58 protein-coding genes, 1 pseudogene and 1 riboswitch (2 of these 60 cut by a window edge) are annotated in these 54,606 nt (G+C 71.1%); of the genes and pseudogenes, 34 read left to right on the top strand and 25 right to left on the bottom strand.

Annotation, left to right across the window (positions count from 1 at the left end):
- Window positions 1-147, top strand: partial view of a metalloregulator ArsR/SmtB family transcription factor gene (locus AB0K12_RS30400; protein WP_364568611.1) — the 3' end only. It extends 174 nt beyond the left edge of the window; only the last 147 of its 321 coding nucleotides appear in the window; the start codon falls outside the window, past its left edge; its stop codon occupies window positions 145-147.
- Here the strand turns inward: AB0K12_RS30400 and AB0K12_RS30405 are convergent.
- On the bottom strand, window positions 144-2,072 hold the full coding sequence (locus AB0K12_RS30405) for a serine/threonine-protein kinase (RefSeq protein WP_364568613.1): 1,929 nt from the start codon (window positions 2,070-2,072) through the stop codon (window positions 144-146). The two genes, AB0K12_RS30400 and AB0K12_RS30405, sit on opposite strands and share 4 nt — an antisense overlap.
- A 310-nt stretch (window positions 2,073-2,382) precedes the next feature.
- On the opposite strand from AB0K12_RS30405, the gene AB0K12_RS30410 reads away from it, so the two are divergent.
- Window positions 2,383-4,002, top strand: coding sequence for an FAD-binding oxidoreductase (locus AB0K12_RS30410; RefSeq protein ID WP_364568616.1), 1,620 nt, complete (start codon window positions 2,383-2,385; stop codon window positions 4,000-4,002).
- Window positions 4,003-4,150: 148 nt separating this feature from the next.
- Here the strand turns inward: AB0K12_RS30410 and AB0K12_RS30415 are convergent, their stop codons facing one another.
- The 3 genes from AB0K12_RS30415 to AB0K12_RS30425 all read right to left on the bottom strand — a co-directional run bounded on the left by AB0K12_RS30415 (window position 4,151) and on the right by AB0K12_RS30425 (window position 5,989).
- Window positions 4,151-4,615, bottom strand: coding sequence for a hypothetical protein (locus AB0K12_RS30415; protein ID WP_364568619.1), 465 nt, complete (start codon window positions 4,613-4,615; stop codon window positions 4,151-4,153).
- Between the two features lie 83 nt (window positions 4,616-4,698).
- Entirely contained in the window at window positions 4,699-5,328 is a 630-nt protein-coding gene (locus AB0K12_RS30420) for a helix-turn-helix domain-containing protein (protein ID WP_364568621.1), read from the bottom strand.
- A 10-nt stretch (window positions 5,329-5,338) separates the two neighbouring features.
- The gene (locus tag AB0K12_RS30425) at window positions 5,339-5,989 is read right to left on the bottom strand and encodes a hypothetical protein (protein WP_364568624.1); all 651 of its coding nucleotides are present in this window, start codon (window positions 5,987-5,989) and stop codon (window positions 5,339-5,341) included.
- A gap of 143 nt (window positions 5,990-6,132) precedes the next feature.
- On the opposite strand from AB0K12_RS30425, the gene AB0K12_RS30430 reads away from it, so the two are divergent.
- Entirely contained in the window at window positions 6,133-6,504 is a 372-nt protein-coding gene (locus AB0K12_RS30430) for a hypothetical protein (protein ID WP_364568627.1), read from the top strand.
- A 45-nt stretch (window positions 6,505-6,549) separates the two neighbouring features.
- Here the strand turns inward: AB0K12_RS30430 and AB0K12_RS30435 are convergent, their stop codons facing one another.
- Together AB0K12_RS30435 and AB0K12_RS30440 are read right to left on the bottom strand one after the other, a co-directional pair.
- Window positions 6,550-7,572, bottom strand: coding sequence for a methyltransferase (locus AB0K12_RS30435; protein WP_364568629.1), 1,023 nt, complete (start codon window positions 7,570-7,572; stop codon window positions 6,550-6,552).
- A 140-nt stretch (window positions 7,573-7,712) separates the two neighbouring features.
- The gene (locus AB0K12_RS30440) at window positions 7,713-8,714 is read right to left on the bottom strand and encodes a nitroreductase family protein (RefSeq protein ID WP_364568632.1); all 1,002 of its coding nucleotides are present in this window, start codon (window positions 8,712-8,714) and stop codon (window positions 7,713-7,715) included.
- Between the two features lie 160 nt (window positions 8,715-8,874).
- Here AB0K12_RS30440 and lexA point away from each other — a divergent pair, with 160 nt between their 5' ends.
- Window positions 8,875-9,528, top strand: coding sequence for a transcriptional repressor LexA (gene lexA, locus AB0K12_RS30445; RefSeq protein ID WP_345385562.1), 654 nt, complete (start codon window positions 8,875-8,877; stop codon window positions 9,526-9,528).
- Window positions 9,529-9,532: 4 nt separating this feature from the next.
- On the opposite strand, the gene AB0K12_RS30450 is transcribed toward lexA, so the two are convergent.
- Window positions 9,533-10,339: an SAM-dependent methyltransferase gene (locus AB0K12_RS30450; RefSeq protein WP_364568636.1), complete on the bottom strand. Its 807-nt coding sequence runs from the start codon at window positions 10,337-10,339 to the stop codon at window positions 9,533-9,535.
- Window positions 10,340-10,518: 179 nt separating this feature from the next.
- Here AB0K12_RS30450 and AB0K12_RS30455 point away from each other — a divergent pair, with 179 nt between their 5' ends.
- A complete protein-coding gene (locus AB0K12_RS30455; protein WP_364568640.1) occupies window positions 10,519-11,040 on the top strand; it encodes a peptidase inhibitor family I36 protein in 522 nt (173 codons plus the stop codon).
- Between the two features lie 101 nt (window positions 11,041-11,141).
- A complete protein-coding gene (locus tag AB0K12_RS30460; RefSeq protein ID WP_364568642.1) occupies window positions 11,142-11,720 on the top strand; it encodes a dihydrofolate reductase family protein in 579 nt (192 codons plus the stop codon).
- 24 nt (window positions 11,721-11,744) lie between these two features.
- On the opposite strand, the gene AB0K12_RS30465 is transcribed toward AB0K12_RS30460, so the two are convergent.
- Entirely contained in the window at window positions 11,745-12,716 is a 972-nt protein-coding gene (locus AB0K12_RS30465) for an IclR family transcriptional regulator (protein WP_364568644.1), read from the bottom strand.
- 124 nt (window positions 12,717-12,840) lie between these two features.
- On the opposite strand from AB0K12_RS30465, the gene AB0K12_RS30470 reads away from it, so the two are divergent.
- The 5 genes from AB0K12_RS30470 to AB0K12_RS30490 all read left to right on the top strand — a co-directional run bounded on the left by AB0K12_RS30470 (window position 12,841) and on the right by AB0K12_RS30490 (window position 17,294).
- Entirely contained in the window at window positions 12,841-13,494 is a 654-nt protein-coding gene (locus AB0K12_RS30470) for an ABC transporter permease (RefSeq protein WP_355432505.1), read from the top strand.
- On the top strand, window positions 13,481-14,473 hold the full coding sequence (locus tag AB0K12_RS30475) for an ATP-binding cassette domain-containing protein (protein ID WP_364568647.1): 993 nt from the start codon (window positions 13,481-13,483) through the stop codon (window positions 14,471-14,473). The genes AB0K12_RS30470 and AB0K12_RS30475 overlap by 14 nt, the downstream gene beginning before the upstream one ends.
- A complete protein-coding gene (locus AB0K12_RS30480; RefSeq protein ID WP_364568650.1) occupies window positions 14,470-15,243 on the top strand; it encodes an ABC transporter permease in 774 nt (257 codons plus the stop codon). The genes AB0K12_RS30475 and AB0K12_RS30480 overlap by 4 nt, the downstream gene beginning before the upstream one ends.
- 73 nt (window positions 15,244-15,316) lie before the next feature.
- Window positions 15,317-16,285, top strand: coding sequence for a glycine betaine ABC transporter substrate-binding protein (locus tag AB0K12_RS30485; RefSeq protein WP_364568653.1), 969 nt, complete (start codon window positions 15,317-15,319; stop codon window positions 16,283-16,285).
- A 154-nt stretch (window positions 16,286-16,439) separates the two neighbouring features.
- Window positions 16,440-17,294: a lytic polysaccharide monooxygenase gene (locus AB0K12_RS30490; RefSeq protein WP_364568656.1), complete on the top strand. Its 855-nt coding sequence runs from the start codon at window positions 16,440-16,442 to the stop codon at window positions 17,292-17,294.
- A gap of 29 nt (window positions 17,295-17,323) precedes the next feature.
- On the opposite strand, the gene AB0K12_RS30495 is transcribed toward AB0K12_RS30490, so the two are convergent.
- Window positions 17,324-19,402, bottom strand: a complete 2,079-nt coding sequence (locus tag AB0K12_RS30495; RefSeq protein ID WP_364568659.1) for an alpha/beta hydrolase-fold protein — start codon at window positions 19,400-19,402, stop codon at window positions 17,324-17,326.
- Between the two features lie 165 nt (window positions 19,403-19,567).
- On the opposite strand from AB0K12_RS30495, the gene AB0K12_RS30500 reads away from it, so the two are divergent.
- Both AB0K12_RS30500 and AB0K12_RS30505 read left to right on the top strand, forming a co-directional pair.
- Entirely contained in the window at window positions 19,568-20,728 is a 1,161-nt protein-coding gene (locus tag AB0K12_RS30500; protein WP_364568662.1) for a GDSL-type esterase/lipase family protein, read from the top strand.
- A gap of 78 nt (window positions 20,729-20,806) precedes the next feature.
- A complete protein-coding gene (locus tag AB0K12_RS30505; RefSeq protein WP_364378610.1) occupies window positions 20,807-21,202 on the top strand; it encodes a cupin domain-containing protein in 396 nt (131 codons plus the stop codon).
- A 194-nt stretch (window positions 21,203-21,396) separates the two neighbouring features.
- Here AB0K12_RS30505 and AB0K12_RS30510 read toward each other — a convergent pair whose 3' ends face one another.
- Window positions 21,397-22,020, bottom strand: a complete 624-nt coding sequence (locus AB0K12_RS30510) for a TetR family transcriptional regulator (protein ID WP_364568666.1) — start codon at window positions 22,018-22,020, stop codon at window positions 21,397-21,399.
- 70 nt (window positions 22,021-22,090) lie between these two features.
- On the opposite strand from AB0K12_RS30510, the gene AB0K12_RS30515 reads away from it, so the two are divergent.
- Entirely contained in the window at window positions 22,091-22,663 is a 573-nt protein-coding gene (locus AB0K12_RS30515; RefSeq protein ID WP_364568669.1) for a dihydrofolate reductase family protein, read from the top strand.
- Between the two features lie 86 nt (window positions 22,664-22,749).
- Here the strand turns inward: AB0K12_RS30515 and AB0K12_RS30520 are convergent, their stop codons facing one another.
- The 4 genes from AB0K12_RS30520 to AB0K12_RS30535 form a co-directional block, all read right to left on the bottom strand.
- The gene (locus AB0K12_RS30520) at window positions 22,750-24,150 is read right to left on the bottom strand and encodes an erythromycin esterase family protein (RefSeq protein WP_364568672.1); all 1,401 of its coding nucleotides are present in this window, start codon (window positions 24,148-24,150) and stop codon (window positions 22,750-22,752) included.
- Between the two features lie 232 nt (window positions 24,151-24,382).
- Entirely contained in the window at window positions 24,383-24,709 is a 327-nt protein-coding gene (locus tag AB0K12_RS30525; RefSeq protein WP_364568675.1) for a hypothetical protein, read from the bottom strand.
- Between the two features lie 7 nt (window positions 24,710-24,716).
- Complete coding sequence (locus tag AB0K12_RS30530) at window positions 24,717-25,085, bottom strand: YciI family protein (RefSeq protein ID WP_364568678.1); 369 nt, start codon at window positions 25,083-25,085, stop codon at window positions 24,717-24,719.
- 480 nt (window positions 25,086-25,565) lie between these two features.
- Window positions 25,566-26,108: a hypothetical protein gene (locus AB0K12_RS30535; RefSeq protein ID WP_364568681.1), complete on the bottom strand. Its 543-nt coding sequence runs from the start codon at window positions 26,106-26,108 to the stop codon at window positions 25,566-25,568.
- A 355-nt stretch (window positions 26,109-26,463) separates the two neighbouring features.
- Here AB0K12_RS30535 and AB0K12_RS30540 point away from each other — a divergent pair, with 355 nt between their 5' ends.
- The 4 genes from AB0K12_RS30540 to AB0K12_RS30555 all read left to right on the top strand — a co-directional run bounded on the left by AB0K12_RS30540 (window position 26,464) and on the right by AB0K12_RS30555 (window position 30,753).
- Window positions 26,464-28,134 carry an RICIN domain-containing protein gene (locus AB0K12_RS30540; RefSeq protein WP_364568684.1) on the top strand — a complete coding sequence of 557 codons (1,671 nt, stop codon included), beginning with the start codon at window positions 26,464-26,466 and terminating at the stop codon, window positions 28,132-28,134.
- A 155-nt stretch (window positions 28,135-28,289) separates the two neighbouring features.
- On the top strand, window positions 28,290-28,973 hold the full coding sequence (locus AB0K12_RS30545; RefSeq protein ID WP_364568686.1) for a DUF998 domain-containing protein: 684 nt from the start codon (window positions 28,290-28,292) through the stop codon (window positions 28,971-28,973).
- Between the two features lie 31 nt (window positions 28,974-29,004).
- Window positions 29,005-29,382: a YciI family protein gene (locus tag AB0K12_RS30550; protein ID WP_364568689.1), complete on the top strand. Its 378-nt coding sequence runs from the start codon at window positions 29,005-29,007 to the stop codon at window positions 29,380-29,382.
- A 132-nt stretch (window positions 29,383-29,514) separates the two neighbouring features.
- Window positions 29,515-30,753, top strand: a complete 1,239-nt coding sequence (locus AB0K12_RS30555; protein WP_364569058.1) for an RNA polymerase sigma factor — start codon at window positions 29,515-29,517, stop codon at window positions 30,751-30,753.
- Here the strand turns inward: AB0K12_RS30555 and AB0K12_RS30560 are convergent, their stop codons facing one another.
- Together AB0K12_RS30560 and AB0K12_RS30565 are read right to left on the bottom strand one after the other, a co-directional pair.
- Window positions 30,754-30,912, bottom strand: a complete 159-nt coding sequence (locus AB0K12_RS30560; RefSeq protein ID WP_364568692.1) for a hypothetical protein — start codon at window positions 30,910-30,912, stop codon at window positions 30,754-30,756. It lies immediately after the preceding gene.
- 80 nt (window positions 30,913-30,992) lie between these two features.
- Window positions 30,993-32,192, bottom strand: coding sequence for a transposase (locus AB0K12_RS30565; protein WP_364568695.1), 1,200 nt, complete (start codon window positions 32,190-32,192; stop codon window positions 30,993-30,995).
- Window positions 32,193-32,214: 22 nt separating this feature from the next.
- Here AB0K12_RS30565 and tnpA point away from each other — a divergent pair.
- A pseudogene (gene tnpA / locus AB0K12_RS30570) lies at window positions 32,215-32,629 on the top strand (IS200/IS605 family transposase).
- Window positions 32,630-32,825: 196 nt separating this feature from the next.
- On the opposite strand, the gene AB0K12_RS30575 reads toward tnpA, so the two are convergent.
- Window positions 32,826-32,963 (bottom strand): hypothetical protein, encoded by a 138-nt coding sequence (locus AB0K12_RS30575; protein WP_364568697.1) that lies wholly within the window; start codon window positions 32,961-32,963, stop codon window positions 32,826-32,828.
- A 63-nt stretch (window positions 32,964-33,026) separates the two neighbouring features.
- Between AB0K12_RS30575 and AB0K12_RS30580 the strand changes: the two genes are divergently transcribed.
- From AB0K12_RS30580 to AB0K12_RS30590, 3 genes are all read left to right on the top strand, one after another.
- Window positions 33,027-33,530, top strand: coding sequence for a GNAT family protein (locus tag AB0K12_RS30580; protein WP_364568700.1), 504 nt, complete (start codon window positions 33,027-33,029; stop codon window positions 33,528-33,530).
- A gap of 120 nt (window positions 33,531-33,650) precedes the next feature.
- Entirely contained in the window at window positions 33,651-34,106 is a 456-nt protein-coding gene (locus tag AB0K12_RS30585) for a hypothetical protein (RefSeq protein ID WP_364568703.1), read from the top strand.
- 158 nt (window positions 34,107-34,264) lie between these two features.
- Entirely contained in the window at window positions 34,265-34,696 is a 432-nt protein-coding gene (locus AB0K12_RS30590) for a cupin domain-containing protein (protein ID WP_364568705.1), read from the top strand.
- Between the two features lie 18 nt (window positions 34,697-34,714).
- Here the strand turns inward: AB0K12_RS30590 and AB0K12_RS30595 are convergent, their stop codons facing one another.
- Window positions 34,715-36,334, bottom strand: a complete 1,620-nt coding sequence (locus tag AB0K12_RS30595; RefSeq protein ID WP_364568708.1) for an ABC-F family ATP-binding cassette domain-containing protein — start codon at window positions 36,332-36,334, stop codon at window positions 34,715-34,717.
- Window positions 36,335-36,584: 250 nt separating this feature from the next.
- Entirely contained in the window at window positions 36,585-37,931 is a 1,347-nt protein-coding gene (locus AB0K12_RS30600; RefSeq protein ID WP_364568711.1) for an MFS transporter, read from the bottom strand.
- Window positions 37,932-38,056: 125 nt separating this feature from the next.
- On the opposite strand from AB0K12_RS30600, the gene sigJ reads away from it, so the two are divergent.
- Together sigJ and AB0K12_RS30610 are read left to right on the top strand one after the other, a co-directional pair.
- Window positions 38,057-38,941 carry an RNA polymerase sigma factor SigJ gene (gene sigJ, locus AB0K12_RS30605; protein WP_364568714.1) on the top strand — a complete coding sequence of 295 codons (885 nt, stop codon included), beginning with the start codon at window positions 38,057-38,059 and terminating at the stop codon, window positions 38,939-38,941.
- A 70-nt stretch (window positions 38,942-39,011) separates the two neighbouring features.
- Complete coding sequence (locus tag AB0K12_RS30610) at window positions 39,012-40,202, top strand: FAD-dependent oxidoreductase (protein ID WP_364568717.1); 1,191 nt, start codon at window positions 39,012-39,014, stop codon at window positions 40,200-40,202.
- A gap of 20 nt (window positions 40,203-40,222) precedes the next feature.
- Here AB0K12_RS30610 and AB0K12_RS30615 read toward each other — a convergent pair whose 3' ends face one another.
- The 3 genes from AB0K12_RS30615 to AB0K12_RS30625 all read right to left on the bottom strand — a co-directional run bounded on the left by AB0K12_RS30615 (window position 40,223) and on the right by AB0K12_RS30625 (window position 42,166).
- Window positions 40,223-41,107, bottom strand: coding sequence for an NAD-dependent epimerase/dehydratase family protein (locus tag AB0K12_RS30615; RefSeq protein ID WP_364568720.1), 885 nt, complete (start codon window positions 41,105-41,107; stop codon window positions 40,223-40,225).
- Window positions 41,108-41,218: 111 nt separating this feature from the next.
- On the bottom strand, window positions 41,219-41,779 hold the full coding sequence (locus AB0K12_RS30620) for a GNAT family protein (RefSeq protein ID WP_364568723.1): 561 nt from the start codon (window positions 41,777-41,779) through the stop codon (window positions 41,219-41,221).
- A gap of 84 nt (window positions 41,780-41,863) precedes the next feature.
- Window positions 41,864-42,166 carry a hypothetical protein gene (locus tag AB0K12_RS30625; RefSeq protein ID WP_364568726.1) on the bottom strand — a complete coding sequence of 101 codons (303 nt, stop codon included), beginning with the start codon at window positions 42,164-42,166 and terminating at the stop codon, window positions 41,864-41,866.
- 151 nt (window positions 42,167-42,317) lie between these two features.
- Here AB0K12_RS30625 and mqo point away from each other — a divergent pair, with 151 nt between their 5' ends.
- Window positions 42,318-43,787: a malate dehydrogenase (quinone) gene (mqo, locus tag AB0K12_RS30630; protein ID WP_364568729.1), complete on the top strand. Its 1,470-nt coding sequence runs from the start codon at window positions 42,318-42,320 to the stop codon at window positions 43,785-43,787.
- A 189-nt stretch (window positions 43,788-43,976) separates the two neighbouring features.
- A riboswitch (cyclic di-AMP (ydaO/yuaA leader) is annotated at window positions 43,977-44,120 on the top strand.
- A 12-nt stretch (window positions 44,121-44,132) separates the two neighbouring features.
- Window positions 44,133-44,861 (top strand): GH25 family lysozyme, encoded by a 729-nt coding sequence (locus AB0K12_RS30635; protein WP_364568733.1) that lies wholly within the window; start codon window positions 44,133-44,135, stop codon window positions 44,859-44,861.
- Window positions 44,862-44,874: 13 nt separating this feature from the next.
- Here the strand turns inward: AB0K12_RS30635 and AB0K12_RS30640 are convergent, their stop codons facing one another.
- Entirely contained in the window at window positions 44,875-45,618 is a 744-nt protein-coding gene (locus AB0K12_RS30640) for an SDR family oxidoreductase (protein ID WP_364568737.1), read from the bottom strand.
- 156 nt (window positions 45,619-45,774) lie between these two features.
- Here AB0K12_RS30640 and AB0K12_RS30645 point away from each other — a divergent pair, with 156 nt between their 5' ends.
- Both AB0K12_RS30645 and AB0K12_RS30650 read left to right on the top strand, forming a co-directional pair.
- Entirely contained in the window at window positions 45,775-46,560 is a 786-nt protein-coding gene (locus AB0K12_RS30645; protein WP_364568740.1) for a HAMP domain-containing sensor histidine kinase, read from the top strand.
- Between the two features lie 31 nt (window positions 46,561-46,591).
- On the top strand, window positions 46,592-47,347 hold the full coding sequence (locus AB0K12_RS30650; protein ID WP_364568743.1) for an SDR family oxidoreductase: 756 nt from the start codon (window positions 46,592-46,594) through the stop codon (window positions 47,345-47,347).
- Between the two features lie 87 nt (window positions 47,348-47,434).
- Here the strand turns inward: AB0K12_RS30650 and AB0K12_RS30655 are convergent, their stop codons facing one another.
- Window positions 47,435-47,617, bottom strand: coding sequence for a DUF397 domain-containing protein (locus tag AB0K12_RS30655; protein ID WP_345385633.1), 183 nt, complete (start codon window positions 47,615-47,617; stop codon window positions 47,435-47,437).
- Window positions 47,618-47,660: 43 nt separating this feature from the next.
- Window positions 47,661-48,509, bottom strand: a complete 849-nt coding sequence (locus AB0K12_RS30660; protein WP_364568746.1) for a helix-turn-helix transcriptional regulator — start codon at window positions 48,507-48,509, stop codon at window positions 47,661-47,663.
- Window positions 48,510-48,763: 254 nt separating this feature from the next.
- On the opposite strand from AB0K12_RS30660, the gene AB0K12_RS30665 reads away from it, so the two are divergent.
- From AB0K12_RS30665 to AB0K12_RS30690, 6 genes are all read left to right on the top strand, one after another.
- Window positions 48,764-49,378: a DUF6292 family protein gene (locus AB0K12_RS30665; protein WP_364568749.1), complete on the top strand. Its 615-nt coding sequence runs from the start codon at window positions 48,764-48,766 to the stop codon at window positions 49,376-49,378.
- A gap of 309 nt (window positions 49,379-49,687) precedes the next feature.
- Window positions 49,688-50,677: a substrate-binding domain-containing protein gene (locus tag AB0K12_RS30670; RefSeq protein ID WP_364568753.1), complete on the top strand. Its 990-nt coding sequence runs from the start codon at window positions 49,688-49,690 to the stop codon at window positions 50,675-50,677.
- Between the two features lie 13 nt (window positions 50,678-50,690).
- Complete coding sequence (locus tag AB0K12_RS30675; RefSeq protein WP_364568755.1) at window positions 50,691-51,746, top strand: galactitol-1-phosphate 5-dehydrogenase; 1,056 nt, start codon at window positions 50,691-50,693, stop codon at window positions 51,744-51,746.
- Between the two features lie 2 nt (window positions 51,747-51,748).
- The gene (locus tag AB0K12_RS30680; protein ID WP_364568757.1) at window positions 51,749-53,257 is read left to right on the top strand and encodes an FGGY-family carbohydrate kinase; all 1,509 of its coding nucleotides are present in this window, start codon (window positions 51,749-51,751) and stop codon (window positions 53,255-53,257) included.
- Complete coding sequence (locus AB0K12_RS30685) at window positions 53,247-54,185, top strand: sugar-binding domain-containing protein (protein WP_364568760.1); 939 nt, start codon at window positions 53,247-53,249, stop codon at window positions 54,183-54,185. Before AB0K12_RS30680 ends, AB0K12_RS30685 begins: the two co-directional genes overlap by 11 nt.
- Window positions 54,182-54,606, top strand: partial view of a sugar ABC transporter ATP-binding protein gene (locus AB0K12_RS30690; RefSeq protein WP_364568763.1) — the start only. Its footprint extends 1,075 nt past the window's final position; 425 of the gene's 1,500 nt are visible here — the first part of the coding sequence; its start codon is at window positions 54,182-54,184; the stop codon falls past the right edge of the window. Before AB0K12_RS30685 ends, AB0K12_RS30690 begins: the two co-directional genes overlap by 4 nt.

The raw sequence follows: 54,606 nt of genomic DNA on the forward strand, positions 1-54,606 counted from the left end.
CTCGCCCAGTCGACCGTGTCGGCCTACATGGCCGCGCTGGAGCGGGCCGGGCTGGTGCGCTCGACCCGCATCGGCAAGTGGACGCACTACCGGCGCGACGAGGAGCGCATCGCCGCGTTCGTCGCGGTGCTCGGCCACTCGCTCTAGGGGGCCGTGTCCGTCCAGGTGTGCGCGCCGGCGGTCACGGTGCCGGCGGCGCCGCCCACCTCGTACGGCTTCGTCAGGTCGACCGGGGCGGCCTCCAGCGTCGCGCGGCTGAGCGTGACCGCGATCCCCTGACCCGAGAGCGCGGGCTTGACGGCCGTCGTCTTCCCGAACGCGTCCACGGTCCACGCTCCCTTGGCGCCCGTCAGCGTCACCGTCCCGCTCTGGCCGGACTGCGAGAACGTGACCGTCCACTGCCCGGCGCCGTCCGCCGGGACCGCGCCGCCGGTCACCCACTCCACCGTCACGCTGTCCTCGCCGCCCTTGGCTACCGCCGCCAGCAGGTCCGCGTACGGGGGCGCCTTGCCGGCGTCCGGGGTGCCCGGCTTGGCGTCGCCGGCCGCGTCCCGCACGGCGGCGCCCTGGAACGGCGGCTCCTCCGGCTTCGGGGCGCGGCAGGTGAGGTCGGCCCTGGTCGTCCGGTCCGGCCTGACCTTGGCCAGCGTCCAGCACTTGGTGTCGCCGAGCGCCGTCTGGAGGCGGTAGCCGCCCGGCAGGAGGGAGAAGCGGTAGCCGTCGCGGTCGGCCTTGCGCTGCGCCACGCGCTTGCCCTTGTCGGTGAAGACCTGCACCATGCCGGGCTGGTAGTCCTTGGACGCGCCCGCGTACCTGATGCCGCCCACGATCGCGCCCTCCTCCGGGGTGGGGGTGGGTTCCGTGGGCTCGACGGTCGGGGGTTCGGCGGTGGTCTCCGGGGTCTCGCTCGGCTCGGGGTCCTTCGTGTGCGTCCCGAGGCCGGGGGTGGGGTCTGACGGGGTGGCGGGTTCCGGCGTCACCTCGGCTCCGGCCCGGGTCGGCGTACGGGCCTGGCCGTCAGGGAGCAGCGCCCAGACGGCGGCCGCGGCGATGCCGGCGGCGGCCAGCGCGCCCGCGGTCGCGGCGCCGCGCCGCCGGGCGGCCCTTCTGCCGGCGCCGGCCCGCGCACGGGTGGTCTTCTCCGCCGCATGGCCGGCCGTGTCACCCGCGCCGGTCTCGAACCGGCTCGGCGTCGGCTCCTCGGTCGAGGGGGTCACCGGGAAACCGTCCGTCAGCGGCGAGTCCGCGGCCACCTCGCCGGACAGCGCGCGGGCCGCGGCGGCCAGGGCGCCGGCGGTGGGCCAGCGGGCGGCCGGATCCTTGGCCAGGGCCCGCATCACGACCTCCGCGACCGCCGGGGGAACGTCCGGCGGCAGCGGCGGTGGCGGGTCATGGACGTGCTGGAGCGCGATCGCGACCGCGTTGTCCCCGTGGAAGGGCGGCCGGCCCGACAGGCACTCGTACGCGACGACGCCCAGCGCGTACACGTCCATGGCCGCGCTCGGCTCGGCGCCCTCCGCCTGCTCGGGCGCGCAGTACGTGGCGGTGCCCAGCACGATGCCCGAGGCCGTCAGCTTGTGCCCCTCGGCCGCGCGGGCGATGCCGAAGTCGGTCAGCACGACGCTGCCGTCGGCCCTGACGATGAGGTTGCCCGGCTTGACGTCGCGGTGCACCACACCGGCGTCGTGCGCGGCCTGCAGCGCCTCGGCCGTCTGGGCGACGAGGTCCATCGTGGCACCGGCCGAGATGCGTCCTCTGCGCTCCAGCAGCAGGTGCAGCGGCTCCCCGTCGAGGTACTTCATCACCAGGTACGGCGTGCGCCGCCCGTCCACGTCCGCGATCCCGTAGTCGAACACCCTGACCACCCCGGGATGCTCGACGGTCGCCATCGACCTGGCCTCGGCGTGGAACCTGGCCGCCGCGTCCCCGTCGAGCCCCGCGCGGACGGTCTTCACCGCGACGACCCGGTCGAGCAGGACGTCCAGGGCCCGCCAGACCTCGCCGTGCCCCCCGCTGCCCAGCCGCGACAGCAGGCGGTAGCGCCCCGCCAGCACGGTCTCCGGCATGATCATGTGCGTCCGGCCCACCTTTCACTCCCATACGCCCCCGTTCTCTTGAAGACGTCCGAAGCGGCGAAACGGTTCGGCGATCCACGGAATCGGCACAACGAGCCCTGCTGGTGGAGGAGCACGGCGAGGAGCGGCGGCTCGCCCTCCTCGGCGGCGCCGAGCCCGCGCCGCGCCGCAGCGGACGCCGCCGCCGATCCTGAAAGTGCAGCCAGCCTCGCCCCGGGGTGTACCTAGGTGCATTCCCCCGCCATCGCGCCGCTCCTAGCGTCGGTGGGGTCTGAATTTCCCCCTCCCATGACCAGGAGTTGCTGACATGAGTGATGTGACACGCCGGCGGCTGCTCGGCGGTACGGCGGCGCTGGGCGGCGTGGTCACCGCGGACCTCATCCCCGCGCTGCCGGCCGCCGCGGCGGCACCCGGGAAGGGCGCCGGCCTCGGCCCCGTCCGCATCGGGCAGCAGGACCCGCGCTACGCCGACCTCGCCGTCCGCGGCACGAACCAGCGCTTCCGTCCCAAGCCTGAGTACTTCCAGGTGGTCGGCTCCACCGAGCAGGTGGTGAAAGCCGTGGGCGACGCGGTGCGCGCCGGCAAGCGGGTGACCGTGCGCAGCGGGGGCCACTGCTACGAGAACTTCGTCGGCGACGGCTCGCAGGTCGTCATCGACATGTGCGAGATGAACGAGGTCTCCTTCGACGAGCGGCGCGGCGCGTTCATGGTCCAGCCAGGCGCGACGCTGATGGACGTGTACCGGACCCTCCACCTCGGCTGGGGCGTGACGCTGCCCGGCGGCCAGTGCGGCACCGTCGCGGCCGGCGGCCACATCGTGGGCGGCGGCTACGGCGCCCTGTCCCGCCGGTACGGGCTCACCATCGACTACCTGCACGCCGTGGAGGTCGTGGTGGTGGACAAGTCGGGCCGGGCCCGCGCCGTCGTCGCCACCCGCGACCCGCGCGACCCCAACCACGACCTGTGGTGGGCGCACACCGGGGCCGGCGGCGGCAACTTCGGCATCGTCACCCGCTACTGGCTGCGCGACCCGAAGGCCAAGGGCAACGACCCCGCGAAGCTGCTGCCCAGGCCGCCCGCCGAGCTGCTCACCGGGGTCGCCGTCTGGTCGTGGCAGGGCATGACGAAGGAGGCGTTCCGCCGGTTGCTGAGCAACCACGGCGCCTGGCACGAGCGCAACAGCGACCCGTCGTCGCCGTACGCGTCGCTGTTCGGGGTGCTGATGGTGAACGGCAGGAGCGACGGCGCCGACCCCGGCGGCATCGTCCTGGCCTGCCAGATGGACGCCACCGGGGCCGACGCCGAGAAGCGCATGAAGGACTTCATCGCCGCCGTGGGCGAGGGCGTCACGCCGGCCGCGACGGTCCTGCCGATCGGGCGGCAGCCCTGGTACCAGGCGATCCGCTCGTTCGCGCTCAGCGAGGGCGAGCAGTCCAGCCACTTCAAGGTCAAGTCCGGATATCTGCGGAAGCGCTTCACCGACCGGCAGATCGACGTCGCCTACGACCACCTGAGCACGCCCGCCTCGACGACACGGGCGCTGTGGGCGGTGTCGTACGGCGGCCAGGTCAACACCGTCCCCTCCACAGCCACCGCCACCGCGGAACGCGACTCCATTCTCAAGGTCTTCTGCTTGGCCACCTGGCAGGACGCCAAGGACGACGGCACCCAGCTCCGGTGGGTACGGGAGTTCCACCGGGACCTGTACGCGACGACCGGGGGCGTACCGGTGCCGGGGGGCAACTGCGGCGGCGCCTACATCAACTACCCCGACACCGATCACGCCGACCCGAAGTGGAACACCTCCGGCGTCCCCTGGACGACGCTGTACTTCGGCGGGAACTACCCACGGTTGCAGCGCGTGAAGGCCCACTGGGACCCGAAGAACGTCTTCCACCACGCCATGTCCATCCGCCTCCCCGCCTGACGACGAGCCGCGGATGATCGGCCGCCCGTCCGGGTACGAGCACGCCCCGCTGCCGGCCGGATCCGGGAGCCCCGCCGCCACCTGTTCCCCCTCACGGTCATCCACGCGGTCACCCACGCGGTCCTGGTGGTGGCGGGCTCCCCTGCGGTCAGCCGATCCAGAACTGCAAGGTGAACAGGCGCACTCGGAAGATGTCGCGCGGGAACGCGGGGTCGTCGACATTGACCGGAGCCTTCGTGGAGATCCGGACCGGCCACCTCGCGGCCCGGCGGCCCAGGTCGAACAGGGTGTGGTAATCAGCTTCGTCGAAGAAGCTCACCGCGACGAGCCGCCCGGACGTCAGAAAGATCTCCCCTTCCCATGACCGCCATGACGGGTCCGGCGGCGGTGGCGGCACGTCCCATAACTCGTAACGCACGTAGGCCTGCACGTCGCGATCGAGTCCGAAGGTCACACCGTTGGGCCCGGTCATGAGCCACGTCGGATACGGATCCCCGAGATGCCAGATGGTCGTCTCGTCCGGGAACATCCCCTCGATGACTTCGAAGTCCGCGACTCCGAAGAGATGCGAGATCCCGGACGGTTCGGTGAACGCTTTCATCGGCTCGGGCATCCTGGCCTGCTCCCGCTTCACGGCTGATCGACGATCATGATCTGAGCGAAGAGTAGCGACGGGCCGGCACAGGAAGCTGACCGTCAGGGGTTGAGGAGTTCGCGGGACAGGGCTTCTGACCACCATTCTTCGACGCGGGACGGTGGCCAGCCGCGTTCGCTTGTGAGGGTGGTGTAGACGTCGATGTTGCACAGGGCCGCGTAGATGTCGGTGGCGGTGCGTACGGTCAGGTCGGGGCGGAGGGTTCCTGCGGGCCAGGAGGAGAAGACGGCGAGGCGGGTCTCGTCGGCTCGGGCTCGGCTGTCGCGGTAGAGCGCGGCCAGGTCGGGCTCCGTACGGGCGGCTTCGCGGAGCGGCACGATGATGTCGCCCGCCTGCTCGAACAGGCGGCGGTCGAAGGCGGCCATCACGGCCAGCTGACGTTCGGGGGTCGCCGCCGGGGCCTCCAGTTCGGCCAGCTGGCGGGCGGGGTCGGCGGACAGGCCGGCGGCGTCCGCCAGTGCCCGGGTCAGGCCGGCCTTGTTGCCGTACACCGCATAGACCGTCGGCACGGACACGCCCGCCTCGCGGGCGACGTCGCGGACGGTCGTCGCGCTCCAGCCCCGTGCGACGAAGAGCCGGCGTGCGGCCTGGGCGATCTCGGCGCGGGTCTCCATCGCCTGCGCCGTGCGGCGCAGCGAGTCGTAGCGGCGCCGGGTCCCCTCTGCGCTCATGACGAGGACGTTATCGCAGCAGGAGGGTGACGCTGTACGCGACGATCCACGCCACCCAGCCCAGCCAGCCGATCAGCCCGGCCGGCCCGAGACGGTTGCCGCCGTCGACGTTGTACGGCGCCGCGAGCGACGACACCAGGAGCAGCGCCGCGCTCGCATAACCCAGACCCGCCTGCCAGACGGGCACGAGCCCGCCACTCACCCCCGCGACGGTGAAGCCGAGCAGCGCCATGGCCAGGAACGCCTGGTTGAACCCGAACAGCACGTTGCTCATCCCCCACAGGCCCGCCATCGAGCCGCGACCGTGGCGGGCGGCCGTCGCCATGCCGAACCTCAGCGCCTCAATGCAGGTGAACGTCGCATTCTGCAGCACCACCGCGGCGAACCCCATCAGCGCCCACGCCCCCTGGTCGGCATCGCCGCGCCACAGCACCGACAGCAGCCCCGCAGCGAAGAAGGTCAGGCACAGCCAGGTCACCGGCACGACCACCGACGGCCGCTTCAACGCGTCCGCGATGCCGTCGTAGGCGTCGGTGGCCGCGTCGAGGCCCTGGTCCGAGGCCGGCAGCGGAAGGCCGGACCGGAGATAGATCGCGTTGACGACCAGGCCCACGAGCACGAACCCGACCCCACCCAGCCCCGCCAGAACGGTGAACTCCATCTCGGCGCCCCCTCGATTTAAGTTAACGCTACTTATAATCAATATAAGGAACGTTAGCAGCGGAAGACCGCGCCTCGAAACGGCTCGGCCTCGTGCTGGTCGGGGGCCATATGGGCTTCTAGGCTGGGTATGAGGTGATTGTCATGTATGAGTCGCATGTCCAGCCTCATCGTTACGTCGCCTGGAAGGACCCGGGCGACCCGGATGCCGAGGAGGAGTGCCGGGTCTGTGGGGAGCAGGAGGACCCGCGGCGGCCTGGGCTGCACCAGGATGAGATCGCGCCTGAGCGGCCCGCCGATCCGGCCGAGTTGCCGCTGCTCGACCATCTCGTACACGTGATCCGCACCGAACTCGCCGACACCCGGGTGCCGCTGCTCGACGCGCACCTCGACATCCTCGCCCGGCGCGCCGCACACGCCCTCTACCTGCGCGGCGCGATCAGGCCCCGCCGCTCCGACTGGCGCCCGCCGACCGGTCACGGCGTTCGCGGCGGCATGGTGAACATCGACCGGTGAGCGCCGGACGCCGCTGTCTGCGCGGGCGGTGAGCGTCGGACGCGGCTACAGAGCTCGCATCGTGAGGATGAGGTGGCCGAGTGGGGTGGAGTGCGTGGCGGTCACTTCCAACGCGGCTTCGGTGGCGAGGGCTTCGTACTGGTCCAATGATCGCTCGCGGCCGCCGGCCAGGACGAGCATGCGTAGGTTCATCTCGGCGAACATGGCCGGTGCGGCGTCGCCGCCGCCCTGGAACTCGATCATGACGATCCGTCCCTGAGAACCGGCGGCCTCGGCGCAGCGGCGGAGGATGCGGATGGCTGAGGCGTCGTCCCAGTCGTGGATGACTCGGCGCAGCACGTAGACGTCGGCCCCGGCGGGCAGTGGGTCGAAGAAGCTCTGGCCGGCGAAGACGCAGCGCCCGTCCAGGCCGCGTTCGGCCAGGAAGTGGCGGCCGCGATCGACCGTGTCAGGGAGGTCGACGAGAGTGCCGCGGAGGCCGGGGTGGGCGTGCAGCAGCTCGGCGAGCAGGGCGCCGGTGCCGCCGCCGACGTCGGCGACGTGCCGTACGCCGGACCAGTCGAAGCCCGCGAGGGCGTCGGCGAGGTAGTCGGGGCCGTCGGCCATCATGGCGTCGAACGTCGCGCTCAGCTGCTCGTCGGCGGCCAGGTGAGCCCAGAGCGGCAGCCCGAAGACCGTCTCCCAGGCCGGCTGCCCGGTCCGTACGGTTTGCAGCAGCCCGGTGAACGCCAGGTCCATGCGCCCGCCGAACCCGTCGAGGTCGAGCCGGGCCCGCATCCCCGAGGGATGACCGGAGGTCAGGAGCGCGGCGGGCTCGTTCACCGCGAAACTGCCCGGCGAGGGCTCGGTGTAGAGGCCATGGCAGACCAGGTGGCGCAGCAGCCGGGCCAGCGCGTCGGCGTCGGCGCCGGCACGGCGGGCCAGCTCATCGACCGGTACGCGATCATCGCCGATCAAGTCGGTCAATCGCAAAGTGGCCGCCACGCGTACGGCCATGGGCGTGACCAGGTCCGTCATCGGCGCGAGCACCTTCCACGCCGACTCCCACGCCGCCTCATCACTGGACATGTCACGAAAGGCTAGGGGCAAAGGGCCCGGCACGTCTTGGACGAATCGGAACCGCGGTCGAACAGAGGCCGACGGACCGCGCCCGTGCTCGCCGCATCGCCAGCTGCCGATACGCTCCCGAGCGCAGCTCCTCGCTGGGGTCACTCCACCACGTCGGACACCGGCCGCCGGACGGCGCCGTGCTCGTCGAAGGTGATCCCCAGCCGCATCACCATCTGCGGACGCGCCCCGGAGCACAGCTCCTCGCTCAGGAACGCGCGCAGGTGCGGGAACTCGAGCGCCTGGGTGTGGAAGGCGGCGCTGACGCCGTAAGCGCTCGCGTGCAGCAGGACGCGTTGCAGGGCCTGACCTGCGGTGAGCCAGTCGGCGGCGGTGTCGCCCGAGGTGGTGAGCAGCGCCACCACACCGATGGAGGTGGCGGCCGGGTCGCCGCGGCTGCCCCAGTCGTGGCGCCAGGCGTAGTCGCGCTGGGCGAAGCCGGTGGACCCGGTGCCGGCGGAGTGCGCGGGGTAGGCGTCGGCGGGGACGCCGTCCTTGCGGGCGCTGCCCGGCGGCCTGGCCCAGCGGACGAGCTCCAGCGTGAACGCCCGGTCCATCGACTGGACGTGCTGCGCCGCCTCCGTCAGGGCGGCGAGGATCCGGATGGCCCGGGGCTCCCGGACCGGGGTGAGCCGGGCGCCTTCGGCGGCGGCCTGGCGGACCAGCGCCTCCACCAGCCGGTCGGGGGCGGGCATGCCGGCGAAGGGGGCGCGGTGCGTGCGGCGGTGCCTGATCTCCCCGTGCAGCGTCTTGGTGTGCTCGTCGGGGGCGGTCCGCTCGCCGAGCCGGACGATGGCGAGCAGCGCCGGCTTGTCGGGGTCGGGCAGCAGGCGGACGACCGGCTCGTACTCGTGCCGGCGCAGCGCCGTGCACAGGTTGAACAGCGCGGCCCCGCAGCTGATGTGCAGGTGACGGCCCTCGGGGTCGGCGCGGCGCAGCTTTCTGGCGGTGTCGGCGCGCACGGTGATCTCGTCCCCTGAGACGGTGAACGTCCACGGCTGGCTGTTGTGCACCGACGGCGCCCAGGTGGCCGCCTCCAGCGCGGCCTGGACGGCCTGCTCAGCCTGCTCGCCGAGGTCCGCGGGCTTGTGCATGGTGGTCATGGAGGGCTTCCTCTCCGAGGCGCCTTGTTCGTACCTCTCCATCCCAGCCCGTTCGGGGAGCGGGCGTCAGTGCTGGACGGCCCTCGTTCGAAGGACCTTCGTCCTTCACCTGACGCCTCGATGACCACGGAAAGACGCGGCAGGCTCTAGCATTTCGGCGGTGAGCACCTACGGCGACGCGTTCGAGCACCTCGACGTCCACCACCTCCCCCAGCGGCAGCAGCACATCCTGGCCACGATCAGGGACTGGGTGGTCAGGCACGGCTACCCGCCGAGCACGCGCGAGATCGCCAGGGCGGTGGGGCTGCGGTCGGCCTCGACGGTGTCCAAGCACCTGAAGGCGCTGGAGGATCAGGGGCTGCTGCGCAGGGGCGCAGCGATGGCGCGGCCGATCGACGTACGGCTGTTCCTGCGCCCCGAGTCCGCCGAGCCGGCCGCCGACCTGGTGAGCGTCCCGGTGGTGGGCGACATCGCGGCGGGCGTGCCCATCCCGGCCGACGAGCTGCTCGACGAGACGCTGACCCTGCCGCGCGACCTGACGGGGCGGGGCACGGTGTTCGCGCTGCGGGTGCGCGGTGACTCGATGATCGAGGCGGCGATCTGCGACGGCGACGTCGTCGTCGTACGGCAGCAGCCCGACGCGCACTCGGGCCAGATCGTCGCCGCGATGATCGACGGCGAGGCCACCGTCAAGGTCTTCCGCCGCCGCGGCGGCCACGTCTATCTTGAGCCGCGCAATCCGGCGTACGAGGTGATCGACGGCGACGAGGCCACGGTGCTGGGCATCGTGGTGTCGGTGCTGCGCAGCGTCTGAGCGGTTACGGCTTCCTGCCGAGGGCGCCGAACTGGAACACCTCGCGGTCCTGGAAGCTGGTCTCCGGCTCAGGGCGCCACTTCGGCAGCGAGACCACCCCGGGCTCCAGCAGGTCGAGGCCGTGGAAGAAGGCGCGCAGCTCGTCCTCGGTGCGCAGCGTCAGCGGGGTGGCGCCGCTGGCGTTCCACTCGGCGGCGGCCTTGTCCATCGAGGCGCTGCGCACGCTGTGCGCGAGCGCGAGGTAGCTGCCGGACGGCAGCGCGTCGAGGAGCGTGCGCACTGAGGCGTGCGCCGGCTCGGCGTCCGGCACGAACTCCAGCACGCCCATCAGCAGCAGCGCGACCGGGCGGGAGAAGTCGAGGGTACGGGCCGCGTCGCGCAGGATCGGCCCGGGCTCGCGCAGGTCGGCGTCGAGGTAGTCGGTCGCGCCCTCCTCGGTGCCCACCAGCAGCGCCCGCGCGTGGACCAGCACGATCGGGTCGTTGTCGACGTACACGATCCTGGCCTTGGGGTTGACCCGCTGGGCCACCTGGTGCGTGTTGTCGGCGGTGGGGATGCCGGTGCCCACGTCGAGGAACTGGTCGACGCCGCACTCGCCGGCCAGGTGGCGCACGACGCGGCCGATGAACTCCCGTTCGGCCCGCGCGTTGACCGGCAGGTCGGGCATGACCTTCACGATCTCCTCGCCGACCTCGCGGTCGGAGGCGTAGTTGTCCTTGCCGCCCAGCCAGTAGTCCCACACGCGGGCGGGGTGCGGGACGGAGGTGTCCATGCGTGCGGCCAGCGCGGCGCGGTCTGCGTTCTCCCCCATCACAGCCTCCTCATCAGCATCATCTTTAACGTTCCAAGAGATCAACATAGACGCCATGCCCCGCCTTCGCCGGGCAAATGCCGCAGGTCATGCCATTCACTCAACATGGCCTCAACAGGCGCTCAACACCGCGCCGCCTAGCGTCTCCCCCGACGGATCACCCGAAGGGGGAGGACGACATGAGCCACACAACCAGGACCGGGACCGGCCGGGCGCGGCGCACGCTGGTGCGGGCCGGCGCGGTGATCGCCGCCGGCGCGGTCGTGGCGGGCGCTCTCAACGCCGCCCCGGCCCAGGCGGCCGCCAACGCCGCGCGGATCAACGCCTATCTGGCCGCGGTCCCGTACGGGACGAAGATCAGCGACAACGAGATCGCCTGGGAGGGCGGCTCGGTGCGGCTGCTGCTGTCGGCCACGCAGGCGTCCTGCCCGCGCGGCTGGTACTGCGTGTACGAGCACAGGAACTGGCGCGGGGCCATGGCCAAGTGGCGTTCGTCACCGGCGAAGTGCAAGAAGTTCAACTTCACCCGCTACTGGCGCGACAAGGTCTCGTCGTTCTGGGCGCGCGGCTCCTGCGAGCGCGACAACTACTTCCTCAAGGACAAGAAGAAGTGGCAGCCGGACCCGTTCCAGCTCTTCGAGGGCAAGAAGGCGTGGGTGCGCTTCAACGACCGCTACGACTACGCCGCCAAGGGCCTGTGACGAATTTTCTCCTGAGGCGTGTCGATCCGGGGGCCGGGCGTTCGACGCATGGGCGAGCGGTCCCGTCCGGGACCGGCTCACGGACACTGTCAGGAGATCTCATGAGCACCGTGGTGATGCACAACGTGGTGTCGGTCGACGGCTTTATCGCCGACGCGCACGACCAGGTCGGCCCGCTGTTCGACTGGTACGGCAACGGCACCGTGGACGTCGGCATGGGCCGGGTGTCGCAGGCGTCGGCCGACTACCTCCAGCAGGTCCTGCCGGAGGTCCTGGCGCTGGTGATCGGCCGGCACCTGTTCGACACCACCGACGGCTGGAACGGCCGGCCGGCGTCGGGCGAGCACGTCGTCGTGGTGACGCACCGGCCCCGGCCCGAGGGCTGGCACCCGGACGCGCCCTTCCACTTCGTCGAAGGCGTCGCCGAGGCGGTCGCCAAGGCGCGCGAGCTGGCCGGCGAGCGCATGGTAGGCGTGGCGGCGGGCGAGGTCGGCGGCCAGGCCCTCGCCCTCGGGCTGGTGGACGAGGTGGCCATGGACGTCGTGCCGGTCGTCTTCGGCTCTGGCAAGCGGTACTTCGGCTCGCTGGACACGCAGCACCTGCTGGAGGACCCGCACGTGGTCATCCAGGGCGACCGCGTGCTCCACCTGCGCTACCGCGTCCGCCGCCAGGGCCGCTGAGCCGCTGAAGCCGGCCGGTGCTCGCTAGCGCTCGCAGCCGGGGTCGGGCCAAGCGGCGGGCTCCTGGTCCGATGGGGCTTCGGGCGCGGAGTCCGATGGGGCGGGGTCCCATGCGGCGGGGTCCGATGCGGCGGGGTCCTGGTCCGATGGGGCGGGGTCCGATGGGGCGGGGCGGGCGGCGCGGCGGGTGCGGGCCGGTTCGCCCGGCGGACGGAGGCCCGCCGGGCCGTGGCCCAGCCCGATCGAGAACTCCGCCGCCGTCTGCGCCACGACCCCGCCGATCTCGTGCAGGCGGGCCCGCCCTGAGGTCCGGGTGACCGACACGGTGAGCGCCGCCGTGATCAGCCCGCGATGGTCGCGTACGGGAGCCGACACCCCGACCTCGGTGTCGTCCAGCTCGGTGTCGGAGATCGCGTACCCGGCCGTGCGCACGTGCGCCAGCTCGGCCAGCCACTGCTCCTCGCTGCCGACCGCGCTGTCCAGCCCCGACGGCAGGGTGGCGCGCAGCAGCTCGCGGACGCGGTCGTCGTCCCAGTCGGCCAGCAGGGAACGACCTGCCCCCGCCATGATGACGGGGACCGACACACCCTCCCACACCCGGTGATAAGCCCGCGACGAGGGTACCGACATCAGGGTTAGCACCATGCTGCCGCGCAGCACGCACAGGTAGGCGTCCTCGTCGAACGCGGCGGCCAGGCGCCTGACGTAGGGGGCGGCCAGGCGTACGAGCCGCGCGTGCTGGGTGCGGGCGGCGAGCGCGAACAACCGCCACCCGAGCCGGTAGCGGCGAGTGAGCGGGTCGCGCTCGACCATGCCTTCGAGCTCCAGTGACCGCAGAGCCCGCGAGACCTGGCTTTTCTCCCGGTCGAGCCGCTCCGCGATCCAGCTCACGCCGAAGCCGTCGGCGTCCCGTTCATCCCCATGACCTGCGAGTACTTCGAGGATCTCCATGTCCCGGCGTAGCCCGGCCGAGGACACTGGCGGCTTCTCCGTCATCCTTGTCCGTTCGTAACGAAAGCATTGCACTAGTGTTGCGCTAGCTGCATCTCATTTTGCGCTCATCGCAACAGATCGCATACGTTTGCGAATCCATGCAAGCGTAAGCGAAGGTGGTCACTTCATGAGTTTCGGCGAGTACGTGGTCTCTCGATGGGACACCCTCTCGCTGGCCGCCGCCGAACACGCCCTCGTCGTGGCGATCGCGATCCTCATCGCCACCCTCATCGGCGTCGCCGTCGGGCTCCTCTCCTACGACTCGCCGAGAGTACGCGGCAGCTCCATAGCGGTCTCCGCGGCGATCCTCACGATCCCCTCGCTGGCGCTGCTCACCCTGCTCATCCCGATCACGGGTCTGGGCTGGGGATCGACGCTGGTCTCGCTCGTCGTGTACGCGTTCCTGCCGATCATCCGCAACACCGTGACCGGGCTCAACGGCCTGGACGCGGCCACCGTGGAGGCGGGCCGCGGCATGGGCCTGACCCGTACGCGGGTGCTGCTGCAGGTGCAGCTCCCGCTGGCCTGGCCGCTGATCCTGGCGGGCGTGCGGATCTCGGCGCAGATGCTCATCGGCATCGCCGCCATCGCCGCCTTCGTCGACGGGCCCGGCCTCGGCAACCAGATCTTCGAGGGCCTGTCCAGGCTCGGCTCGGTGAACTCGCTCAACGCCACGCTCGCCGGCACCCTCGGCGTCGTCGTCATCGCCATCCTGTTCGACCTGTTCTTCTTCGCCGTCCGCCTACTGACCACCCCGAGGGGGCTTCGTGTTCGACCGTGACTCCGAAGGCGTGCGCATCGAGCTGCGCTCGCTGACCAAGCAGTACCCGGGGCAGGCCACCCCAGCGGTCGACAACGTCACCCTCGACATCCCGGCGGGCGAGCTCGTCGTGTTCGTGGGGCCGTCCGGGTGCGGCAAGACGACCACGATGAAGATGATCAACCGGCTGGTGGAGCCCACCTCCGGCGAGATCCGCATCGGCGGCGAGGACGTGCTCAGCCTCGACCCCGACCAGCTGCGCCGGCACGTCGGGTACGCCATCCAGCAGGTCGGCCTGTTCCCCCACCTGACGGTGGCGCAGAACATCGGCCTGGTGCCCAAGCTGCTCGGCTGGGCCCCGGCCAAGGTCGCCGAGCGCGTCGAGGAACTGCTCGCGCTGGTCAGCCTGGAGCCCTCGGCGTTCCGCGACCGCTACCCGCGCCAGCTCTCCGGCGGCCAGCAGCAGCGCGTCGGCGTCGCCAGGGCCCTGGCCGCCGACCCGCCCGTGATGCTCATGGACGAGCCGTTCGGCGCCACCGACCCGATCACCCGCGAGCACCTGCAGAACGAGTTCGTCCGCCTGCAGAAGCAGCTCCGCAAGACGATCATCTTCGTCACCCATGACTTCGAGGAGGCGATCAAGCTGGGCGACCGTATCGCGATCCTCCGCGAACGCTCCCATATCGCCCAGTACGACACCCCCGCCAACATCCTCGCCAACCCTGCCGACGACTACGTGGCCAGCTTCATCGGCCAGGACGGCACGCTGAAGCGGCTGGCGCTGCTGCGGGTCGAGGACATCCCGCCCGCCGAGTCGTCCCCAGATCCGGCGCTGCTGCAGGTGGCGGCCGGCACCACGCTGCGCGAGGCGCTCGACCTCATGCTGGCCCACGGCACCGACCGGTGCAGCACGCCGTCGGGCGTGCTCACCTACGCCTCGCTCTGCGCGGCGGTCGGCGTGCCCGAGCAGGAGGGCGCGGGAAGCGGAGGTCTCCGGTGACCGCCCAGACCCTGCGCGCCGCGCCCGTCCGCCCCCTCGAACGGCGCATGCCCCGCGTCCGCAGCCTGCTGTTCACCCCGGTCGCGGTGCTCGTCGTGCTCGCCGCCCTCTATCTCTGGGTCGGCACGCTGGAGCTGGACTCGATCGAGCAGCGCAGCCTGAACACCTCCGTCATCGTCACCAAGGCCGTCGAGCACCTGAAGATGACGGCCGCCGCGACCCTCCTCGTCGTGGTCATCGCCATCCCGCTCGGCATCGTCGCCTCGCGGGCCCGCAACAAGATCGTCGCGCCGCTCATCCTCACCGTGGGCAACCTGGGCCAGGCCGTCCCCTGCATCGGCCTGCTGGTGCTCGCCACGTTCCTGATGGGCGTCGGATTCCAGACCGCGCTGGTCGGTCTCGTCGCGTACGCGGTGCTGCCCGTGCTGCGCAACACCATGGTCGGCGTGCAGCAGGTCGATCCCGCGCTCATCGAGGCGGCGCGCGGCATGGGCATGACCCGCGGCCAGGTGCTGCGGCGGGTGGAGCTCAAGCTGGCGGTGCCGGCGATCCTGGCCGGGCTGCGTACCGCGCTCGTCCTGACCGTCGGCGTGGCCACGCTCGGCGCCTTCGTCGCGGCCGGCGGCTTCGGCGAGCTGATCATCAACGGGCTCAAACTCAACCGCATGCCCGTCACCATCGTCGGCGGCGTGCTCACCGCGTGCATCGCGTTCCTCATCGACTGGCTCGGCGGTCTGGCCGAGCACGCGCTCAAACCACGCGGCATGTGATCCCGCCCCCGCACATCCCCCCCGTTTCGTCAGGCAGTTCCCCCACGCAACCCCCACACGAGGTGTTTCTGACATGCGTTTCCGTCCCCTCAGGACGACCCTCACCCTTCTCGCCGCCACGACACTGACCCTGTCGGCCGGCGCGTGCGGCGGCTCCGGCTCCGTCGAAACGGGCAGCGCCGGCGACGAGCTGGCAGGCGCCAAGCTCGTCGTCGGCTCCAAGGACTTCACCGAGAACATCATGCTCGGCAAGATCGCGGTGCACCTGCTCAGGGCGCACGGCGCGGAGATCGAGGACAAGACGAACCTCGGCGGCACCGTACCCAACCGCAAGGCCCTGGAGTCCGGCGAGATCGACCTGTACTGGGACTACTCCGGCACCGGCTGGATCGAGTTCCTCAAGAACACCAAACCGATCCAGGACTCGGCCGAGCAGTTCAAGGCCACCTCCGAGGCCGACCTGACCAAGAACAAGATCAAGTGGATCGGGCCGACCCCGCTCAACAACACCTACGCCCTGGCCATCCGCTCCGAGAAGGCGCAGGAGCTGGGCGTCAAGACCGTCTCCGACGTGGCCGAGCTGCTCAAGACCAAACCGCAGGAGGTCACGCTCTGCATCGAGACGGAGTTCTCCACACGTGACGACGGCCTGCCCGGCCTGTCCAAGGCCTACGAGATGGAGATCCCGAAGAACCAGGTCAAGCTGCTCGACACCGGCGTCGTCTACACCGAGACCGACAAGGGGCAGACCTGCAACTTCGGTGAGGTGTTCACCACCGACGGCCGGATCGCCGCGCTCGGGCTCACCGTGCTGGAGGACGACAAGAAGTTCTTCCCGATCTACAACGCCGCGGTGACCGTGCGGCAGGAGACGTTCGAGAAGCACCCGGCACTGGAGAAGGTGCTCCAGCCCGTCATCGACAAGCTCGACGACGCCACCATGCAGCAGCTCAACGCACAGGTGGACGTCGAGGGCAAGGAGCCGGACAAGGTCAGCGAGGAGTGGCTGAGCAAGGAGGGCTTCCTCGGCTCGCCCGCCTGACCGTCTTCCTGGGAACGGCCCGTGCCTCGTCCGGCGCGGGCCGTTCGCGTGTCCGGACCGGTCCTTTGACTGGAACCGCTTGCGCGTGAGTCAGAAATCGTTAATTCTTAGGAAGGTTTCCTTTTTAATCCTGTCTCACCCCCCAGGAGCGCAGGTGCGCAAGAGTACGATCGCAACCGTGACGGCGGCCACCGGAATGCTGGTCCTGCTGCCGGCATCCGCCGCCAACGCCCACGGCACCATGTCCAACCCCCCGAGCCGCGTCTACGTCTGCAAGAACGAGGGCCCGGAGTCGCCGAAGTCCGCCGCCTGCAAGGCCGCCGTGGCCGCCGGCGGCACCCAGGCGTTCTACGACTGGAACGAGGTCTCGCTGCTCGAAGCGGGCGGCAGGCACCGCCAGCTCATCCCCGACGGCAAGCTCTGCAGCGCGGGCCGCGACAAGTACCGCGGGCTCGACCTGCAGCGCTCCGACTGGCCTGCCACGCAGGTGCGGCCCGGCACCTTCACGCTGACGTACCACGCGACCGCCCCGCACGCCAACAGCAACTTCGAGTTCTACATCACCCGCGACGGCTGGAACCCCACCATGCCCCTCAAGTGGTCGGATCTGGTGCACATCAGGACGTTCAACAACCAGAACCCGACCACGTTCACGAACTGGACGATCAACCTGCCGCAGCGGACCGGGCGGCACATCCTCTACTCGATCTGGCAGCGCGTGGTCGGCAGCAACGAGGCCTTCTACACCTGCTCCGACGTGGACTTCGGCGGGGGCGGCACCCCGAACCCCAACCCGACGCCCACCCCGACCCCGACCCCGACGCCCACCCCGACCCCGACGCCCACGAACCCGCCGACCGACCCCGGCGGCACGTGGAGCGCGAACAAGGCGTATCGGGTGGGCGACCGGGTGACGTACAGCGGCTCGACGTACGAGTGCATCCAGGCGCACACCTCGCTCGCCGGCTGGGAGCCGCCGAACGTGCCCGCCCTCTGGAAGCGCGTCTGACCTTGGTCATTGAGGGCGGCCGTGCCCTGTCACGGGACGGTGGCGAGGAAGACGTCGCCGTTGCCGAGGGCGCGGCCGCCCTCAGGCGTGCCGTACGTCAGCCCCGCGATCGCCACCTTCCCCTGCCCGATCGCCGCGGCGTACAGGTTGGGCTCGGCGAACGGGTCGACGCCGTCGTCCCTGGCGGTCCCCTGCTGGGCGGCGGCGCGCTGGACGCCCTTGGCGTCCAGGCGGAGCGTCAGCACGTCGGCCCCGCCCGCCGGCACCGCGACCTTGCCCCGCGTGTAGCCGGCGACCGCGATCTCCCCGCCCGGCAGCGCGGCCACGGCGGCGCCCTCGTCGGCGGCGGCGGTGGCGAGCCGGTGCTCCCAGCGGCGCTTGCCCCGATCGGTGTAGGCGACGGTGAGCGCGTCGCCCGACGTGGCGCCGGTCGCGACGACCAGGCCGGTGGTGGTGACGGTGACCGCGTTCAGCCGGTCGCCGCCGGTGCCCCCCTCGGTGGCGGCCCAGGTCCTGGCGCCGTCGGCGGTGTACGCGGCCAGCCAGCCGTCCGTGCCGCCGCGCGCGGTCGTGCCGGGCAGCGCGGCCGTGGTGCTGCCCGTGAGGTAGACGCCCGTGGCCGCCGCGGCGACGCCGGTGGCCTTGTCCTCGCCGGGGCCGCCGTACTGGCGGATCCACGTCACCTCGCCATCGGGGCTCAGGCGGGCGGCGATGGCGTCCTTGTCGCCGGCGTTGGCGCCGTCGAGCGCGCCCTTGGTGTAGCCGGCGACGTACGCGCCTCCGTCGGGGGCGGCGGCCAGCCCGTACACGCGGTCGGCGGCGCCCGGGGCGCCGAACTGGGTGGTCCAGCGGACCTCGCCGTCCGGGCCGAGCCTGACCACGAACGCGTCGTCGGTGCCGTTGCCCGCGTGCTTCCCGTCCAGGTCGCCCTTGGTGTAGCCGGCCGCGAGCACGCCGCCGTCCGGCAGCGGCACGACCCCGTACAGGCGCTCGTCGGCGGGCGTGGCGATGCGCCGGGTCCAGCCGCCCGGCCTGGTGACGACGGCATCGAGGTCGCCGTTCTCGGCGGTGGCGTACCCGATGGTCAAGGTGCCGTCCGCTGCGGCGGCCACGCCGCCCGCCCAGTCCACGGCGGACGTGCCGTGCAGCGGGGCGGGCAGCCCCGTCGGCGGGGTGACGCTGAGGCCGGGGCCGAGGTCGGCCATGGCCTGCTCGAAGGCGGGGGTCCAGACGTCCCAGTCGTGGCCGCCGTCCAGGATCCTGAGCTGGGCGGAGATCGCGGGTGAGCGGCGGGCGGCGTTGTAGAGGGCGGCCGACTCGAAGTCGAGGTCGTGGCGGGCGTCGGCCGGGTCGGGGTTGGCGTACTCGTCGTCGCCGACGGCCACGAACATCCGTACCGGCAGGTCGGGGTCGAGGTCCTCGAGCAGGGCCGGGTAGTTGAGCTTCTTGTAGACCGCGTCCGCGAACTTCTCCTCGCCCTCGCCGAACGCGCCGTAGTCGCGGGCCGAGGAGTCCGACGGCGGCAGCGGCGTGTAGACGGCGGGGCTGAGCACCGCGGCGGCGCCGAACAGGTCCTGGTGCGCGAGCGCGTAGCGCAGGGCGCCCGCGCCGCCCATCGAGTAGCCGCCGACCAGGCGGGCCTGCCTGATGGGCGCGGTCCGGTACGTGGCGTCCACGTGCGCGACGAGGTCCCTGGTCAGCGCTGTCTCCACCGGGCGGCCCGGCAGGTCGTCGCCGGTGTAGCGGGAGTCGACGTACCAGTTGCCGCGCTCGCTCCACGGAGCGTCCGGCATGACCGCGATGACCGGCGGGATGCGCTTGGTCCTGATCATGTCGTCGAGGGTCGTCTTGACCCGCGTCCACGCCTGCATGCTGTCGCCGCGGCCGTGCAGCAGGTAGAGCACGGGATGGCGATCCTTGCTCCGGTCGTATCCGGCGGGCAGGTAGACGTTGTAGGCGATGTCCTCACCGCCCAGCGCCTTCGAGGGTGCGGACGCCGTGGTGATCGTCCCACCGGTCCGCGCCTCGGTCTGGGCGGGGCCGGCCGTCAGGCTGAGCGCGGTCACGACGGCGAGCGCGCCGGCGGTGATCCATCGGGGTACGGGCATCGACCACTCCTGTAAACGTTTACCGAACGCGCCTCATGTTTCGGGAGAGTTTCATGGGACGGGGTGTGTGATGTCAACTGTCCGTTTCCATGGCCCATGCTTAATACCTTTAAGCTCATGCATAATGGTTGTAACTTCTTGTTTCCCCTCGTCAGGCTTGAGGCGATGAACGAACTGATCACCACTCCCGTCACCCCCGGCCTCCTGCGGGGCGCCCTCGACGTGGAGCGGACCCCGTACGGACTGCTCCCCCACCGGCTGCCGGCACGAGCGCGCAGGCAGATCCCGGACGAGCAGCTCGCGATGGCCGAGAGCCAGCCGTCCGGCGTCCGGCTCGCCTTCCGCACCGCCGCCACCACCATCGAGCTGGACGCGCTGCCCACCAAGCGCGCCTACCGCGGGCTGCCCGATCTGCCTTCCGGCGTCTACGACCTGATGATCGACGGCCGGCTCGCCGCCCAGGCCACCGTGCCGGGCGGTCGAACGCGCGTCGCCGACTTCGCGACCGGGGCCGTGGAGGTGCACGAGGGGCCTTCCGGCACCGCCCGCTTCACCGGGCTGCCCGCCGGCGACAAGGACGTCGAGATCTGGCTCCCGCACAACGAGACCACCGAGCTGTCCGCGCTGCGTACGGACGCGCCGGTCGCCCCGCCCCGGCCGCACGGGCGGCGGGTGTGGCTGCACCACGGCAGCTCCATCAGCCACGGCTCCAACGCCCTGCACCCCACCGCCATCTGGCCGGCCCTGGCCGCCGCCGCTGGCGGGGTCGAGCTGGTGAACATGGGGTTCGGCGGCAGCGCGCTGCTCGATCCGTTCACGGCCCGCGCGATGCGCGACACCCCGGTCGACCTCATCAGCGTGAAGATCGGCATCAACCTGGTCAACAGCGACATCATGCGGCTGCGTGCCTTCGTCCCCGCCGTGCACGGGTTCCTCGACACGATCAGGGACGGCCATCCTGAGACGCCGCTGCTGATCGTGTCGGCCATCCTGTGCCCGATCCAGGAACGCACGCCGGGGCCCCTCACCGCTCAGGTCGAGGACGGCACCGTACGCTTCCGCCCCACCGGCGACCCGGCGGGGGTCGCGTCCGGGCACCTGACCCTCGAGGTCGTCCGCCGCGAGCTGGCCGAGATCGTGGCCGGACGTGCCGCCGACGACCCGCACCTGCACTACCTCGACGGCCGCGACCTGTACGGCGAGCCCGACAACGCCGAGCTGCCGCTGCCCGACGACGTGCACCCGAGCGAGGAGGGCCACCGCCGCATCAGCGAGAACTTCACCCGCCTCGCCTTCTCCCCCGGCTCCCCCTTCGCCACCCGCTAAGCACCCGAAATGTGCAGGTCAGCGGCTTGTGAGGGGGAATGTGCGGTGAAAGACTGAAGGTGACGGAAGGGGGACGTCATGATCGAGGTCAAGAACATCGACAAGCCGGACGAGCGCCGCGACTTCCCCAGGGGGCACCTGGAAGTCTGCAACCTGTCCGGCCTGACGTTCGGCGTGGCCACCTTCGAGCCGGGCTGGCGCTGGTCCGAGTCCGTGAAGCCGATCGCGGGCACCGACTCCTGCCAGGTGCACCACACCGCGTTCGTGGTGCAGGGCCGCATGAGGCTGCACGCCGACGACGGCACGGAGGCCGAGATCGGACCGGGCGACCTGTTCGTCTGCCCACCTGGACACGACGCCTGGGTGGTGGGAGACGAACAGTGCATCATGTACGACTTCGCAGGCGGCGCCGCGAACTACGCCAAGGCACCCACCACCGGGTCCGCCAACACCAACGACATGATGGGCTACTGACACCGACCAGCCGATGACGTGACACTCCCACCGACAAGCCCCACGCCCACCACCGACGCGAGGCCAGCGGCCGACAGTTGGGGAGCCGACGATTGGGGAGCCGACGGAGCAGCGCCAATCATCCCCGGTTGCTCACCTGGTGCCGGCATGGCGACGAGCACTACGTCTGCCCGCTTGGCACTTGGGCCCGTGGGTCAGCCCGCGCTGCCCTGGCCTGCTTCGGTGTCCGGGGCCGGTGTGGGTGGGGCGGCGGTGAGCAGGCGGCGGACGGCGACGTCGATCAGGTCGTGGATCTCGCGGTCGGTGAAGATGCCGGGGAGGGTCAGGCGTTCGACGATCAGCCAGTTGAGGGCCAGGTAGAGGAGGACCACTGACGTCGAGTCGCCGGGGAGGCCCGAGACGGTGTGGTGGCTGATGTTGGCGTCGATGTCCTCGCGGATACGCTTGGTCAGGACGGCGCGCAGCTCGGGGCGGCGGGTGGACTCCAGGCGGAGCTCAAGCAGGGCGAGGTAGCCGGAGTTGAATGCGGAGATGCGGTCCACCAGCTCGTGCATGAGCTCGGCGAACCGGGCTTCGTCCTGGCCGCCTTCGCGATTGCGGGCGATGGTGGCTTCGTCGGGCAGCAGACGCTCGTAGATGCGTCCGCCGACCTGGGTGAACAGGTCGTCGCGGGTGGCGAAGTAGTTGGACGCGGTGCCGACGGGCACGGCTGCCTCCGCGTCTACGGCGCGGAAGGTCAGACCGCGTGCCCCTTCCCTGGCGAGCACCTCGATGGCCGCGTCGATCAGCGCCTGGCGCCTCTCGGGGTTTTTGCGCACTTGACACCACTCCAGTTGTAGTACTACCTTCAAACCACTTCACACATAGTACTACAAAAGGAGTGACTTAATGCGAAAGCTCGTGTACTACGTGGGCACCTCCATCGACGGCTACATCGCCGGGCCCGAGGCACAGTTCGACTTCTATCCCGTGCCGGACGACATGATGGTCTGGATGAACGAGCGCTATCCGGAGACCATCCCCACCCATATCCGCAGGCATTTCGGCATGGACGACGTGCCGAACAAGGCGTTCGACACGGTGGTGATGGGTCGCGGCACGTACGAGCCCGCCCTCGACGTGCCCACCACCAGCCCCTACTCCCACCTGCGCCAGTACGTCGTCTCTCGCACGCTCACCATCGACGACCCGACCGTGCAGGTGGAGCGGGGCAACCCCATCGAGCTGGTACGGCGGCTCAAGGCGGAGGACACCGGCCTGGACATCTACCTGGGAGGCGGCGGCAAGATGGCCGCGTCCCTGCTCCCGGAGATCGACGAATTGATCATCAAGAGCTATCCGGTGGTGGCGGGCACGGGCGTCCCCATGTTCAGCGGCGCCTTCTCTCCCACCCCGTTCACGCCGACCCACCGCGAAACCTTCAGCAACGGCGCCCAGGTCACCTGGTTCACGAGGAACTGAGCTCCCGTGCAGGGCCCTGAGGGGGCTGCCGTGCTGCGGCGCCGAGGTGCTGGTGTGCTGAGAGTCGCCGCGAGCGCGTGTCCTGGTCATAGTGGGGAGACCGGGGTGGCCTTAGGGACGAAGACCACTGCGTCGTATGCCTTCGTGGGGACCGTTTTCACCGTGTACGTCCAGCTCATCGCGGTGTAGACGGATCGGAAGCCGTCGCCGACGCTGCCCATCGGGACCTCCGAGGCGAGCAGCCGCCGGTTGGCCGGGTCGGCGGCGACCGCCTCGGCGAGGTTGAGGTAGCCCATCGGCTCGCGGCCGAACAGCTTGGCCAGCGGGGCGTCGTGGGTGACGGTGAACCGGCGGCGTTCGCCGCTGCCGTCGTCGCGGCTGATGAAGGTGCTGGTGCCGAAGTCGGTGCCGATCGCGAAGTAGTCGTCGCCGTACGTCTCGGCCAGCCGCGGTCCCATCGACGGGAACGAGAAGGCGGCGCCGCTCTTGTCGATGTGGCCGTCGTGACCGGCCACGATGACCTTCTTCCTGCCCTGGGCGGCTTCCCTGTCGGCGATCCAGGTGATGTTGGCGGCCATCCAGGCATCGCGCTTGCGGGCGTAGCCGGTGCCGGAGGTCTGCAGTTGCGCGCTGCGCTGGATCGTCTCGGCATGGTGCAGGGCCAGCGCGAAGGCGCCGGCGGAGCCTGCCGGCGCGTACGCCCGCCGCCCGGCTTCCAAGCTGCCCCGCTCCTGCGCTTGCCGCTCGCCTTTCGAGTCGGCTCGCTCGCCCGCCTGCTGCCCGGCTTTCACGCCGGCTCGCTCGTACGCCTGCTGCTTGGCCTTGAGCTGGGTGACCACCTGCTCGGCGGCCTTGGCGGCGGTGGCCAGTCTCTCGCCCGACAGGGTCTGCCTGTTCGCGTCGGTCAGGTCGGCCAGGGCCGTGCGCACCGGCTTGACCTGGGCGGGGTCGACCTCGGCGAGGTAGCTCAGGAGCCGCTGCTTGTTGTGGTCGTAGCGCTGCAGGTCGAAGCCGTAGAGGTGCACCTTGTCGCGGTCGGCGGCCGTTTCGTTGTGGTCGTGGAGCCACTTGAGCAGGTCGGCTGTCTCGCGTGTGCGGTAGATGTCGAAGCCGAGCGCCTTGGCCGCGTCTTCGGCGCTGCCCCGGCCGCCCATCACGTAGTCGGCGGCTGCGGCGGTGCCGCCGAAGTCGGCTTCGAGCGCGACCGTACGGAAGCCGTGTTCTCGCACGAGCTTCTGGATGATCAGCTTGCGGACCTGCACGAACTCCTTGTTGCCGTGTGTGGCCTCGCCGACGCCGACCACCCGGGCGGCGGCCGCGTCGGTGAGCGGGGCCTCGTCGAGCGGCACCACAGCCGCGGCCGTCACGTGCGAGGCGTCCACACCCCCGCAGCCTGCCGCCAGCACCGCGATCGTGACGGCGCCGAGGATCGTGCGTACGGGCCCGAGCGTGGCCCGGCGGTCGAGTCTGCGGCGGTGTCGAATCATGGGTCAAGTCCACACCGGAGCGACCCGGCACGGCATCGGACCGAGGTCCACCGTCGGCACGCGCAGGGCTAGATCGCCGAGCGCGACCCTAGACCTGCGGCTATCTGGATATGGACCCAGGTCCTCATCCGGCGCCGCATGTCCTCATGGGGGGCCCGCGGCCAAGCCCATCTCGCCATCAGCCGAGCCAGGACCGCATAAGCCATCGGCCGCTCCATGGCCGCCCCGCGTGTCACATCTCCAGCCCGGCCGCCTCCATGACGGGCCGTACCTCGACGTCGCCGTCCCCGCCACCGAGCAGCAGCACCGCCAGTTCCACGGCGCGTGCCCGGTCCTCGCAGTCGATCACGTACTGCGCGGTGGCGGGGGCGCCGGGGCGGGGGTGCGGGACGCTGTCCACGGAGGGGGCGCCGTCCAGGAGGTGCACGACGACACCGAGGGACGGGTCGGCGAGTGCGTACTCGCCGACCAGCTCGCCCGCCTCCGCCGCCGCGGCCAGGAACGCGGCGCTGCCCAGGCCGGCTCCACGCGAGCGGTGCAGGGTCAGGACGAAGCGCACCGCCCGCTCAGCCCTCGCCGGTCGCCGAGAAGACGACCGGACGCACCTCGATGCCGAGCCCCTCCACCGACGCGTCGGGGATGAGCGCGGCCAGTTCGAGCGCCCGCTCGCGGCTGTCGCATTCGACCAGGTAGTAGCCGCCGAAGTACTCCTTGGCCTCCAGGTAGGGACCGTCGGTCACGACGGGGGCGCCGCCGCGGACGCGAACCACGGCGCTCTCCGACACGTCGCCCAGCGCGGCGGTCTCGATGAACTCGCCCGACTTCCTGATCGTCTCCATGAACGTGCCGTGGCCGTTCATCACCGCGTTGCGCTGCTCCTCGGTGAGCCCGTCCCAGACCTGCGGGTTCACGTGCATGATCAACAGGAACTTCATGTCGTCTCCTTCGTCGGACGGCGACGCCGCCGTCGGCGCCGCTCACCAGGTAGTCGGAGCGGCAGGAACGGCTTCGACATGCCGGAGGCAACAAATCTAAGGGGCGGTCCGAGGTGGGAGAAGCAGGTGGTCGGGTGGCAAAAGCCTGGTCACGAATCCGCCGGAAGGCGTTCAGCGGGAAGGATCGGGAGAACCGCCGGGTTGCGCTAGGTGTTCGCATCAATGTGTGCAGGTACGACGTACCGCACTCGCTATATCAACGGGGGTTTGTCATGGCGATGCTGCACTACCTCGGTCTGATGGGCTTCACAGCCGCCCGGCCGCCGCAGCCACTTCCCGGCAAGAACAGTGGTGGAAGCGCGGGTCAGAGCGCCCGTCGTCGGCGCCGCCGCCGCCGCTGAGCGGAGGTCACCGAGGTGGCCGACCACATGACACGACACGAGGGGCCGGACGCGACCAAGCGTCCGGCCCTTCCTTTTGCTAGCAGGCGGCCGCTTTCGGGACGTCCTCGCCGTACTTGGCCCACGAGCACACCGTGCTGATCGCGATCTTCCACCGGCCGCCCTGGTGCACGGCCCTGCCCCGCCTGCTCGACAGCAGGGTCCGCTCGCCGCGGTGCAGCACGTAAGAGACCTGGGCCTTGGCCGGCGAGTCGAAGCGCACGTTCCTTACCCGGCCGGTGACGTGGCCGAACCGTTCGTCCTCGCCGAACGCCTGCACCATCAGCTCGTTCATCTCGCCGTTCTCGACGACCTTGACCTTGGCCGCCGTCGAGCCCCGCTCGTCGAAGAACGTCTCCCAGGCCCGTCTGATCTCGCCTTCGGCCCGCGCGGGGTTCGGCGGCCCCGACATGGTGGGGCTGGGGGAAGGGGACGCGGTCGGGGTGAGCGTGCTCAGCGACGGCGACGCGGAGCCGGTGGTCGCGGTGCCGCCTGGCGGGCTCGGGGTGGGCGACGGTTCCGGCTCGCCGGAGCAGCCGGCCGCCAGGAGCGCGGCCGCTCCCAGGGCGGCGCAGACCTTCATGGCTGTCACGGTCTCGGCCTCGAGACCTCAGTACGCATGAGCACGACGGTATGAGGACGGCCGGAGATTAGCCAAGCAGGGCGGCCACGTGTCCCCAGGCGCCACAGCGCCCGTACACCCCCTGATGCATGAATAGTGCAATCGGTTGTTGCAGCGACGGCGACGCCACCAGGGCGAACCCTCGAACCGTTTGCAGTTTTACCAGCATGTATTGACGTTTCAGCTGTGTAACGTCACTGTTACTGCAACCGGTTGTCATCGCAATACCAGCGACCCCGCGCGCGACCGCCTTCCCGCCTCACCGGGCGGCGCACGCACGGAGACGAAGCCCCCCTCGTACGAATGGAGCTGGGACGTGCGCAAGAACGAACCCCTGACCAGAAGGCTCACGGTCATCCTGACCGGCGGCCTCATCGCGACCGGCGGCCTGGTGGCCGCGGCGCACACCTCCGCCGCCGCGGCCCCGTCGAACGGCGACTACACCCTGGTCAACGGCGCCAGCGGCCTGTGCGCGACCGTACCGGGACAGAGCTCGGGCGACGGCGTGCAACTCGTGCAGAACGCCTGCTCGGACGCCGCAGGACAAGTGCTGACGATCACCGCATCAGGCGCCGGCCACCAGATCAAGGCCGCGCACAGCGGCAAGTGCCTCGGCGTCCGCGACGCCTCCACCAGCGCGGGCAAGGCCGTGCAGCAGGAGACGTGCACCGGCGCGGCCTCGCAGACGTGGCGGCTGACCGAGTCGGGCTCGAACTACCGGGTGGTCAACGCCAACGGCGGCAAGTGCCTGAACGTCAAGGACAACTCCACCTCCTCAGGCGCCCTGCTCCAGCAGAACTCCTGCGACTCGGCCGCCACCAAGCAGTGGACGCTCAAAGCGGCCGGCAACGGCACCCCCGACCCCGATCCGGATCCCGACCCGACGGACCCGCCGCCGACGAGCGACACGCTGTACGTCGCGCCCGCCGGCAGGGACTCCGCCTCCGGAACCCAGGACGACCCGACCACACTGACCTCGGCCATCACCCGCATCGCCGCGGGCGGCACGATCTACATGCGCGGCGGTACGTACCGGCCGTCCCAGACGATCACCATCGCACCCGGCAACAACGGCACCTCCAGCGCCCGCAAGAAGATCTCCGCCTACCCGGGCGAGACGCCGATCCTGAACTTCTCCGCCCAGAGCGAGAACTCGGCCAACCGGGGGCTCGCGGTGAACGGGTCGTACTGGCACATCTACGGCATCGTGGTGGAGCGGGCCGGCGACAACGGCATCTTCGTCGGCGGCAGCAACAACATCCTGGAGCGCACGGTCACCCGCTACAACAGGGACACCGGCCTGCAGCTGTCCAGGATCGCCTCCGACACCCCGCGCGACCAGTGGCCGTCGAACAACCTCGTCCTGACCGCGCTGTCGCACGACAACGCCGACTCCGACGGTGAGGACGCCGACGGCTTCGCCGCCAAGCTCACCGTCGGCTCGGGGAACGTCTTCAGGTACGCCGTCGCCCGCAACAACATCGACGACGGCTGGGACCTCTACACCAAGAGCGACACCGGCGCGATCGGGCCTGTGACCATCGAGGACTCGCTGGCGTACGGCAACGGCACGCTCAGCGACGGCAGCCAGGCCGGCAACGGTGACCGCAACGGGTACAAGCTCGGCGGCGAGGACATCGAGGTCGATCACGTCGTACGGCGCAGCATCGCCTACCGCAACGGCAAGCACGGCTTCACCTACAACCGCAACCCGGGCACGATGACGATCTCCGACAACGTCAGCATCGACAACGAGGAGCGCAACTTCTCCTTCGACGCCGGCACGTCGGTCTTCCGCAACAACGTCTCGTGCCGCAGCGGCAGCGGGTCCAACGACAAGACCGTGGGGAACGCGGACGGCTCCAACCAGTTCTGGACGGGCTCGAACGGGTCCCGCTGCTCCTCCTACAGCGGGTCGTTGAGCTGGTCGTTCGCCTCGGACGGCCGCCTCGTCGTCACCTTCGGCGGCGCCCCCTTCACGCCATAGCCCTCCCCTCCCCCGGCGGCCTCGGATCCTCCGCTCCGAGGCCGCCGATTTTTTTCTTCGAGATTCTTCGCGGCGGTTGTCGAAACCGCGTCGTCCCGTTCGCTGCGTCTGTGAGAGGGCCGCACGGGCGGCCCGCGAGCACGAGGACGACGACCATGACCGCACACGTTCCCACCATCCGCCCGGCCACCATCACCCCGGCCCGCCCCCTGCTGATGCTCGGGGTCGCGGCCGGCCCCCTGTACGTGGCGGCGGGCCTGGCCCAGGCGCTGACCCGGGAGGGCTTCGACCTGACCAGGCACTCCTGGAGCCTGCTCGCCAACGGCGACCTCGGCTGGATCCAGACCGCGAACTTCCTCGTCACGGCGGTGCTCACGATCGCCGCCGCGGCGGGGCTGCGCACGGCGCTCTCGGGCGGGCCTGGCGCGGCGCGTCCGAGGGGTGCGCGATGGGCGCCGGCGCTGGTGGCCGCGTTCGGGGTGAGCCTGATCGGCGCGGCGGTCTTCCCCGCCGACCCGGCGCTGGGCTTCCCCGCCGGGACGCCCGACGGCCCTGGGACGGTCACCGCGACCGGGCTCGCGCACCTCGCCGTCGGCGGCATCGGGTTCTCGTGCCTGGCCGCGGCCTGCTATGTCATCGCCTCCCGGTTCGCCCGCGAGGGCCGCCGCGGCTGGGCGATCTACTCGCGGGTGACCGGGACGGCGTTCCTGATGTCGTTCGCGGGGATCGCGAGCGGCGGCGGCGCGGCGTGGAGCACGCTCGGGTTCGTCGCCGGGATGGTGGCGGTCTGGTGCTGGCTGTCGCTAATGTCGCTGCACTTCGCGCGTACCACTGCCTAAAAATCACCTTGAATCACCAGGAGGAACCGTCATGCGTTACCTGATCACACTGCGCGTCGCCGCCCAGCCCGAGGGCCCGCCGCCGGCCGAGCTGATGGAGGCCATCTTCAAGCTCGGCCAGCAGGCCACCGAGTCGGGGGCGCTGCTCGACCAGAGCGGCCTCGCGCCCAGCTCCGAGGGTGCCAGGGTCGAGGTGTCCGGCGGCCGGCTGGCCGTCACCGACGGGCCGTTCGCCGAGGCCAAGGAGATGATCAGCTACGCCCTGTACGAGGTGAGGAGCAAGGAGGAGGCCGTGGAGTGGGCCGGCCGCTTCCTCAAGCTGCACCGTGACCTGTGGCCGGGATGGGAGGGCCAGGCCGACGTGCTGCGGCTCTTCAGCCCCGCCGACCTCGCGCCGCCCGGCGCCTGAGCCGGTCGGGCGCCGCGCCCGTGCCTGCGATGTCCGATCGCCTGACCCGGGCAGACGTCACGCCTCCTGATGCGGTATTCAGGAGGCGTGACGCTCGCCTGTTCCGATTCCCCCGCCGATTCGCACCGTGCGGTGGAGGCCGTGTGGCGGATCGAGGCCGCCCGGGTGATCGCCGGCTTGGCCCGCATGGTCGGCGATGTCGGGCTGGCCGAGGAGCTGGCCCAGGACGCGCTGGTCGCGGCGCTGGAGGAGTGGCCGCGCAAGGGCGTCCCGGACAATCCAGGCGGGTGGCTGATGCTGACCGCCAAGCACCGGGCCCTCGACCAGTTCCGGCGGCGCGACACGTACGAACGCAAGCTCCAGGAGGTCGGCCGCGACCTGGAGCTGCGCGAACGCCTGTCCGGTGACGACCTCGACGCGGCGCTCGACGACCACATCGGCGACGACCTGCTGCGGCTCGTGTTCACCGTCTGCCATCCCGTCCTGCCCGCCGAGGGCCGCATCGCGCTCGCCCTGCGCACGCTGGGCGGCCTGACCACCGAGGAGATCGCGCGGGCGTTCCTGGTGCCGGAGCCGACGGTGGGCCAGCGCATCTCCCGGGCCAAGCGCACGCTCACCGCCAAGAAGGTGCCGATCGAGCTGCCGCCGCCGAAGGAGTTGCCCGCCCGCCTCGCCTCGGTGCTGGAGATCGTCTACCTGATCTTCAACGAGGGATACTCGGCCACCGTGGGCGACGACTGGGTGCGGCCGTCGCTGTGCCAGGAGGCGATGCGGCTCGGACGGGTGCTGGCCGGGCTGATGCCGGACGAGCCCGAGGTGCACGGGCTGTCGGCGCTGATGGAGATCCAGGCTTCGCGCATCCCCGCGAGGACCGCGCCGGACGGCAGCCCGATCCTCCTGCTCGACCAGGACCGCAGCCGCTGGGACCGGCTGCTGGTGCGCCGCGGCCTGGCCGCGCTGGGCCGGGCCGAGGCGCTGGGCAGGATGGGCCCGTACGCGCTGCAGGCCGCCATCGCCGCCTGCCACGCCAGGGCCCTGACCCCCGAGGACACCGACTGGGCGCGGATGGCCGCGCTCTACCGGCTGCTCGCGCACGTCGCGCCGTCGCCGGTGGTGGAGCTGAACCGGGCGGTGGCGGTCGGCATGGCGGACGGCCCCGAGCGCGGCCTGGAGATCGCCGACGCGCTCGTGGCCGAGCGGCACCTGCGTGAGTACGCGCAGCTGCCGGCCGTACGCGGTGACCTGCTGGCCAGGCTGGGACGCGACGAGGAGGCGGCGGCCGAGTTCGGGCGGGCCGCCGGGCTCACCCGCAACGCGCGGGAGCGCGAGCTGTTCCTGGCCAGGGCCGCGGCGCTGCGGCAGCCGTCCTGATCAGTTCGGGGCGGTGGCCACGTCGCTCGGGGCGGGCGCCTTGATCCGCGTCTTGGCGCCCCAGCCGGTGAACCTGCTGTCGATGGTCATCGTCTTGCCCTCGAACCCGTTGGCGTCGAACACGCCCGTCGCCGCGTACGAGCTCTCCACCCGGCTCACCAGCCCCCCGCCGACGACAGCGTGAGCGTTTGACGCGCTCCTCGGGGCTGATGCCCAAGGATTGTGGCCTGTGCCGCTGTTCACGCGGCGGCACTTCCGTGGCTTCCTGCTTCGTCGGGCTGTGCCACCACGAGTGGTGGTCTTACCGGCCCTCCACAGGCGTTGAGCCTCTCCGCCCGTCCGGCGGCGAGGATGTTGATCGCGGCGTTGAGGTCCCGGTCGTGGGTTGTGCCGCAGGCGCAGGTCCACTGTCGGACGTTCAGCGGCATGGACTGCTGGATGGTTCCACATGCCGAGCACAGCTTGGAGGAGGGGAACCAGCGGCTGATCCGGTGGAACGTCCTGCCGTACAGCTTCGCTTTGTACTCCAGCATCCTCACGAAGCTGGACCATCCAGCGTCGTGGACGCTCTTGGCCAGCCTCGTGCGGGCCAGTCCCTTGACCGCCAGGTCCTCCACGTACACCGTTTGGTTCTCACGGATGATCTTCGTGGAGAGCTGATGGTGGAACTCGCGGCGCGCGTCGGCGACCTTGGCGTGCTGAGCGGCAACCCTGATCCGGGCCTTGGTCCGGTTCTTCGACCCCTTCTCTTTGCGCGACAGACCGCGCTGGAGTTTCCGCAGTTTCTTCTCTGCCCGGCGCAGAAACCGAGGAGAGGAGACCTTCGTCCCATCCGACAGCACCGCGAAATGCCCCAGCCCCAGATCGATGCCCGCCTCGGTGCCGGTGTCGGGCAGCGGGTTCTCGGTGGCCTCGACCACGAACGAGGCGAAGTACCGCCCGGCGGCGTCCTTGATCACCGTCACGCTCGACGGTGTCGCGGGCAGTTCCCGCGACCATCGCACCGCGACGTCACCGATCTTCGGCAGGGTCAGCTTCCCGCCCGGGACCACCTTGAAGCGCGCGTTCCTGGTGAACCGGATCGTCTGCCGGTTGTCCTTACGAGAACGCAAACGCGGCGGTCCGAGCTTGGGCCCCCGGCGTTTGCCGGTGACCGAGGAGAAAAAGTTGCGGAACGCGGTGGTGGCATCGGCCAGCGCCTGCTGGAGCACCACCGCCGACACCTCGGCGAGCCAGGCCCGGTCAGGGCGCTTCTTCGCCTCAGTGATCACCGAGCGGGACAGCTCCGCATCGGTGATGAACGGCAGAGCGTGGGTGTGGGCGTGCTTGCGCAGCGCGACCGCGTCGTTGAACACCACGCGGGCGCACCCGAACGCCTTCGCCAGCGCGATCCGCTGAGCGGGCGTCGGGTCCAACCGGTAGGAGTAACGCAACCGCACCCACCGATCCTACTCTTGGCTTATGGCCCGACACAGCGATATCAGAACGGGCAGGCACTGTGTTTTCGCCCTCCACGCACCTTTGGTTTTCGTGACGAAGTTCCGGCATCGCATCTCCACCGACGCGCACCTGAGGCGGCTGAAGGAGATCATGCGGGATGTGTGCCGACTTCGAGGTCGAACTACGCGAGTTCAATGGCGCGGACGACCACGTCCATCTGCTGGTGAGCTTCCCGCCGAAGGTCGCCCTGTCCAGGCTGGTCAACTCACTCAAGGGAGTCGCCTCCCGGCGGCTGCGCCAAGAGTTCCCCGAGCTGGCGCGCCACTACTACCAGGGCAACAAACTGTGGTCGGGCTCCTACTTCGCCGGGTCCGTGGGTGGTGCACCGCTGTCGATCGTGCGCCAGTCCATCGACCAGCAGAACCGTCCGCTCTGAACCGGGCAAACGCCGGTCCGCCTGGCGGCGAATCGGCTGTTCCTGCCCCGCTACGCGGGACAGTCGGCTTCACCCCGGACTGAAGCCCGGAGCACTGCCGACAATCCGCTAGCTCACCTTCGTGTCGTCGTGCATGCGCAGCGGTACCGAGGCGTCGAACCAGCGCGACACCTTCGCCAGGTCCTTAACGTGATCTTCAATGCCGTACGCCGTGCCCGGCGACGAGCTTGCTCTTGAGTGCGCGTACGGGGTCCTTGGCGGGTGCGGCGTGGGCGGGAACGGTGGTGGCGAGGACGGCCCCGCAGGCCGCCAGCACGGTGATCGTCTTCTTCATGAGTGGTGATCATGCACCAGCCGGATCACGGCCCGGCCACACGTCTGCGCTATCAATGACCCCATGGTCCTCCTCCGCGTACTCGAACCCGCCGACGCCGCCGTGATCGCCTCCTGGATCGACGATCAGGAGGCGCTCGTGCTGTGGTCCGGCAAGACCGGCTTCACCTGGCCCTTCGACGCGGGGCAGCTGCTCGCCCTGCGGGAGCCGGGCCGCCGGCTCCTGGCCGCCGTCGATCCGGCCGGCGCCGTGATCGGCCACGTCTCGCTGCGCGACCAGGACGATCACTCCGTACGCCTCGGGCTGGTCCTGGTGGCGCCGTCGGCGCGCGGCAAGGGCCACGGGGCGGCCCTGGTGGACGCGGCGCTCACCACCGCCTTCGCCGACCCGGGCGTCGCGCGCGTCACCCTCGGCGTCTACGCCCACAACGCGGGCGCCAGGCGCCTGTACGAGCGGTTCGGGTTCGAGGAGGAGCGGGTGTACGAACGCTCGATCGAGGTCGGCGGGCAGTGGTGGACGTCGGTGACGATGGGCCTGACACGGGAGGCGTGGCGAGCACGGCGATGACCTGCGCGAACTGGCACGGTCCATTCGGCGGCCTGTAACCGCGGGCACAGGCAGGGGCGGCGAAAGCCGCCCACGATGGTCACGAATCCCCTCACTCCCCAGAAACGGAAAGGTGATGTCGTGCGTCTGCTCACCGGGTTGACGATGACCGCAGTGCTCGCCGCCGGCTTACTGGCCGCCCCGCCCGCCCTGGCCGCCGAGGCGGTGCCGTTCGCCGCGGACTCGGGCGACAGCTGCCTGCGCGGGTCCACCGAGGGCACGATCCAGCGCTACGACGGGCCGGTCATCAGGCCGCGGGTCGACGTCGAAGGCGTGCTCACCGACGAGGGCGGCCCGAGCATCTGCTCCCCCGACGACAGGTACTCCGCGGCCACGTTCACCGGCTACCGGGGCAGCGAGCTCGTCGACTCCGAGACGTACAAGGTGGACAACGACCAGATCAAGTTCTCCTTCTCGCTCTCCGACGCACTCGGGGTGCGCACCATCGACCGGGTCGTGGTGCAGGTGTGCCGCCACAGCAACCCGCCCATCGGGATCAGCTACTGCGGCAAGGCCCAGGAGTACAAGATCCCCTGACCGACGCCGGGCCAAGGGCGCCTGTGCGGATCGTCACCAAGCCTTGAACCCGCCGCCGGGTAGCCGCGCGGCGGGCCGGGCAGCGTAACCCCCGGCCGACCGGCCGGCCACCGCCGGCACGAGCCGCGTGACCGGCCGGACAGGAACGGGGGGACATCATGAGAGCCGAGCACGGGCACCACCTCGACAACCCGAACGCCACCACCCCGCCGCCCAAGCTGGAGCTGGTCGCGTCGGTGCCGGCGCCGCAGGTGCCGGACGGCGCGGAGGTGATGACGCTGCTGGTCACGCTGCCGCCGGGCAGCGAGGGCAACCCGCCGCACCGCCACACCGGGCCCGCCTTCGGGTACATGATCAGCGGCGAGATGCTCTTCGAGCTGGAGGGCGAGCCCGAACGGGTGATCAGGGCCGGTGAGGCGTTCTGGGAGCCGGGCGGCGACCTCATCCACTACCAGGACGCGAACAACCTCGCCGACGCCGAGACCGTGTTCGTGGTGCACATGTGGGGGGTGAGCGGGCAGCCGATGCTCATCCCGGTGAGCGCGGAGGAACTGGAGGCCCGCCGCGACCGCCGCGCCCCACGCCCCTGACACCCGTCGGGTGGGCCGTCAGGAGGGGGCGGCGGTTTCCAGGAGGCGGCCGTCCGACAGCTCAAGCCACCGCTCCACCTTGATCTCCGCGAGGAAGCGTTCGTCGTGGCTCACCACCACGAACGCCCCCTCGTACGCGCTCAGCGCACTCTCCAGCTGTCCCACGCTGACCAGGTCGAGGTTGTTGGTCGGTTCGTCGAGCAGCAGCAGCTGGGGAGCGGGCTCGGCGCACAGCACGCAGGCCAGCGTGGCGCGCAGCCGCTCGCCGCCCGACAGCACACCGACCGGCAGGTGGGCGCCCTGGCCCCGGAACAGAAAGCGGGCCAGCAGGTTCATCCGGTCGGCGGCGGCCATGCCGGGAGCGAAGGCGGCGAGGTTCTCGGCCACCGTGCGGTCGAGGTCGAGGAGGTCGAGCCGCTGCGACAGGTACGCGACCCGCCCGTCGGCCCGCCGGGTCGTGCCCGCGTCGGGCGCCAGGTCACCGCTGAGGATGCGGAGCAGGGTGGACTTGCCGGCGCCGTTGGGGCCGGTGAGCGCGATGCGCTCGGGGCCGCGTACGGACAGGTCGATGCCCGGCGCGGCGAACAGGTCGCGGGCCAGCAGCCCCGCGCCCTCGAACACCGTGCGGCCCGCGGGCACCCGCGTGTCGGGCAGCTCCAGCACGATCTTCTGGTCGTCGCGCAGCGCCCGCTCGGCCTCGTCGAGCCGGGCCTTGGCGTCGCCGACGCGGCCGGCGTGCATCTGCCCGGCCCGGCCCGCCGACTCCTGCGCGCTGCGCTTCAGGCCGCCTGCGACGATGCGCGCGAGGCCCGCGTTCTTCAGGTTGCGCGCGGCGTTGCCGGCCCGCCGCTCGGCGCGCTCGCGGGCCTGCTGCATCTCCCGCTTCTCGCGCTTGAGCTCCTGCTCGGCGTTGCGCACGTTGCGCTCGGCGGCCTCCTGCTCGGTGCGCACCGCCTCCTCGTACGCGGTGAAGCCGCCGCCGTAGAAGCGGACCTCGCCGCGTTCGAGCTCGGCGATGCGGTCCATGCGGTCGAGCAGCGCGCGGTCGTGGCTGACCAGCAGCAGGCAGCCTGACCAGTCGCCGAGCACGTCGTAGAGGCGGTGGCGGGCGGCACGGTCGAGGTTGTTGGTCGGCTCGTCGAGCAGCAGCACGTCGGGCCGCTTGAGCAGCTGCGCGGCCAGGCCGAGCGAGACCACCTGGCCGCCGCTGAGCGTGCCGAGGCGGCGGTCGAACGTGAGCCCGCCGAGGCCGAGCCGCTCGAGCTGGGCACGGGTGCGCTCCTCGATGTCCCAGTCGTTGCCGATGGTGGTGAAGTGCTCCTCCGCGGTGTCGCCCGCCTCGATGGCGTCGATCGCGGCGATCACCGGCGCGATGCCGAGCACCTCGGCCACGGTCAGGTCGCCGACGAGCGGCAGGGTCTGCGGCAGGTAGCCGAGCACGCCCTCGACCGTGACGGTGCCGCCGCGCGGGCGGTGCTCGCCGGCGATCAGCTTGAGGAGCGTGCTCTTGCCCGCGCCGTTGGGCGCGACCAGCCCGGTGCGGCCGCCGCCCACGCTGAAGGACAGGTCGGAGAAGACCGGGGTGTCGTCGGGCCAGGAGAAGGACAGGTGGGAGCAGACGATGAACGCATCGGACATGGCAGACCTCATACGGGAACGCGGGCGCGCCGAAAGCCGCCCGGCGAAAGGGACAGGGATTCGGGAAACGACGAGACAGGGCCACGCGCGGCGGCGGTCAGTTCACGCCTGCCTGGGGCCCGGACCTCCGGTATCACCCGGAGATGTCGTCGTCACCTGCCATGTCTGGTCTCCTCGATGCGTCGCGGGACGTGCCGCGGCACGCCCGGTTTGAGCGCCTCACACGATAGCAGCCTCTGGCGGGTGGCCCTCAAGCCATTTCCGCCGGCTCGCGTAACCGCCACACGGCGGGCACCAGCAAGGTGCCGGCGGTCAGCACGACGGTGATCGCCGCGCAGCCCAGCAGGACCAGGCGGGTGCCGAGCAGCGTGACGGCGGGCCCGGCCAGCGCCATGCCGAGGGGCGCGGCGACGAGCCCGCCGAGCAGGGTGACGGAGTAGGCGCGGGCGACCAGCTCATCGGGCAGGTGCCGCTGGACGGCCGTGGTCTGCATGACGTTGTGCACCACCACCTGGCCGCCCGCCAGGACGGCGGCGATCGTGAGCTGCCAGACCGGCGCGGGGACGGCCAGCAGCGCCGGCAGCGGCGCCATCAGCAGGAACACCAGCAGCGCCGCCACCATGGGCCGGGCCGGCCGCCAGCGGGTGGCGGCGACTCCCCCGGCCAGGCCGCCGGCGGCGTACGCGATGCCGATGGCCGACCAGGCGGGCGCTCCCCCGAGGTGCAGGTCGGCGACGTACGGGCCGAGCACGAGGATCGGCGAGACCACGAACGCGTTGGCGACCGCGATGTGACCGGTCCAGACCCACAACCACGTGCGCCGCCGCACGGCGGTGAGCCCGCCGCCGATGCTCGCCAGCAGCCCCTCCTGCCGCGCCGCCGCGAGCCGCCCGGGGAGCCGGTAGAGGAAGGCGGCGCTCACCAGGAACGTCAGCGCGTCCACCGCGATCGCCCAGCCCGGCCCGACCAGCGCCACCAGCGCCCCCGCCGCGCCCAGCGCCAGGATCGACACCGTGCTCCTGGAGATCGACAGCAACGAGTTGGCCGCCTGGAGGTGCTCCTTGGCGGTCAGCGAGGTGACCAGGCCCACGGCGGCCGGGTTGAAGAACGCGGTGCCGGCCCCGGCGACGAGCTGCAGGGCCACCAGCATCCACAGCTGCGCGGCGCCGGTCAGCAGCAGCACCGCCGTCACGCCGTGCGTCGCGAACCTGACGAGGTCGGCGGCCAGCATGATCGTGCGGCGCGGGAACCGGTCGCCCGCCGCCCCGCCCACCAGCGTCAGCGCGATGATCGGCAGCCGGGTGCTCAGCACGACGATGCCCAGGTCGACCGGGGAGCCGGTGAGGTGGAGGACGGCGAAGGCGATCGCCAGCGGCGTCAGCGCGTCACCGAACGCGGACGCGGTGTGCCCCACGTAGTAGCGCCGGAAGTCCTTCGCCCGCAGGGGCGCCACCATGCCCGCCGCCCTGCCCACCACCCTGCCCGCTGCCCTGCCCACCACCCTGCCCGCTGCCCTGCCCGCTGCTCTGCCCGCCGCCCGCCCGGCCCGGGCTCCGGCGGGGGCGTCCACGTCGGCGGGCGGATCTGAGCGGGGCATGGGGCACTCCTTCGATGGTGACGGGCGGCGGGGCCACTCTGGCAGGCGGGACCGACAGAACCGGGTCCTGGCGGGAGGGACGATGCGGGCGGGAGGCCGGAGGGGGCGGCTCGGATAATGGGCGCATGGTGAGCGCGACGAGTGCCGGCGAGGCCGGCCGGCTGGCGGAGTTCGAAAAGCATCGCGGTCACCTGTGGGGCGTGGCGTACCGGATCATGGGCACGAAGGCGGACGCCGACGACGCGCTGCAGGAGGCGTGGCTGCGCTGGCGGAATGCCGGCGAGGCGCAGGTCAGGGACGTGCGCGCCTACCTGACCACCACCGTGAGCCGGATCTGCTACGACGTGCTCACCTCGGCCAGGGCGCGGCGTGAGGCGTACGTCGGGCCGTGGCTGCCCGAGCCGGTCGTGCAGGAGCTCGGCCCCGAGGACAGGGCGGCGCTGGACGACTCGGTCAGCATGGCGTTGCTGGCGGTGCTGGAGCGGCTGACGGCGGCGGAGCGGGTGGCGTTCGTGCTGCACGACGCGTTCGGCGTGCCGTTCGCGGAGATCGCGGACGTGCTGGGGCGCAGCGACGAGGCGGTGCGGCGGCTGGCGTCGCGGGCCCGCGCCCGGGTGCGCGAGCACGGCCCCCGCCGGACGACGGACCGCTCGACGCATCGCAAGGCGGTGGAGGCGTTCACCGCGGCGGCGCTGAACGGCGACCTGTCGGGGCTGGTCGCGGTGCTCGATCCGGAGGTGGTGTGGCGCTCCGACGGCGGCGGCGTGGTGTCCGCGGCAATGCAGCCCGTGTCGGGCGCGGACCGGGTGGCCCGCATGGTGCGGGGCATGATGGAGCGCTGGATGCAGGGGATGGACGTGGAGTTCGCCGAGGTCAACGGCGCGTTCGGGGCGGTGGTGCGGACCGTGGACGGCGCCGTGGACACCGTGGTGGCCTTCGCCGTCGCCGAGGACGGGCGCATCACGGAAGTCGACGTCGTACGCAATCCGGAAAAGCTCCCGCGAGCGTGACGCTCATCACCATCACGTTTCCGGCCGCCCGCTCGTCTGTGTCGCAGAAGGTTCTGAGAGAGGACACGACATGGACGCCAAGAAGAACGCCCACAGGAACGCCCGCAAGAACATCGTGGTGGTCGGCGCGGGCTACGCCGGCCTCACAGCGGCGCTGCGGCTGGACAGGAAGCAGCGCATCACCCTCATCAGCGCCGAGTCGCACTTCACCCAGCGGATCAGGCTGCACGAGCTGGCGGCGGGCCGGCCGGAGGTGACGGTGCCGCTGAGCGAGCTGACCAAGGGCACCGGCATCACGACCGTGCAGGCCAGGGTCGGCGGCATCGACCTGGACGCCAGGCAGGTGCGCACGGAGGACGGGCGGGTCTTCCCGTACGACACGCTCGTGTACGCCCTGGGCAGCCGCACCGACACCACCGCCCCCGGGGTGGCCGAGCACGCCTACACCGCCGAGACCGCGGGCGACCTGCGGGCGAGGCTGGACGCCGGCGGCGGCGACCTGGTGGTGGTCGGCGGCGGGCTGACCGGTGTGGAGATGGCCGCCGAGCTGGCCGAGTCGTACCCGGCGTGGCGGGTGGCGCTGGCCACCGGCGGCGCGGTGGGCGCGGGCCTGTCGGACAAGGGCCGCCGGCACCTGGCCCGTACGTTCGGCCGGCTGGGCGTGCGCACGCACGAGTGGACCCGCGTGACCGGCGTCGGGCCCGACGGGGTGCGTACGGACCAGGGCGTCATCACGGCGGACGTCGTGGTGTGGGCCGGGTCGTTCACGGTGTCGCCGCTGGCCGCCGAGTCCGGGCTGGCCGTGGACGAGCGCGGCAGGATCGTGGTGGACGAGACGCTCACCTCGGTCTCGCACCCCGACGTGTACGCCGTGGGCGACGCGGCGGCCGTGCAGGTGCAGGGCAGCACGAACCGGATGTCGTGCGCCGCGGGGATGCCGATCGCCGCGCACGCCGCCGACGTGATCAACGCGCGGGCGGCCGGGCGGACCCCCGAGCCGTTCCGGTTCCGCTACCTGCTGCAGTGCATCAGCCTGGGGCGGCGCGACGGTCTGGTCCAGCTCGTCAACGGTGACGACTCGCCGAAGGACCGGATCCTGAGCGGCCGGACGGCGGCGTTCGTGAAGGAGCGGATCTGCCGGTTCACGGTCGCCTCGCTGCGCTGGGAGCGCGCCCGCCCCGGCACCTACATGTGGGTCAAGGGTTCGGCCCGGCGGACGGGCGCCGAGGCCCACCGCGCCCAGACCTCGGCCGCGCGTTGAGCGGCGCGCCGGCCGCCGTGTCAGGCGGCGGCGTAGCTGCCCCGGGTGACGTCCTCGACCAGGGACGGGCCGGCTGGCTTCCAGCCGTACAGCCTCTCGGCCCGCGAGGGGTCGAGGGGCGTCGAGCCGGTGAGCGTGCGCGCCAGGTCGCCGAAGAGCTGCGTGGCCTGGTCGAGGGACATCGAGGCGGTGCGCGTGCCGGTGAGGGTGGCGACCGCCTCGACCATCTCGCGGAAGGCCGTGCCGGTGCGGGTGGCGGCGTTGACGACGCCGCCACCCTCTTCCCCGGTGAGGACGGCGGCGTAGAGGGCGGCCAGGTCGTCCACGTGGACGGTGGACCAGGTGTTGCGGCCGTCCCCGACGTAGGTGGCGACGCCCTGCGCGCGGGCTCCGGCGATCAGGCCCTGGAGCAGGGCGCTGCCGCCGCGGCCGTAGATCAGACCGGCCCTGACCACGGTGACGGCGAGGTTCGTGGCGGCGAGGACGCGGCGCTCGCCGAGGTACTTGTGCGGCTGCCTGGCGGTCTGCTCGCTGACCTCCTCGTCCTCGGTGACCGGCCGGCCCTTGGTGTCGGGGTAGACCATGCCGGTGCTGGTGTAGACGAAGGGGCGGCCGTCGGCGAGGCCGGTCAGCAGCGCGTCGAGCGCGGGCTGCTCGACGTCCTGCATGGCCGGGTCGCCGTAGTCGACGGCGGCGTGCACGACGGCGTCGTTGCGGGCGGCGGCCTCGTGCAGGACGGCGGTGTCGGCCAGGCCGCCCGCCACGGGGGTGGCGCCCAGTTCGGCGACGCGGGCGCCGGCCCGTTCGGAGCGGGCGAGGGCTTCGACGGTGTGACCTGCGGAGATGAGGTGCTCGGTGAGCACACCGCCGAAGTAGCCGCTGGCGCCGGTGATGAAGATGCGCATGGTCGCTTTCCTTTCACGGACAGCAGGAAGAGACGGACTCGGACAGGCGTGCGCCTTCCGTCCTCTCCCTGAACCGTAGCAGAAATCGGATGATGTATCCGAATCGACGAGCTATCCGCTTCGTCGCGCCGTGCGCCACTCCGGTGCCAGCACCGACCAGATCTCCACGTCCAGCCGCTCGCCGCGATGCTTGTAGCTCTCCCTCAGCACGCCCTCCTTGGCCATCCCGAGCCGCCTGGCCACGGCGATGCTGGCCGCGTTGCCCGAGGCGACGACCCACTCCACGCGATGGATGCCGCGCTCGTTCACGGCCCAGTCGATGAGGATCCTGGCCGCCCTGGTCACCAGCCCCTTGCCGGCCGCCGCGGGCTCCAGCCAGCAGCCCACCTCGGCCTCGCCCTGCTCGACGTTCATCGTGCGCAGCATGACGCCGCCGGACAGCGTGCCGTCCAGCCAGATGCCGTGGATCCGCGCGGTGTCGGCGGCGGTCGCGTCGGCGTAGCGCTGCAGGAACGCGCGGCTCGACGGCAGGTCGGTCACCACGTCGGCCAGCCCCACGAAGCGCCCGATGAACTCCCGCCCCCTGTCGATGTGAGCCAGGAACTCCTCCGCCCGCCAGGGCTCCAGGGGGCGCAGCTCGGCGCCGTTCACTCCCAGGGACTTCGCGTACATACGCCCACCTCCACGACGGTTCAACCAGTAATGCGTGGAGTGTCCCATTGATGCGCCGGGAGGCGGACGCCTCCCGGGGCGCTGTCAGTCGCCGTCGCGGTAGTCGCGCAGCTCGCGGCGGGCCGCGCGCCGCTCGCGGCGGCGCGCCTCACGGCAGTAGTCGGTCCACTCCCGGCCTCCGCTGAGGGTGCCCTCACCGAACAGGAACGTGTCGGTGGCCTGCCAGTAGCAGCCGCTCATGCGCCGGTTGAGCGACGCGCTCTCGCGGTCGACGCGGCCGGGAAGGGTGCAGACGCCGTCGCGGTGGTCGTGAACGGGCCGGCAGTGCACCATCGGCGCCTCGGCCATCTTCACCCACCAGGGACGGGTCTTGTCGGTCTTGCTCATACGGTCACCTTTCGGCTCCGTGACGCCCCCGGGTGGGGCCGTCGCTAGACCGGGTGCATCGTGATCACCTCCTGTGCCGTACGGGCGCTCGAAGATCCACGCTACTCCGGATCCCGCACGCCGCGCGGACGCTGTTATACAAGTAGCGAACATGTCATATGAGTTGGAGGTGAGCCGGGTGGGCTACGACGTGGTCCTGGTCGGCGGTGGCATCATGAGCGCCACCCTGGGCGTGCTGCTGCGCCGCGTGCAGCCGGACTGGTCGGTGCTCGTCCTGGAGCGGCTCGACGGCCTCGGCCTGGAGAGCTCGTCGGCCTGGAACAACGCCGGCACCGGGCACGCGGGACTGTGCGAGTTCAACTACACGCCGCTCACCGGCGACGGCCCGATCGACGTCGGCGGGGCCATCGCGATCAACGAGCAGTTCCAGCTCTCCCGGCAGCTGTGGGCGAGTCTGGTCGAGGAGGGCACGCTGGGCGATCCCTCCGGGTTCATCCGGCCGGTGCCGCACCTCTCCTTCGCCCGGGGCGCGGCCGGGGTCGAGCACCTGCGGCTGCGGCACGCGGCGCTGCGCGACCATCCGCTGTTCGAGGGGCTCGAGCTCATCCGCGACCGGGCGGTGATGGCGGAGCTACTGCCGCTGATGTTCGCCGGCCGGCCCGCCGGTGAGCAGGTGGCGCTGTGCCGTTCTCGTGGCGGCACCGACGTCGACTACGGCGTGCTGACCCGGCGGCTGTTCGCCGCGCTCGAACGTGCCGGCGTCGAGGTGCGGACCGGGCACGAGGTGCGCGGGCTCTCCCGTGACCGCAGGTCGTGGCGGCTGCGGGTGCGCGACCTGGCGGGTGCCCGCGACTACGGGGTGCGCGGGTCGTTCGTGTTCCTGGGGGCGGGCGGGGGCACGCTGCCGCTGCTGCAGAGCGCCGGGGTGGCGGAGACGCGGGCGTACGGGGGGTTTCCGATCAGCGGGCGGTTCCTGCGGACGGGCCGGGCCGAGCTGGTGGCCGGGCACCACGCCAAGGTCTACAGCCACGCCGAGCCGGGTGCGCCCGCCCTGTCGGTGCCGCATCTCGACACCCGGGTCGTGGACGGGCGGACGTACCTGATGTTCGGGCCCTTCGCCGCGTTCTCGCCGCGCTTCCTCAAGCGCGGCAGGCTCACCGACCTGCCGGGATCCGTCACGCCCGGCAACGTCGTGACACTGCTCGGCGCCGCCCGCGCCGAGCCCGCCCTGCTGCGCTACCTGGTCGGGCAGCTCGCGCAGACGCGCGGCGACCGGCTGCGAGCGCTGCGCCGGTTCGTCCCCGAGGCGCGGGCGGCGGACTGGGAGCCGATCACCGCGGGCCAGCGGGTGCAGGTGGTCAAGCCGGTGAACGGGCGCGGGTCGATCGCCGGGTTCGGCACCGAGGTGGTGACGTCGGCCCACGGCGGGCTCGCCGCCCTGCTCGGGGCCTCGCCGGGGGCGTCGGCGTCCGTGGCGATCATGCTGGACGTGCTCGGACGCGCCTTCCCCGGCCGCCTGGACGGCTGGCGGCCGGCGTTGCGCGAGCTCGTGCCGTCGTACGGCGCCGCGCTGCCGCCGGAGACCCTCTCCAGGACGGCCCGGACGCTTCGTCTGGAGTGAACGCCGGAAAACTTTACCCATTTCCGGATCCGCGACCTACACGGGGATTTCGAACCGCTTACCAGGTCAGCGGAGTGAAAGTCCCTTTAGAGTACTTGCAGATACTTTTGCGAATTATGTACTTTTGCGGGTCGAGGGACCACCGCAGCGCGTGCCCTCGCATCTTTGACCGGACCGTACGCCGTCTCCGGCGTACGGCCGCCGAATCCGCGTCCCGCGGAACCGGGGACCCACTTTCCGGGGTGAATCGGACGCCCGCTCATGCCCGCGTCCGTAGGGCACTTCCAGTCCCGAACCCGTCAGCTAACCCGGTAGGCGGCATGGAAGCAAGGAGTCAACATCCGTATGGCCAAGCTTGCCGAGAACCGCAAGCGCCTCGGACTGGCGCTCGGCGGAGCCGTACTCGCCGCCGTCACCGCCGTCACCGGCACCGCACACGCCTCCACCACCGACCAGGTCGCCCCGCACGAGGCGGCCCAGCACAGCTCCGCCCTGACCTACGGCCTGGACATCTCCCACTACGAGCCGCTGTACGACTGGAGCTCCAGCTCCGCGCAGTTCGGCATCATCAAGGCCACCGAGGGGACCGACTTCGTCGACTCCTCCTTCGCCAGGCACTGGCGGGAGCTCGGCGAGAAGGGCATCGTGCGCGGCGCCTACCACTACGGCCACCCCGCCGACGACCCCATCGCCGACGCCAACCACTTCCTGGCCGCGGTGAACGCCCAGCCCGCCAGGGCCGGTGACCTGCTGGTCCTCGACCTGGAGACGACCGACGGCAAGTCCGTCGCGGAGGTCAACGCCTGGGCCAAGGCGTGGCTGTCGTACGTGGAGAACCAGACCGGCACCAAGCCGCTCTTCTACAGCGGCTGGAACTTCGCCGACACCTACGGCCACGGCCTGGCGCAGTACCCGCTCTGGGTCGCCCACTACAGCCGGGCCAAGGGCGCGATCACGCCGCCGGCCGACTGGAAGTCGTGGGCGATCCACCAGTACACGGACGTCCCCATCGACCAGAACGTCTCGGCTCTGACGCCCGACCAGCTCCGCGCCCTGGGCCGCCAGTCCGTCTGACGTCTCGGGCGTGCTACCCGGCGGCGGCCCAGTCGCCGTAGCGAGCCCCGCCGAGCCGCGCCTCCCCCAGCGGCACGAGCGAGTGCTCGCCCAGCTCGCTCCCGAAGTAGCGCGCGTGCGGGTCGGTGACCACCTCACGGTGGTCACCGAGCCCCGCCAGCGCCTGCCGGACGAACTCGTCCATCCTGACCCGCTCCGGCCCGGCCACCTCCAGCCGGCCGTTGAGCGGCCTACCCTCCGCGACCTCGCACAGCGCCGCCGCCACGTCGTCCCCGGCGATCGGCTGGAACAGCACAGGCGCGATGCGCACCACTCCCCCGTCGGCGGCCTCGTCCGCGATGCCCTTCACGAACTCGAAGAACTGCGTCGCGTGCACCAGCGAGTACGGGATCCCCGACTTCTCGATCAGCTGCTCCTGCGCGACCTTCGCCCGGAAATATCCGTTGTCCGGCATGCGTTCGGTGCCCACGATGGACAACGCGACATGGTGCCCGACTCCCGCCTCCAACTCGGCGGCCAGCAGGTTGCCGGTGGAGGTCTCGAAGAACTCCAGGACGGCGGCCGGTTCGAACGACGGCGCGTTCGACACGTCGACCACCACCTGCGCCCCCTCCAGCGCTTCGGCGAGACCCTCGCCGGTGAGCGTGTTCACCCCGGTGCGCGGCGAAGCCGCCACCGCCTCGTGGCCGTCACGCGACAGCCTGGTCACCAGCTTCGATCCGATCAGGCCGGTCCCGCCGACCACCACGACCTTCATGGCACGCCTCCCCCTCGCCGCAGTCCACCGCACCCTCCCCTTGCCACCTCCCGCTAAGCCCTCGGCTCGGCAAAGTCCCCGCCTCGCGGTCACAGACCGGGAAGCTGCGCTGTCCTAGCTGGTGACAGGCTCGCTGAGCGCCTGGGGAGGAACCTGATGAGACACGACCATGCCGCGCTGCTGGCGGCCGTCCCGAACCCGTGCCTGGTCATGGCAGGGGACATGACGATCATGGCGGCCAACCAGCCGTGCCTCGACGCCTGCGGGCGCGAGCGGGACGAGCTGGTGGGCATGCCCGTGCTCATCCCGCGCGCCGACGAGCTGCACGAACGGGCGCGGGCGGCGCGGCGCTTCACCGCCGACGCCTCCCACGAGGTCCGTACGCCGCTGGCCGCGCTGCGCGTCCAGGTGGAGGCGGCCCGGCGGCACCCGGACGACATCGACGTGACCGACCTGCTCGACCACGTCAGCGACGACCTCGACCGGCTGGAACACGTCACCACCGACCTGCTCCTGCTGTCCAGGCTCGAAGCCGGCCTCGACGACCGCGAACTGACCGACGTGAACCTGACCGCCCTGGTGGAGTCGGCCTCGGCCGGTATCGGCGACGTGCGGCTCCGCCTGGACCCCGCCGTCCTCACGCGCGCCTCATCCACCTACCTGACCCGTCTCCTGGCCATCCTCCTCCGCACCACCCGCCACCCGGCGACCGTCACCCTGCACCGCACGGCCGGCTACGCGGAACTCCGCCTGACCAGCGACAACCCCTCGGAAACGAGCGACGAGCCGGCCGGCGACCAGGGAGGCACCGGCCTCTGCCAGGCCATCGCCCGCGCCATCACCACCGCCCACCACGGCAGCCTGCACGTCGAGACCCACGGCGCCCGCATCACGCTGCGCCTCCCCCTCCGCGCAGGCCCACGAACCCACCCCAGCACCTGACCGCACCGAACAGGACAAGGAAGTTCAGCACGTGACCAGTCGTCATCTCGAGAACACCGTCGCGATCGTCACCGGCGCCGGCTCCGGCATCGGCCGGGCCACCGCGATCGCCCTGGCCCAGGCGGGCGCGCACGTACTCGCCGTGGGCCGCCGCCCAGCCCCTCTGGAGGAGACCGCCACCCACCACCCCGGCATCGCCGTCCATTCCGCCGACATCACCGCGGACGGCGCCCCGCAGGCCGTGGTGAAGGCCGCGACGGACCGCTGGGGCCACCTGGACGTCCTGGTCAACAACGCCGGCGGCACAGCCCTCATGCCGCTGGCGGAAACGGACGCGACGCGCATCGCAAGCCTCCTGGCCCTGAACGTCACCGCCCCAAGCCTCCTGGCCCACGCCGCCCTGCCCTACTTGCGCAAGTCCCGCGGCACGATCATCAACATCTCCAGCACGTACGGCCACCGGCCCCTGCCCGGCGCCGCCCACTACGCCGCCTCGAAGGCCGCCATCGAACAGCTGACAAGAAGCTGGGCCCTGGAACTGGCCGCGGACGGCATCCGCGTCAACGCCGTCGCACCGGGCCCCACGGAAAGCGAGGCCCTGACCGCCGCCGGTCTCCCGGAGGAGACCGTCACCCAGATCAAGCAGGACGAGGCCGCCAGCATCCCCCTGGGCCGCCGCGGCGTCCCGGAGGAAGTGGCCACCTGGGTCCTCCACCTCGCCGACCCCACCACAACCTGGCTCACCGGCCAGATCCTCGCCGTGGACGGCGGCCTCAACCTCACCTGACCGGCCGAACCGACGAGCAGCCGACGCCCTTCACGGACGCCGGCTGCTGAGGCGGGCATGGTGGTCGGTGGTTCGTGAGTGGACGCTCTAGACGTCGCCCCGTTTGACCTTCTCGATCAGTTGCCGATAGGCGGAGGCCGTGATCACGAGGGGCTGCTGGCCAAGGTTCTTGCTGTCGCGAATGGCGACCATATCGTCATCCAGCAGGCGGACTTCAACGCAATTTCCGTTATGCCCGCAGAAGCTGGACCGCGTCCACTGATCTTGCATGCGGGGAATATTATCGGCCACCCCACCAGCACCGCTGGCCTCTTCAAACCATGGATGCATCACGGTTGTATCTCGAAATGATGGTGCGGCTCGTCTCCTCGTCCAGCGCACTCCTGTGGAAATATTCGAACATCTTCTCGAAGTAGATCGAGCGCTGTTCATCCAGCAGGAATTGACTGGTGAGATTGTGATCGATGTAGACCAGGCACTGCTCGAGGGGGTTGCTCCGGTCCAGATTCAGCAGGGTGAAGGATTCCTCGAACACCCCTCGGGGCCGATCGAGGGCTGCGACCTGTAGCTTCACGTTGGGCAGCAGGGAGAAGTCCACCAGCTGCTGCAGTTGTTCCGCCATGACATCAGGCCCACCGACTGTCCGCATCAGTATGGATTCGTCCATAACGATCCATATGTGCGATGACTCAGGAGGAAGAAAGCGTTTCTGGCGGTTCAGCCGGATGGCGACGCGGTCCTCGATCTGACGCTGTGTCAGCGTGTCGTCGATGTCGCGCCAGCTCTGGATCAGATGCCGCGCGTACGCCTCTGTCTGCAGGACGCCCGGCACCACCCCCACCTCCCACTGCCGGATCGAGTCGGCCACCGCCTCGACTTCGAGAAACGACAGGAACTCCTGCGTCGGCGCGGGATAGGCCCGCCACGAGTGCGGGGTCTGACTCTGGCCGGCCAGCGCCAGAAGGCGCTCGCGCTGGATGTCGGAGGCGTTGTAGACGTCGAGCAACAATTCGATGTCGCCCTGCGAGACGCTGATGCGGGCGTTCTCGATCCTGGAGACCTTCGACGGCGACCAGCCGAGCCGGTCCTTGATGTCGTCGCCCGTCAGGGACGCACGTTCACGGAGATGACGCAGCTCCCGCGCCAGAATGCGACGCTGCACGGTGGGCGGAGAAGTGCGATTAACCATATATGTCCCAAAAGTGGCTAATTCCCGGACAGTGCCTTGATCACTCCACTTATTGAGCCACAGAAGTAAAACTGCGTGCAAGATTGCATGCAGACTTACCATACCTCACCATTGGTAGCGGGAGGGGTGCGATGACAACGGAAATCGCCGACGACGGGGACGCCCTTCAGAAGCCCACCGCATGTCGGCAGCTCGGCATCCCTGGTTCCGCGAAAAAGAGGGGAGCCTTGCATGTCCCTGGTCATCAAGGGCGGGTCAAGGCCGGAGCTCAGCTCGACCGGCTTGCCGCCTGGGGTCGCCGCCCCACGGGCACCGATGTGGTGACGCCCAGGGGTGTCTGGCATGTGGAGTGGCAGGAGTTGCATGTCGGCTACCTGCACGATGTCTACCTGGCTCTCGTTCGGCGGGCCATTCAGCCGAGTGATCACTGGATGGCGGAGTTCCTGCCGCGCTCGGCTTCCATCCTCATCGAGGATCGGGAACTCGTCGAGGAGTGCGTGCTGGCGCTGGCCTGGGATGAGGAGAGCGGGTGGCGGTTCGGGAGCTTCGTCCGGGGGGACGTGCACTGCCCGACGCTGCTGAGGCGGCAGCGGTACTTCGGTGGTGACGTGCTGCCCGAACCGGCCGAGGTGGGGGACACGGTGCTGGCCATCGTGGAGCGGCTGCGGCAGCCGCGGCGCTGGTGGTGGGGGCATCACAGGGAGCAGCCCTGGGGGTGGCACTATCCGCCGGCGTACCGGTCGTATCGGGACGTCGACGACGGGTTCGACGATCGGTTGCGGGAGCATCTGCCGCCGGACGTGCCGTACGTGGCGCCGCGCGAGCCGTCCGCGGGAGCCTGAGGGCCGATCCCCGACGCCCCCCGTGCGGGGCGGGGGGCCTTGACGAGGGTCGCCGGTCGGTACGCGTTCGCCGGTGCGGCGCAGCAGGGAATCCGACATCGCACCCCCGCCCGCCGGGGGATTTCCGACACGTACGGCGGGGCACAGCCGACGCAACGGCTGTGACCTGCGGAAACTCCTGTGACGACCATCAGACACGATGAGCAAGGACCCCAGGTCTGCTCATATGAGCAAATTCCGGCTCAAGTGTTGCATTGAGGTTAATTCCCGACTTACGGTGCGTTACCTACGTCACATACGGAGGCCCCTATGAGTAGATTTCGGCTGCTCACAATCCCTGCACTCCTCCTGATCTCCGCCCTGACCGCCTGCTCGGTGTCGTCCACGCCGGGCGGGTCGACGGAGGCGGGCGGCGAGAAGTCCGGCGGCCCGGTCGCCATCGGCTTCAGCCAGGCCACCCAGCAGTCGCCCTTCTACGTCCAGCTCCGCGAGGGTGCCGAGGCCGCTGCCAAGAAGGCGGGCGCCTCGCTCTACTTCGCCGACGCGGGCGGCGACGTCACCAAGCAGAACAACGACATCCAGGACCTCATCACCCGCCAGGTGGACGTCCTGCTCGTCAACCCGGTGGACCCCCAGGGCGTGCAGCCCGGGATCGCCGCGGCCAAGGCGGCGGGCGTGCCGGTCGTGACCGTGGACCGGCCGGTGCCCGAGGGCGCGGTCGCCCAGGTCGGGCGGGACAACAAGGCGATGGGCGAGCTCGTCGGCAAGCGGCTCAGCGAGGCGCTCGGCGACAAGGGCGGCAAGGTCATCGAGATCCGCGGCGACGCGGGCGGCGCGGTGGCGCGTGACCGCAGCGCAGGCTTCCACGACGCCGTGAAGAGCAACCCCAACATCAAGATCGTCGAGGGCCCGTACTCGGACTACGTGCGCTCCAAGGCGGTCACCGCGATGCAGGACCTGCTCCAGGTGCACCCCGACGTCGCCGCCGTGTACGCGCACAACGACGACATGGCGCTCGGCGCGCTGCAGGTCCTGAAGGAGAACGGCAAGGACAAGGTCCTGGTCGCCGGCGTGGACGGTCTCATGGAGGCGGTCAAGCAGATCCCCGACGGCCAGTACGTGGCCACCGCCCTCAACGACCCCCTCTCCCTCGGCGCCAAGGCCGTCGAGACCGTGCTCAAGGTCAAGAACGGCGAGCAGGTCGAGCCGAGCATCGACGCGGGCACCGCGCTCATCGACAAGGACGACGCGGCCCAGTACATCGGCGACGGCGAGTTCGCCGCGGCACAAGAGAAGTAGGAAAGGCACAACGATGGCGGAAACCATGCAGGCGGCGGTGCTCCACGCGCCCGGTGACATCAGGGTCGAGCAGGTGCCCGTGCCCGAGCCGGGCCCGGACGAGGCGCTCGTACGCGTGGCGGCCTGCGGCGTGTGCGGCTCGGACATCTCGCGCATGCTGCAACCGGGGATCGCCTACCACTTCCCGATCATCTGCGGGCACGAGTTCTCCGGCCACGTCGTCAGGCTCGGCGCGAACCTGGCCGCCGAAGGCAAGGTCCGCGAGGGCGACCTGGTCACCGTCCCCCCGCTGATCCCGTGCCGCACCTGCGGCCCGTGCACTCAGGGCCACTTCAGCCTGTGCAAGAAGTACGGCTACTTCGGCAGCCGCCGCGACGGCGCGTACGCCCAGTACGTGACCGTCCCCGCGGGCAACCTCATGGTGCTGCCCGCGGACCTGGACCCGAGGGCGGCGGCCATGATGGACCCGGCCGCGATCGCGCTGCACGCCCTGTGGCGGACGAACATGCGCGGCGGCCGCCGGGTGGCGGTGGTCGGCGCGGGCCCGATCGGGCTGTTCGCGGTGCAGTGGGCCAGGCTCGCGGGCGCGTCCGAGGTGCTGGCGATCGAGCTCAACGAGCAGAAGGCCGCGATGGCCACCGAGGCGGGCGCCACCCATACGGCGACCAGCGCGCAGGCGGCGGCCGAGGTCGCCGGTGAGGGCTACGACATCGTCATCGAGTCGGCGGGCGTGCCCGCCACGATCGACCAGGCGGTGGCGCTGGCGGGCCGGCACGGCGAGGCGGTGTTCATCGGCATCCCGCACGACCCGGTGGTGCTGCCGGAGTCCACGTTCAGCTCGTTCCTGCGCCGCGAGGTCACCCTGCACGGCGCGTGGAACTCCTTCTCGGCGCCGTTCCCCGGCGACGAGTGGCGGACGGCGGCGCGCGCGCTGGCCTCCGGCGAGCTGGCCTGGAAGTTCATGATCACCCACGAGCTGGGGCTCGACGCCCTGCCGGAGACCATGACCGCTCTGGGCGAGCGGTCGATCTTCAGCTCGAAGGTACTCTTCCTGCCGAACGAGGAGTGAGCATGGCTGCCTTCCTCGCCCTCGACCTGGGGACCGAAGGCGCCCGCGCGGCGGTCTACGGCGACCAGGGGGCGCTGCTCGGGTCGGGCGCCGAGGCGTACCCGACCCGTTTCCCCCGCCCTGGCTGGGCCGAGCAGGATCCGGACGACTGGTGGCGGGCGAGCGTGTCGGCCGCGCGGCAGGCGCTCGCCGCCGCGGACGGCCCGCCGATCGAGGGGGTCGCGGTGGCGACCACGGCCTCGACGGTGGCCGTGCTGGACGGCCACGGCCGGCCGCTGCGCCCGGCGCTGCTGTGGATGGACGGCCGCGCCGGCGAGGAGTCGGAGCTGACCGCGCGGACCGGCCACCCGGTCCTGCGGTACGCCGGCGGCAGCGACGCCGTGGAGTGGCTGGTGCCCAAGGCGATGTGGCTGGCCAGGCACGAGCCGGAGACGTACCGGGCGGCGGCCCGCATCGTCGAGGCCGTGGACTACATGGTCTGGCGGCTGACCGGCCGCTGGGCCGGGTCGCGCATGAACGCCGTCTGCAAGAGCAACTACGACCCGCGCGGCGCGGGCTTCCCGCACGACCTGTACGAGCAGCTCGGCGTCGCCGACCTGGCCGCCAAGCTGCCCGACGAGATCGTGCCCGTCGGCGACCCGGTGGGGCCGCTGGCCGAGCCGGCCCGCGCGGAGCTGGGCGTCACGGGCCCCGCCACGGTGGTGTCCGGCGGCATCGACGCGCACCTGTCGCTGCTTGCCATCGGCGGCGCCCAGGAGGGCCACGTGTCGATCGTGTGCGGCACGTCCAACGCGTTCGTCACGGAGATCGCCGAGCCGGTGTTCCCGCCCACGGTGTGGGGTCCTTACCCGGACGCGCTGCGCACGGGCCGGTGGCTCGTCGAGGGCGGGCAGGTCAGCGCGGGCTCGGTGCTGGCCTGGGCGGGCGAGAAGCTCATCGGCCGGCCGCGCGCCGAGATCGGCGGCCTGATCGCCGCCGCCACGCAGGTGCCGCCGGTCGAGCACGGCCTGATCGTGCTCGACTACTTCATGGGCAACCGCACCCCGCTGCGCGACCCACGGCTGCGCGGCGCGGTGCTCGGCCTGACGCTGGCCAGCACGCCCGAGCAGGTCTACCGGGCGGCGGTCGAGGGCGTCGCGTACGGCACCCGGCAGGTCATCGACTCCTTCACCGACGGCGGCGTCGCGGTGTCGGAGATCTTCCTGTCGGGCGGCATCCAGCACAACGAGCTGTGGCTGCAGACCACCGCCGACGTGCTGGGCCGCCCCGTGCACCTGGTCACCGGCGACAACCTGACGCTGCGGGCCTGCTCGGTGCTGGCCGCGACCGGCTCGGGCCGGCACGCGTCACTCGCGGAGGCAGCCGCCGAGTACGCGCCCAAGGTGCGCACGGTCGAGCCGGTCGCCGCGCACGCGCAGGCGTACGAGGCGGGCTACGCCGGCTACCGGGAGGCCACGGCCGCGACGACCGGCATCTCCCACCGGTTGAGCGGAGGCCGCCATGAGCGATGACGACCAGCTCTACCAGGTGGCCGTGCGCTACTACGAGTCGGGCGAGACGCAGGAGCAGATCGCCAACGCCATGCACCTGACCCGCTGGAAGGTGGGCAGGATGCTGGCCGAGGCGCGCGAGGTCGGCATCGTCCGCATCGAGGTGCTGCACCCGCGCTCCCGCGTCCGCACGCTGGAGCAGGCGGTCAAGGAGCGGTTCGGGCTGCGCGAGGCCGTCGTGGTGTCGGTCGGCGGCGACGACGCCGAGCACGCCCGCGACCGGGTCGCCGCGGCGGGCGCCGACCACCTGATGGAGATGCGGCCGGCGCCCCGGCTGATCGGGGTGTCCTGGGGGCGTACGCTCGACCGCCTGGCCGGCGGGCTGACGCCGGGCTGGGCCACGGGCGTGCACGTCGTGCAGATCAACGGCGCGCTCAGCCGCTCACGGGAGCCGACCAGCGCGCACAGCATGGCCAGCATGATCGCCCACCACGGCGGCGGCACCGCGACGCTGCTGGCGGCCCCGGCGATCCTGCAGCAGCAGAGCACCCGCCAGGTGCTGGAGAGCGACAGGGCCGTCGCCGACGTGCTGGCCCTGGCCGCCAAGGCCGACCTGTTCCTGTTCAGCCCTGGCGCCATGGGCAACGACTCGGTGCTGGTCGACTCCGGGCAGATCGACGCGGGCGACCTCGCCAGGCTGGCCGCCGCCGGCGCGGTCGGCGACGTGCTCGGCCGCTTCATCGACGCGGAAGGCCGGATCGTCGATCCCGACCTCGACGGCCGCACCCTCGGGCTCTCCCTCGACCTGCTGCGCTCGGCCGCCACGTCGGTCGCGCTGGTCAGCGGCACGGCCAAGCGGGCGGTCTGCCGGGCGGTGGTGTCGAGCGGCCTGTGCGACGTGCTGATCACCGACGACCACAACGCCAGACACCTGCTGGAGGCGGCATGAGCGAGACTCCCGAACGCCTGCACATGTCCGGGATCGTCAAGCGGTTCCCCGGCACCGTCGCGCTCGACGGGGTCGAGCTGAGCGTGCGGCCCGGCGAGGTGCACTGCCTGCTCGGCGAGAACGGGGCGGGCAAGAGCACTTTGATGAAGGTGCTGGCCGGCTCGTACCAGCCGGACGAGGGCACGATCCTGCTCGACGGGCAACCGTACGCGCCGGCCACCCCGCACGCCGGGCTCGCGGCCGGCATCGCGGTCATCTACCAGGAGCTGGACCTGCTGCCCGACCTCACCGTGGCGCAGAACCTGCTGCTCGGCAGGGCGCCCAGGCTGGGCCCCTTCGTCCGCAGGGCGCAGCGGGCCAAGCTGGCCCGCGCCGCGCTCGACCGGGTGGGCGCGAACTTCCCGGTGAGCGCGCGGGTCGG

The organism is Nonomuraea sp. NPDC049419 (assembly GCF_040676995.1).
GTDB lineage: Bacteria > Actinomycetota > Actinomycetes > Streptosporangiales > Streptosporangiaceae > Nonomuraea > Nonomuraea salmonea.

Excerpts from the sequence above, each read along its gene's own strand:
- AB0K12_RS30685 (WP_364568760.1), top strand. The coding sequence starts at position 53,247 with ATGAGCGATGACGACCAGCTCTACCAGGTGGCCGTGCGCTACTACGAG.
- AB0K12_RS30635 (WP_364568733.1), top strand. The coding sequence starts at position 44,133 with ATGGCCAAGCTTGCCGAGAACCGCAAGCGCCTCGGACTGGCGCTCGGC.
- AB0K12_RS30670 (WP_364568753.1), top strand. The coding sequence starts at position 49,688 with ATGAGTAGATTTCGGCTGCTCACAATCCCTGCACTCCTCCTGATCTCC.
- AB0K12_RS30470 (WP_355432505.1), top strand. The coding sequence starts at position 12,841 with ATGAGTTTCGGCGAGTACGTGGTCTCTCGATGGGACACCCTCTCGCTG.
- AB0K12_RS30580 (WP_364568700.1), top strand. The coding sequence starts at position 33,027 with ATGGTCCTCCTCCGCGTACTCGAACCCGCCGACGCCGCCGTGATCGCC.
- AB0K12_RS30450 (WP_364568636.1), bottom strand. The coding sequence starts at position 10,339 with ATGGGGGAGAACGCAGACCGCGCCGCGCTGGCCGCACGCATGGACACC.
- AB0K12_RS30435 (WP_364568629.1), bottom strand. The coding sequence starts at position 7,572 with ATGTCCAGTGATGAGGCGGCGTGGGAGTCGGCGTGGAAGGTGCTCGCG.
- AB0K12_RS30645 (WP_364568740.1), top strand. The coding sequence starts at position 45,775 with ATGAGACACGACCATGCCGCGCTGCTGGCGGCCGTCCCGAACCCGTGC.
- AB0K12_RS30545 (WP_364568686.1), top strand. The coding sequence starts at position 28,290 with ATGACCGCACACGTTCCCACCATCCGCCCGGCCACCATCACCCCGGCC.
- AB0K12_RS30430 (WP_364568627.1), top strand. The coding sequence starts at position 6,133 with ATGTATGAGTCGCATGTCCAGCCTCATCGTTACGTCGCCTGGAAGGAC.
- AB0K12_RS30610 (WP_364568717.1), top strand. The coding sequence starts at position 39,012 with ATGGACGCCAAGAAGAACGCCCACAGGAACGCCCGCAAGAACATCGTG.
- AB0K12_RS30410 (WP_364568616.1), top strand. The coding sequence starts at position 2,383 with ATGAGTGATGTGACACGCCGGCGGCTGCTCGGCGGTACGGCGGCGCTG.
- AB0K12_RS30425 (WP_364568624.1), bottom strand. The coding sequence starts at position 5,989 with ATGGAGTTCACCGTTCTGGCGGGGCTGGGTGGGGTCGGGTTCGTGCTC.
- AB0K12_RS30680 (WP_364568757.1), top strand. The coding sequence starts at position 51,749 with ATGGCTGCCTTCCTCGCCCTCGACCTGGGGACCGAAGGCGCCCGCGCG.
- mqo (WP_364568729.1), top strand. The coding sequence starts at position 42,318 with ATGTCATATGAGTTGGAGGTGAGCCGGGTGGGCTACGACGTGGTCCTG.
- AB0K12_RS30505 (WP_364378610.1), top strand. The coding sequence starts at position 20,807 with ATGATCGAGGTCAAGAACATCGACAAGCCGGACGAGCGCCGCGACTTC.
- AB0K12_RS30465 (WP_364568644.1), bottom strand. The coding sequence starts at position 12,716 with ATGACGGAGAAGCCGCCAGTGTCCTCGGCCGGGCTACGCCGGGACATG.
- AB0K12_RS30515 (WP_364568669.1), top strand. The coding sequence starts at position 22,091 with ATGCGAAAGCTCGTGTACTACGTGGGCACCTCCATCGACGGCTACATC.
- AB0K12_RS30530 (WP_364568678.1), bottom strand. The coding sequence starts at position 25,085 with ATGAAGTTCCTGTTGATCATGCACGTGAACCCGCAGGTCTGGGACGGG.
- AB0K12_RS30590 (WP_364568705.1), top strand. The coding sequence starts at position 34,265 with ATGAGAGCCGAGCACGGGCACCACCTCGACAACCCGAACGCCACCACC.
- AB0K12_RS30460 (WP_364568642.1), top strand. The coding sequence starts at position 11,142 with ATGAGCACCGTGGTGATGCACAACGTGGTGTCGGTCGACGGCTTTATC.
- AB0K12_RS30600 (WP_364568711.1), bottom strand. The coding sequence starts at position 37,931 with ATGCCCCGCTCAGATCCGCCCGCCGACGTGGACGCCCCCGCCGGAGCC.
- AB0K12_RS30550 (WP_364568689.1), top strand. The coding sequence starts at position 29,005 with ATGCGTTACCTGATCACACTGCGCGTCGCCGCCCAGCCCGAGGGCCCG.
- AB0K12_RS30655 (WP_345385633.1), bottom strand. The coding sequence starts at position 47,617 with ATGCAAGATCAGTGGACGCGGTCCAGCTTCTGCGGGCATAACGGAAAT.
- AB0K12_RS30405 (WP_364568613.1), bottom strand. The coding sequence starts at position 2,072 with ATGATCATGCCGGAGACCGTGCTGGCGGGGCGCTACCGCCTGCTGTCG.
- AB0K12_RS30500 (WP_364568662.1), top strand. The coding sequence starts at position 19,568 with ATGAACGAACTGATCACCACTCCCGTCACCCCCGGCCTCCTGCGGGGC.
- sigJ (WP_364568714.1), top strand. The coding sequence starts at position 38,057 with ATGGTGAGCGCGACGAGTGCCGGCGAGGCCGGCCGGCTGGCGGAGTTC.
- AB0K12_RS30595 (WP_364568708.1), bottom strand. The coding sequence starts at position 36,334 with ATGTCCGATGCGTTCATCGTCTGCTCCCACCTGTCCTTCTCCTGGCCC.
- AB0K12_RS30420 (WP_364568621.1), bottom strand. The coding sequence starts at position 5,328 with ATGAGCGCAGAGGGGACCCGGCGCCGCTACGACTCGCTGCGCCGCACG.
- AB0K12_RS30675 (WP_364568755.1), top strand. The coding sequence starts at position 50,691 with ATGGCGGAAACCATGCAGGCGGCGGTGCTCCACGCGCCCGGTGACATC.
- AB0K12_RS30455 (WP_364568640.1), top strand. The coding sequence starts at position 10,519 with ATGAGCCACACAACCAGGACCGGGACCGGCCGGGCGCGGCGCACGCTG.
- AB0K12_RS30485 (WP_364568653.1), top strand. The coding sequence starts at position 15,317 with ATGCGTTTCCGTCCCCTCAGGACGACCCTCACCCTTCTCGCCGCCACG.
- AB0K12_RS30615 (WP_364568720.1), bottom strand. The coding sequence starts at position 41,107 with ATGCGCATCTTCATCACCGGCGCCAGCGGCTACTTCGGCGGTGTGCTC.
- AB0K12_RS30495 (WP_364568659.1), bottom strand. The coding sequence starts at position 19,402 with ATGCCCGTACCCCGATGGATCACCGCCGGCGCGCTCGCCGTCGTGACC.
- AB0K12_RS30625 (WP_364568726.1), bottom strand. The coding sequence starts at position 42,166 with ATGAGCAAGACCGACAAGACCCGTCCCTGGTGGGTGAAGATGGCCGAG.
- AB0K12_RS30440 (WP_364568632.1), bottom strand. The coding sequence starts at position 8,714 with ATGACCACCATGCACAAGCCCGCGGACCTCGGCGAGCAGGCTGAGCAG.
- AB0K12_RS30640 (WP_364568737.1), bottom strand. The coding sequence starts at position 45,618 with ATGAAGGTCGTGGTGGTCGGCGGGACCGGCCTGATCGGATCGAAGCTG.
- AB0K12_RS30620 (WP_364568723.1), bottom strand. The coding sequence starts at position 41,779 with ATGTACGCGAAGTCCCTGGGAGTGAACGGCGCCGAGCTGCGCCCCCTG.
- AB0K12_RS30575 (WP_364568697.1), bottom strand. The coding sequence starts at position 32,963 with ATGAAGAAGACGATCACCGTGCTGGCGGCCTGCGGGGCCGTCCTCGCC.
- AB0K12_RS30535 (WP_364568681.1), bottom strand. The coding sequence starts at position 26,108 with ATGAAGGTCTGCGCCGCCCTGGGAGCGGCCGCGCTCCTGGCGGCCGGC.
- AB0K12_RS30415 (WP_364568619.1), bottom strand. The coding sequence starts at position 4,615 with ATGCCCGAGCCGATGAAAGCGTTCACCGAACCGTCCGGGATCTCGCAT.
- AB0K12_RS30520 (WP_364568672.1), bottom strand. The coding sequence starts at position 24,150 with ATGATTCGACACCGCCGCAGACTCGACCGCCGGGCCACGCTCGGGCCC.